This window comes from Pseudomonas sp. DP-17 (assembly GCF_022380625.1).
GTDB classification, from domain to species: domain Bacteria; phylum Pseudomonadota; class Gammaproteobacteria; order Pseudomonadales; family Pseudomonadaceae; genus Pseudomonas; species Pseudomonas nitroreducens_A.
On sequence record NZ_JAKSXG010000018.1, the window covers coordinates 110,750 to 166,833 of the forward strand.

Sequence of the window (56,084 nt, forward strand, 5' to 3'; positions counted from 1 at the left end):
TGAAGCTCGCGCAGCGCACCGAGGACGACCTGATGCGCCTGCTGTCGAGCATGGCGGCGTGCAGCGTATTCCGCACCGACGCCACCGACCAGTTCGACAAATCGGTGTCTGGTAGCCAGTCGCTGGCATTCATCCAGCACGCCGGCATTCAACCAGTCGAACACTTTCAGATGAACGAGGCGTACCTCAAGGCGCAGGTAAAGGCCGGCATCGTAGAAGACTGCAAACGCTCCGGATTCGCCGAGAAGTACAACGAGGTCAACGGTGAGAAAGCGTTTGAGAAACTCGCCACTGGCAAATCGGAAGACCTCATCAAAGCGGTCCTCGCATTCACCCAGTTCAATTGGTTGGGATATCTGCCGGCTGCGTTAGAACTATCGGCACAGGGAGGCAAATCGGCCCCCCGTTCCCAACAAACCGCAGCCTGAACAGGAACCGATCATGAGCACCACTTTCTTCTCCGCAGTGGCACCGGCAGTAGCGAACGCCAAGCAGCGCATCACCGTAGACATCGAAGGGCTGGGCGAAGGCCGAATCAAGGTTCTGCTCAGTGCGAACCTCGGCCCAACGCCGGAAAAAGCAACTGATGCAGAAGCGGCGCTGCGGGCGGCGCTGGCCAAGCCGCTGGTGGTCGCAGGCACCCCGGCCGAAGTTGAGGCCGCGCTGCTTGACCGCGTGACCCACCACGTTCAGGCGGTCAACGAAGGCTCGGCAATGCTGGAGCAAATTCGCTCCCTGGGCGCTCAAGCAATTGCTGCTGTACAGAAGCCGGCAACCAAGCCTGCGGCCCCTGTTGAGGCTTCTGACGAGGATGACGACGAGGCAGGTGACTCCCAGCCGCCTGCGGCGGAACACACTCAGCAGCCCGCTGCGCCGGCTCCCTTCGACAACCTTGCCGCCTCGTTCTAAGGACATCCCCATGACTGTTGCAGTGATTTCTCTGGACCGTATTTTCCGCATGTCTGGCCGTGATCTGCCGGACCCGGACCCCAGCATGGAAGTCGAGGCGGTTCTCAAGCATTACGCCCGCCAGTACCCCCGCCTCACCGGGGCCAAGATCGTCCCCCCCATTCAGGAGAACGACACCTATGTCTATGAATTCCGAGAAGCCGGGTTCGGCGCCAAAGGCTGATCCCTTATCCATCCTCAAAAGCTGGGAGCGCGGCGACCTAACTGCCCGCGTCTCTCCAGCCGAGGACGATGACTCTCTTTCACAGCACCAGAAGAGGCGGTTATGGGCGCTGCTGCAATCTCCCTCAACACCCGGCGTTATCAGCTTCCCCCTTCCGCGCTGAATCCGTTCGCGCTGCCCGGTGTCGCGCAAGCGATGCGGGTAGCCCGGAGCGAGCAGTTCGCCCTGTCCAACGCTTCCTGTGTGGACTTTAAAGGGCACAGTGCGCTTTGCACGCAGGCTCTGGACAGCGGGCTGATCGGCCCCGAGGCTCTGGAGTGGCTGGAGCATTACCCGAACGCCTATGGCCTTCATCGGCTGACTGGTGAGGTCGTTGCCGGCATCGAGCGTGTTCTAGCTCTCCCAACCAAGGGGTTGTTCAAGGACAAAGCCGCTCTGCTCAAAAGCTTAGCCACTCCCTACGCCGATCCCTGCGTTGCCGCTGGGGCAACCCTGCACTGTATCGACGCCGGCCTCATCCAGATCGATTCGGTGGCCGAACTCATTGAGCAAGGGCCTGACTGCGCTAGCGCCCTGTTCGACAAGATTGGCGCAGCGCTGGATGGTGTCCTTACCCTTCCCGAGCCTGCTGAAAGCAGCATCGAGCGAGGTATCCAAGGGGAGCACTACGTTCTCGAAGGCGGGTGCTTCTCGGAGTTTTTCCTCGAACTTCCCGAAGCGGATGACTTCCATGAGGTCCGCGTCATCCTGTTCAAGACCTTGGACGCGATGACGCACTACCTCATCCCCTTCAACACGCCGGCTACGTTCCTCGGCGAGGGCAGCTACTACAACCACGAAGTCGCTGGGGCCTACGCCTCGTTGAAGCAGATGGTCAGTGCAGCAACCGTTGAGCAAATGACGGAGTACCTGCTCACCACGCCGGACGAGCAGTTGGGCTTCGATACCTGGAGCTTTACCGGCGACGAAGGATTCGACGAGGAATCTGCGGAGCGTTTCGCCGCGATGTTGGTGGAGATGCATGAACTGACCGAGCTGTCGGGCTTCTATCTGGGGGCCGACAAGCCGCAGGAGATGCGAACCCTGCGTAGACAGGCGTTAGAGGCAATGAAGGCAGGCAACCCCTACTCCGACACGCTGATGGTCTTGGTTGAGGCGCTGGAACTGTGCCTGTCCAAAGCCGAACAGGGTTACTGCTTTGACCACGACCTTCACAGCATGGCGGGAACGGCGAGCGATGGCATGACGTTCTTCGAAAGCATCGTGGTTCAGGTTTCTGGGGATTTTCCAAACCTGCTGGATAGTACCTATGAAGGTTACGACGGGCAGGTACACGGATGCGGCTACCCCGCAATCGGGTTGCCGCTGAAAGGCCCGGAGATGGCAAGCCAAACGCTTCCGATACTCCGTGATACCGCCGCCTGCATACAGCTACTGGGCAAAATCTGCGAATCCCTAGGAACCCCCAATGATCAGCAATGAGACCACCAGCAAAGCCATGCTCATTCACCACCACGCGCAGACCGGGCAGGTGAACGTCACCAGTCATGACGTGCTCGCAATCGAGGGCGGCAAAGGATTTGTTCTCGGGGCGGGCCGAGCGTTCAGCGAGCACGACAAACGATCCTTGGTCGAACTGCTGCTGAACGAGCAGCCGCAGATCGAGTTCGTTCCGAGCAATCTGGTCGTGCGCGGTCGCGGCTGCTTGGTCTGGTATGTGGCTCCGCAAGTGATCGATGTGCCGTTCCCCGAAGCCACCATTAAAGCGCCGCTTCCGGGCCTGATCTTCTGCGCTGTCGAAGGAAAGCCTCTGCGCTGCTTTGCTTACAAGGGAAACAAGCGCCCGGAGCCGAGCACCCCGCTGTTCTACGCACCGCTGGGCAACGTCTATCAGGATGGTAACTTCTGCACTGGCAACGTGAAGCTACCGCAGGAAGTTCTGGTGGAAAACATCCCCACCTGGGAGCGGTTCGTACTGGAGAGCGTCAATACCCACCTCGGTTCCGTCACGCCCATCAAGGGGTGCGAGAACTTCTCGGGGATGGTCGCTTACTACCGTGGCTTGGCCGAATCCAGGGCGAAAAAATTCCCTGCAATATCGCTTGTCCCGGTCATGCGCTATCGCGATCAGGTCACCCTTGAGGCAATTGTGCAGGAGGCCCAGCGATGAGCGCGGCGGTTGCGATCAAGCCGGACATGACCACGTTCAAGGCCCCAAACGACTGGCTCTCGTCGCCAATCAACATCGTCGTGATCGGTGCCGGGGGCAACGGGAGTGAAGTGGTGGACTGCCTCGCGTCTTTCCATCACGCAATCCGTTCCCTTGGCCATCCCTATGGGCTGAAAGTCACGATCATCGATGACAGCGTTGTGCGCGAGCCGAACCTCGTCCGCCAGCGGTTCTGGCCATGCGACCTCGGGCACTTCAAAGCCGTCAGCCTTGCCAACCGCTATAACTTGATGCTCGGCATGCAGTGGGTGGGCCTCCCCTATCGTTTCCCCTGTGTGGAAACCGAAGAGGCTATAGCGCACGCCGCCCTCATCATCAGCGCAGTCGATGTACCCTCCGCAAGGGTTGCTATCGGGAACCTGAAAGCCAAGGCCATGTGGCTGGACTTGGGCAACGATGCGCGGCATGGACAGATCGTGTTTGGTGCCATCGACGCCAAGCTGCGCAAGACGTTCCCCAACGTCCTCGATGCCTACCCGGAGATACAGACCCTGCCGGATGACACCAGCAAGTCGTGCTCAGTCGCCGAGTCTCTGCGCAGCCAAGACTGCCTAATCAACCGGGCCGTTACCACTGCCGGCATGGCCATCGTGTGGGAGCTGTTACGGTACGGTGAAACCAGCAAGCACTGGTTGATGGTCAACCTTGAAACTGGCGAACAGAGCGCCTTCCCCTTTCCCTCTTCCGGCTGAAACTGGACCAGCTCGGCGCAATACTTCCCCATCTGCCCCGGCTTCGCTGGGGTTTTCCTAGTTGAGAGGAATTGCTTGAGCCTCATACAGAAGCGCCATCATCCCTCCTGGTTGGGAATGGCTGAAACGCGCACCGAGGGAAAATTGCCGCTCAACAGGCAGGTGCCGGTGGCAGATTTCCGCTGTAAATGGCCACGTAGGGGAACTATTGCGCTGGCATTTCTAAAACGGGAGGTCATCTGCTTCGTCAGAGACGGTAGGAGCCTGTGGGTTCTTCGCCGGAACGGCCTTGCCTCCTGACATCAGGCGATAAAGCTCTTTGAGCTTCTCCAACAACTCGTCGAAGGTGATCACCGTCACGTCTTTTGACGAGTGCCGGAACAGATCCAGCGATCGCATTTGCGGAGGTTCAGTAGGCAACGTACCTGCAATCACAATGCAGTTGACCGACGACACATGGACGCTGGCCGACGTAGGGTCTTGAGATTTCTTGCCGGCGAAGTGATGAAGCAACTGCGCGCGCTGGTCCAACGCCTGCGCCATAGACCCGGTCAACTCGCGGTGCGGCGAGTAGAGGTCACCTCGGTAGGGATCGGAGTACAGGAGGGTTGTGTCGGGACGCTTGATCTCGACTATGGCCAAGTTCCCGGTAAATCGTTGGGCCATCAGGAAATCGACGATGCTCTCGTTCTTCCCGTCGAACGTGGTTCCTCCGACATTAGCCTGGTCCTTAAACAGAATGACCGGATAGGGGAACGCCAGCCCCAGGACGAAAGGGTTTGCCTTGAAGAATTCTTGCCACTTCTGCTCGGGCAACTTCCTATGCAGCATCGAATCGAACTCACCAATGAGTTGGGCCAAGGTGACCTGCTCGATGACCGCTTTTAGTTCAAACAGTTTTGACGGACTCTCCTTTGCAATCTTCTCCGCCTCTTCGCGAACCACCTGGGCAGCAGCTAGGCCGTCTTTTACGCTGCGGTTAGACGCTCTACCTGCCCTACCTCCAAGCTTAACCAGCTCGTAGATTTCATTGGCTTTAACCTCTGGATAGCGGCGCTCGTAATCGCTCGGCCTCGCCGCATGGAGCGTTTCGTTGTATGCCGCAAGGCGGCGATCTTTTAGCGAACGAACCCTGGACCTTGCAGCTATTGAGTCGATAGATTTTCGGATGGCAGTAAATCGGTCCATACCGAGCCTGAAGACGGGAAGCTCGATCTTGGCTATGTCCCCAGGCTCGATGCGCAGCTCTGTTACACCGACCTCTTCAAGGATGGCCTCAGGAATGAGTCGGTATTCCCATTTGAAGCCAAGCCCGTATCTGGCATACCGGCTAAAACCAACCGGCAAAACGGTTAGTATTTCGTCGAATTCCTGGATGGACCTAGGCAGCTCCCACCCCATGTAGGAGTCAGGCACCACGGTGATGGTTGTGAGCTCATCGTACTTCGGCCCCCGAATACATCGACGCAGACGGTCGACATCGAGGGGATACATCGTGAGTTCGCTCTCGGTTATCCTTGCGAGAAGTGTTTTCCGCTCACTACCGACAGTGCCGCTCTGCTCATCGTACGCGTAGAGTTCAGCACAGGCCTCGCCATTGAAGGTGGAGGTTTCAAGGGTTACGCGTATGTCATCGGGTGATTGGTAGTCATCCTCCTCTGCCGATTCGCCCTGGCCTTCCTGCTCCAGAGCCCCAATCAAATCCTCGTGTTCGTCATCCCAGCCGTCAAAATCAGACTCACCATCGTTCTGGGTATCAGAAATCTGACTCACTCCGCCGCTCCCTTTAGCTTGAGGTGTGTCGACGCCATACCTGCATCGCTGGCGCCGACAAATCATTTGAGATTCTGCTATGTGGTGGAGGCTCCGGCCAGTCTGAAGGAAAAGAACCCCGTAATGACGACCGCCCTCACCGTACCGGACCTACACATCCGTTCCGTTTTTGCACGACATCCACCTCTCGCGCGAACTCGTAGCATGGTTGCCCGCGGTCAGCCTTGAGATTTCCAACCAGGCGGTAGATCAGCCGGCGCTCAGGTCGCAGAGAGCCGGAGGGCGTGACGTCGAAAAACACCTCCTCATGGACCTCGGTCTGCAGCATGTCCAGGTCCATCTCTGGGAGGTATCGGTCAGAGCAAATCACACGAATCAGCATTGAATATCTCCTTTGGGTTTCAGTCCGGGAAACCTATCCAACGGAGCTCGATCGCGTCGAACCCTACGGGGGGTCATGCTTATTTCAGAGCGACAAACCTACCTGTGACGGCGGCGTTTCCGCAGAGATGGGGCATTATTCGTATGACCGGTACTTTCGTAGCTCACCAGAAACCCGAGGATCACGCATGGAATGCTTTCACATTGACGAGAGTGGCTACACGGGCTTCGACCTACTCAACTCCGAGCAACGATTTCAGGGAGCTGCTGCAGTTTCAATATCTGACCTCGAGGCGAAGCAGCTCATAACCGACCTGTTCCCCAAACGGCAGGCGCCAGAGCTCAAGTATCACGCTTTAGCCAAGCGGCCTGGCTACCGACAGCCCCTAATGGAGCTGCAGCAAGCCATGCTCAGCCGGCACAAATGTGTCACCTACGTTTGTAACAAGCGGTTCCTGTTGATTCTGATGTTCCTGGACTACGCGGCGGAGCCCTTCTATGAGACTCGTGGGGTCGATTTCTACAAAGATGGCCAGAACTATTCGCTGGCATCCCTGCTGTACGCGGTCGGCCCCACTCTGTTTGGAAGCACTGGCTTCGACGGGCTGCTTCTAGCCTTTCAACAGGCTATCAAGCTCAAATCTATGCAGTCCTTTGCTGCGCTTGTTGAGGCAGTGAGACGGCTAGACTGGCAGCAGCTACCAGAGGCCCTGGGACCACTAGCTCAAGGATGTCCGGACTGTTTCTCAGCGATCACAACAGAGGGCGTGTCAACCGACGCCGCCCTGATCGTCCTTCAGTCGCTGATTTGCCGGATGGAGGAAATGTCGGTTAGTGACTATCGCGTAGAGCATGACCAGTCCAAAAATCTGGTTCAGTACCATGACCTGCTAACGCGCTTTATCAACCACCAGGACGAGGCCGAATTCCGACAATCCTCTATCGCTTCCATCCGTTTTCCTCTCAAGCTTTGTGAAGTCGTCCAAGTGGACTCTAAGGAGAGCCCGGCCGTCCAGATTGCAGACGTTATGATTGGCGCAGCTATCGAGGCTGCAAACGTTCTGAGTGGGCTGAGAGAGCCGCTGCTGGACCCGGAAGCCGTTCTTTCGCTCTACCGACACGATCAATTTATTCACATGGCGCCATCGCTGGATTTTGACGAACAGAAACGCTTTCGCCAGGGAACACAGGCATCCAGCCTTATCGACTATTACGCAAAGCACTTCGGAGAGCGGAGGTCGTAATTTTCTGCAGGATGCAGCACGGGGGGCGGGTGACACAGCAAGGAATTCAGTGAAAAAGGGACGAAAAATTCTGCGCTGAAAACTGATTAGGATTTCCGATCACCGTTCTGACGTCGTTTTCGGAGCATTTTTCATCGTCAGAATTTGGTTGACCTTCAGCACCGCTTTCGGCAGTATTGTTTTCAATAGCGCCAGATCCTATGTTGCCGGCTAGACCGGCATTACGGTCTGGCCTTCTTGTTTCTGGGACATGGACGTTGCCGCAGCCTACTCCTCCGAAGCCTTTTCTTCCCTACTCTGATCTCGTGACGTTGCTCACCGGTCGCGGTATGAGAAGCGCTGACGCACAAACCACACAGCGAGCATTGGCTCGCCTGGGCTACTACAGGCTCAGCGGTTTTTGGTATCCAGCCAGAAAATTTGCCCGCGACAATGCGGGTCAAAAAATGCAGTGCCCCCACACCGGCAAGCCCCTCCGACTTGAGGATTTCCAGCCGGGTACCAGCTTCGAGGCATCGGTCGAGTTGTACACATTCGACAAGCAACTGCGGCTTCTGATGCTGGACGCAATCGAAACGATCGAAGTCCACCTGAAGACGGTGGTGGCTCATGAGCTCGGCCGTAACGACCCGATTGCCTACACCTCCCCCGCCTTCATCGAACCAAAGTGGCTGACCGTCAACCCGGGATTCAATTCGTCCAAATGGGATAGTTGGCGTGTACGGCAACAGAAAAAGCTCGATGATTGCGACGAGGACTGTATCACCGCACATAGAGCAAAAAACCAAGCTATGCCGTTTTGGGTCGTCGTGGAAGCTTGGGACTTTGGCACGCTATCGATTTACTTCCAGATGCTCCGTAGAAAGCCGCAGAGCTGGATCGCAGCGCGCCTTGGGATTTCGGATGTTAAGGCGCTTAACAGTTGGCTGCGGGAGTTGAACACTCTTCGCAACCGCTGTGCGCACCACACCCGAATCTGGAACCAGTCCTCCAGCAACCCAATCACGTTGCCAACCACGGCCCCCTACTTTCAGGCGATTAGCTTGAACGCGAACGCCCAAAAAAGGTTGTACGGTCTCATCTCGGTAATGTGGTGCCTGATTCAACACATAGACCCAACATCGAGCTGGATCCGGCAGGTCGCGGACCTAGTGGACTCTAAACCCCGTATGCCTGGCTGCACTTTTGCTGCCATGGGGTTTCCGAATGAACATGGGTTCCCTCGCGCACTCTTCAGAATCTAGCTGGTAGCTGGTTCACGCCCCTGAACCAGCCCTGGCATTCCCCAGATAGCCACTGCCTGCGGACCTTAGGCTTTGACCAACCCCCCCCAGCTGCTCGTGAATCCGTTTGATTCACAACCGTGACTTGGGATCATCTGTGATTGTGTGAGTGTCGTGCTACCAGTCGAAGTGCAGGTAGCAACGTGAGCGCAGCAGCAAGTTCCTCTCCCCTCTCTCCAGAATCCCACCGAAAGAACATCGTCAAACTCCTGGAACGAGCCAGTCGCCGCCACCACCTGTGGGACGTCTTTGGCGACTTCGTTGAAATGGCCGCAATCGCTATTTCCAATGGAGTAGACCTGGCACAGAGAGAGCAGCGCGAGGCCCGCTACATGGCGCTGATTCAGCGATATGAACCGGATGAGCAAAAGCTGTTCCCTCAAATGCTTGCCGAGTTAACGATGGCCCTCGAGCTTGGGCCCGATGATGTCTTGGGAAAAGTCTTCGGCGAACTCGAATTGGGGAACACTGCCCGTGGTCAGTTCTTCACGCCCTACTCCGTGTGCGCCCTCATGGCACGTCAGCAGGTAGGCGACGGCCGCGAGTTACGCCGGCTCATTGCGAGCAAAGGGTTCATTACGCTGCTTGAGCCTGCGGTCGGCGCTGGCGCGATGGTCATCGCAATGGCCGAGGCACTGCAGCAGGAAGAGCTGAGCTATCAGAACCACATGCACGTGACGGCCCAGGACATCGACTCGCGGGCCGTCCACATGAGCTACCTCCAACTCAGCCTGCTGCACATCCCCGCAACGATCATTTTGGGTAACACCCTGGCGGCCGAGGTGCGGGAACACTGGTACACGCCGGCCCATATTCTTGGGCTTTGGTCGGTCAGACTCCGCCGCGGCTATGCCCTTGGCAGCGATCTGGATCAGGATCAGCAGGAGCCTGCTGAAACACGACAAAGTATTATTGTACCGGTTAGAAATCTCGACCAATTGGCGCAACTGTCCTTGTTCTAAGGCTGTAACTCAGAGCGCCGCGAGTCCGAATATATCATATAATATTATTATATCGAGCATTTCAAACGTCACCTTACTTCCCTAAATCACTTTTGCGTGGAACATATATATTTTCCTTGACGCACTTCCGATTGCGTTTAATTATTCGCAAGCCGGACAATTTCGTCCGTAGGGGATCACATGAAACAACTTCTAAACTGCATACTGGCGGCGGGGACTGCCTTGCTTTTAACTCTCCTCACCGGATGCGACTTTCTCGAAATCCCAATTAAGGCACAAGACATTCCCAGCCAAGATGGCAAGTATGTACAGTTCTTCTTCGGCGAAACTGGAGACACACTCTACGTCAAGGCGGCGGTGGTCGCGGGGGGCAAGAAACATGTCGCAGAAGGCTCTGCGAAGGGGATTCCACGTAGCCCTATCGGCCGGATATCACTTATCCAAGTGGACTTCGAGGCTTGCGGAAGAGTGTCATTTGGCCAGAACGGACACGATCAATCCACGGTTATCGGCGTTCAAGATCCTAACTCTTCGATACCGACCGCAACGTGCCCGATCGCATCATGGAGCGGTGAATGGAGCGTTATACGAAAGTAACCCCCAAAATTCTTGGGATTCTTTTCAACAGACATAAAAGGGAGACTCCAATCAACTGGAGTCTTATCTATGAAGACCCTTCAGATCCAATACTTTAACTTTTCCGTTCTGGCGACGCGCCTTTCTAATGAGGTTAATAGTAGAGCAGGAACGCTGGATGCATTGAGCGCTGTGACTCATATCCCCAGCGATCTTCTGGATGATTTCCTCACCGGAACCCAGTGTCCGACGCTCCTTCAACTCGCAACTATCGCATCTACCATCGACCTCTCGCCGGCATGGCTCGCTTTCGGCCAGGGCGAAGCAGAATTGCCGTCAGTGGAGCTCGCGCGTGGCCAGTACGCAAGTGACTTGCGCCTGTCACCGGATGAGTTGAAGGCCAAGTACAGTTTCGAGCATCCCCTTTTCAACCAAGCCACCTGGATCAAGCAGGTCGCCGCCGGAACATACCTCGAAGGGTACTGGGCATGGGCATCTGAGCAGCTCAGGAAACTCATCTCGCCTGAGTAAGCAGACGGCGCCGCCCCTCACTCGCAACACAGTTCATGTGTGGGACAAACTGTGGTTCATAACTGGATCTATTTATCTGAGCTCAGTAGTGGCGCTGCCTCTAGCGATGAAGTACGGGGATAATTTATCCCCGTACATTTCTAAGAAATCTGATACTTTTCTCGACCGTAGACGAGGGAAATGCGATGCCCCAACGAACGAGCATCCACACCGGGCGACTTACCATCCCGTTGCCAGAAAGCTGCTCCGATGACTTTGCCGCGGGATGGTCGCTGGCTGATATGCACGCAGCCGAGCCCCCCCTCCCCTCCTTTGTTCCCCCTCAAGACTGGACGGACGAGAAACAGGTTGGGTACCAGGCACGCATGGCTGCTACGGCCACTCTTGCGTGCGATGAGATGAAATCTTGACTGTTGCTACTAGCAACAACTTCACCAGCAGAACCAAAGGCCTCGTGTGTCAAAGCTAACTGCCGCATTCGTCAAGGATCAAACCAGTCCGGGTTCATACGGAGATGGTCGCGGGCTAATTTTGAAGATTCGACAAAATGGCACCAAGACTTGGCTCTTTCGCTACAGTTTCGGCGGTGATCGATTAGATTTGACGATAGGCGCCTTTCCCAATGTCGGCTTGAAGGAAGCACGCCTTGCTGCGGATCAGTACCGCCTGCAGATCGCTAAGGGGACAAACCCTCAGGCTGAGAAACGACAACAGCGGCTGCAGGCGGAAGAGGTCAACCGTAATCGCGTAACGTTCGAGGATGAAGCCGGCCGCTACATCGCGACCCACGCTCAGGCTTGGAGCAAGAAACACCGACAGCAGTGGGAGAATTCTCTCGCAGACTATGTCCTGCCTGTGATCGGCACCATGCGCCCGGCAGATGTCGACACCGAGGACGTTCTTGAGGTCCTCGAGCCGATCTGGATGAAAATTCCGGTGACCGCCCGAAGGGTGCGAAATCGAATCGAGCTCGTTTTGGACGCAGCTAAAGCTCGCAAGCTGCGCGATGGAGAGAACCCTGCGCGCTGGAGAGGACATCTCGACAAACTGCTACCAAAGCAGATCCGTACAAGTGTCCCCTTCCTTGCTGCCACTCCATTAGAGGCAAGGGCTTCGCTTAGCCAGCTCGACAGCATCGATGGACCAGCTGCACGGGCAGCTGAACTGGTAATCCTGTCGGTTCTTCGTAACGGAGAGGTATGCGGTGCACAGTGGGCAGAGTTTGATTTCGAAACGCGCATCTGGACGATTCCACCTGAGCGAATGAAGAACAACCGCACCCACAGGGTCCCAATTACCGATCGGATGCTTGAAGTCATCAACCAGGTGGAAGGGAAGCACACCGTATGGTTGTTCCCCAATGCACGCGGAAAGGGGCCGTTACCGAGCAATGCTATCGGGCGCGCACTCACGAAGCTGAAGGCACCAAAAGGAGTTCCTCACGGCTTCCGATCAACCTTCCGGACATGGGCAGCAGAAGATACGAGCGTTCCCAGGGAAGTCTGCGAGATGGCACTGGCGCACCGAGTCGCAGGAAAAGTTGAAGCGGCCTACAACCGAAGTGATTTCTTAGAAAAGCGTCGGTTGCTGATGGATATGTGGCACAGCTTCCTGAGTGGCGATGCCGGCAGTGTTCAGCTCGAGGATTCCTCAATCCCTTCCCAGACGAATCCATCTCCCTGACATAGCGCGCAGGCCTCCCGACCGGTGATGTCGTTGTGGCAGCGCGGGCACTCATAGAACGCCGCCAGGTCCAGCCGCTGGCCGATGCCGGTGGCGCGGTCCACGTCGCCGGCATCCTCGGCCAGCTCCTGGGCGGTCAGCAGGGCGCGGAACTGGTCGGCGTCCTCGATCCTCGGCGCGCGGTGCTGATCGTCGCCACGCGGGAGCGGCACCAGTCGCACCACCTCGCCGGAATTGAACACCAACCTAATTCCGAGGATCACCCCGACCCGATTGGAGCGCTGAAACAGCTCGGGCGGGTCCACGTCCACCGAGCGCACCACGCCATCCCAGGGCGTCAGCGGCGTCACCTGAAAATCCCGTCCCCGGTACACGCCGTCGCGAATCTGGCCCGCGTCGGCGCCGGCGGCGTCACGCAACAGATAGTGGGCGTATGCGCTGAAGGGGCGTTTACGCACAGTGCAGGCTCACAGCTGGATCGCTCGCAGCAGGTAGCGTTGGCCATCCACGGTGGTATAGATGCCATCTGCCAATTCAATGGTGCCCAAGGGGTGCGGCCCGGACATGACGCGGAACGGTTCCAGGCTGTTGTTCAGCTCGACGTGGCCCACGGGGGAGCCTTCAAAGCGGCAGACAGGATTGCTCGGCAGCAGCTGCTGGGCGCGAAACAGGTCACGCCCGCGCAGGTAGTAGGCCGGGATTGGGTCCAGGCCGTCATCCTCATTGAGCCGGCGCAGCTCGTAGTCGTGGTCGGGATAGTAGCCGCCGGACATGGCTGCGCTCCTGTTGAAAAATAAAGCCCAAATAATAGCCCGCTTCGCTCTGCCACCAATACTGGCCCTAGTGGCGTACCAGTAATGGCACTACTGGCTGCCAGTGGTCAGCAAAAAGCCCGCCGGGTGGCGGGCTTTCGTGGGGGGCTATTTATCAATCTGCCCGTTATACGAAGCGAATCGCGGGTTATGCCTGGGCAACCGTCTTCGCGTACTCGACCAGCGCTTTCAGATCGGCCGCATCTTCGGGGCGCAGCTTGATTTCCCACCATTGATTTTCAGTGCCGCCAAATACGTTGACGACGGGGATTTGCTGAAGGCTGAAGGTGTCATCGGTAAAGGTCACTCGCCCCAGCAGGGACCGCATGCGCAGCCAGGGACTTTTCAGTTCGACCTGAAGGGATGCCACCGACACGATGAATTCAACCGGGTGTTGGCCGTTAATGGGCTGGTACTGACGCTTCTCAAGCATGGGTTTCTCCTTTTGATGCCCGATAGGGGCGGGTTCCTTTCAGTTCGTGACGGCCACGGCAGCACGGAGCGCAGCCACCAGCGCATCGCGCGCGGCGTCATGCGCCTTCCGCGATGCTTGGTCGCGGTTCCAGAAGTGATCGACCTGGGCTTGCTGCTCCGACCGGCTCAGCTCGACAAACTCGGCATCAGAGGCGGCCAGTTCCGCCTCGGCCTGCTGCATCGCGGCGAGGAACGGCAGGAATGGGGTGGCATCAATCATCATGGGGCGGGTACCTTACTCGTCGTTGGCCGGCGGCCGGCAATATATAAAGCTCGCTTGCACCTGTTCGGCGAAAGCTGCGCAGTCCTCGCTAAGTACCCCGTTGCCCCCCTGCTCGATCAGCCGCCCATCCAAGACGCACTGCTACCATATGCTCACGTAGGCCTCAGACGCTTGCACTGCAATGGCCAGGGTGTGGCGCAGTTCTACCAGCTTATTCTGGCGGTGTGCTTCGGGGTTGGTATTAGGCGACATGGGGGTTTCTACGCCGACTTCACCGGCTCATTTTGCTCAGCTGTGACAGCAGCCTGTTCAACCTCGAACGCTAATGCAACTGCCCGCTCCAGCATTGATTCTCTATCGGCTGTGGAGTCGCCCTCCCCTCTTCCAACGCGGACTTGCGATGCCACTGCCGCCCGGAACTCCATGAGCAGCTCCCGTGCATGTGGTGGCAGCACAATTGTCAGTGCGGGTAATCGAGTACGCCCTTCGCCGGGCTCAGTTGCAGCAAGACTGTCAGTTGATTTGAGTTGCCCCAGGCGATAGTCCCGCCGTTTGGCAGCGGTGTTCCGCAGAGTGCGATGGTTGTATACGGACAACATACCTACGGCCAAGAGTGCATCGTAATACCCTTGGACGATGCCAGTCTGAACGTGGACCTGGATGGGGTCACTTTCAAGGGCAATCTGTTCTACGAGCCTCATCAATGTCGCAGAAAGTTGAGGCGATATTTCCACCAACTCTGGTGTTCTGGGGCCAATGTTCATTGGAGATCCATCCGCGTGATTCCTCAGAGATGTTGAATGACGTCCTACACCTGTTTGTCGTTATCTTGGTCGATTTTCACGCAGGACCATCGTTCATTTCCAGCTGTATCCAGTGAGATGCAGTACCTGAAAATGTCACCATCACCCTCGTATAGCCGCGATGGTGACCGGCCGCGGTGCCACAGCTGGCCGGCTGCAGGACCGTTGATCACCAGGATCTGTTTCGATTTTCCAGGTTGCATTTCTCAACCCCTATAAACGACAAAAGGCCTTTCGGCCTTTTGTCGATTCGATAATGTTACTGAAGCCAACTGTCTACGACTTCTGCACCGTACTCTGCCTTCCAGGCTTTCAGGCCAGTGTGGTTGCCACCCTTAGTTTCGATGACTTCCCCGTTATGGGGGTTCTTATAGGTTTTCAGCTGACGGGGTTTGCGACGGGAGTCAGCCTGGCCGCTGGTCACCTGACCTTTCAGCTTGCTATCCGGATCGAGAAGGCTGATCACATCGCGCAGCGATTTCTGATGTTTCTCCATGAGATCACGAAGCTTCTTCTCGAACTCGAGCTCCTTCTGCAGCTGCTCACTTCCTTTGAGCTTCTCCAGGTGCTGTTGAAGACGTTCAATTTCAGATTCGGTATTGCGATATTCGTGAACGATAGACATGGAGTCCTCCTTAAATTCTTTCGATCTTATATAAAACGATTATCGTTCGCCACGACTTTGTTCAGATTGCTCCGATCCAGATGGCTACGCTGTAACCAAAGAGGATGCCGAAAGCGATGTATGCAGGGTACTTAACTGTAACTTGAATCTGCTGAATCATGCGACACCTCATTATTCCTTTGCTATGCCTTTTCGGTTACATCCGTTGTGATGTCAGTGACTTCATTCCACCGTCACCTTTATCCAATCACACCAGGGATGAATCCCAACAAAAAATTATCGCCGGTAGACCCGGCTCCTAATTCTGTCTCTGAGTAGCACTGCTACCTCAGTTGTGAATGCCAGCAGCTGCAGGTCTAGACCTTCGTCGACTGCGTCGAGAATCTCCTCGACCACACTTGCTGCTTCCCGCCCCTCTTGCATTCCAGAATCAGCAAGTTCGAAGAGGAGCAGTGCAGATGGCTTTCTTGAAAGCTCTGACTTTGCGCTCGTGTCGACAGAAGGTAGCAACGCAAGTTTTTCTGGTTGGGGTTCTTCTCGGTGTTCTGGAGCGGCTTGGGAGAAACAATCTACCGAGTCGTCCTTCGGCTGCTTCATACGCTGTGCAGCCAAGCGCAGCGCTTTGGCGCCTCGGTCACACAGTTCGTCCTGCTGTTGGATGGGGAGCTTCACCAACTGCTCAGCGATCGAGATGCTCACCTCACCGTTTTTTACCGCACTAACGAGCTTAGGAGCTCCATCCCGCATAACTCGCTTTGCGGATGAGACGGATCTCGGGGAGACATTCATCGTCTTTGCGGCGTTTGGAAGGAGGATGCGCGCAGATTGCTCTGTTGCATCGCTATCGCCTTTCGGGGGTTTGGCAAGCTCAACAGCTATCAAAGCCCGCTGTGCTGTCGTCAGGTGCCTCCGGCGGAGATTTAGAGCGACGACAAAGGCGAGCGGATCATCACCTTCAAAATCCTTGGTTATCGGATCCATTCCTAACTCTAAGCAGACCCGGTAGCGATTGCGGCCGTCGAGAATCTTGCCTTCGAGCAGGATGATGGGTTCGAGCTGACCTTGCTCCTGGACATCGGCCTTAAAGCCGTCGTAGTCAGCCCCCGATAGGAGCGGGAAGATATTAGCGAATGGGTGGTACTCAAGGACCGAGGTCTGCATCGAAGGCTCCCATGGTTGGTCTTCGATGCAGCCTATGTTGTCGCCGGATAAAGTTTGATTCTTTTTCAGCAACAATATTGCGGGAAATTGGTCCGACTCTACTCTTGGTTTGACATCGACTCTATTTCGTCGATGAGGGCCTGCAGAGCCTGGGGATCAGGTTCAGTTTTGACGAATTGCACGGAGTTGTCGGAAAGTACTTCCAACACGCCCCATTGGAGCTCACGCAAGTCCTGGCCTGGCTCCGGCGGGTTTTCCCAGTACGGCATCCTCCGTACGACGTGTGGCGTTTTCGAGCTGTTCATGGTTTGTCTCGGCCGGTTCCTCGAGCGTATGGCAGTTTCATGCGTCGCTCCTTGTGACGCTAAGACAATATATTACAAAACTTCAGGTAATGACCAATTGCCATTACCGCGATTCGTATCTCACTTCCTGTAAAAATGATCTAACGACCGACGTTAAAATATCGTCAAATACTTGTCGGCTTATTTCCTGCAACTTTTACGTTCGAAATAGCATGTAACCGAACTAATGCAGAAGAGCTTCCTCCCCTCCCCTGCTTTGAAGCGATTTTGTGATGGAAATGATGACATCTTCAAGGCCATCAATTTCTGATATATCCCCAGTTATTGTAGGGCTACTTTCCTGTTTGTCTGAAGGAAGCGTCATCACGAAGCGCTCCGGCGACTCTGGGTCCACCAGAATCGACACCCCTGACATGCTTTCAAACGCAATGACGAATCGGCCATTGCTTATCGACAGGATCGCATTGGTCTTGAGCGCTTGCGCACTCAAAACCTCCTCTGCACCGTTATCGTGCCGGATCTTAATCAGTCCCATTTTCAATCTCCAGCCTGAAGCTCGGTGGCATCGAGCGAAGCAAGAAACTCCTGGAGTTTGGAGTTTAGTTTCTCGGGATTGATGCTTTTTTCGATAGTGAGCTCCAGCTTGTCACCTGCAACCTTCAGTTTCCCAATACCTTGAATGGTTTGAACTTGAGTTCTGTGTCTTGGTGACTGAGGGGATTCCGGCTTTGCCAGGTAGCGCAGCGCAGCTTCCTGCTGCATGCCCTCCTCCGCCATTTTCTTCACCACGTCGCTGAGCTTTTGAGGATCTTGCTCACCAAAGGCGACGAACTTCGGAGCGTAGTTAAGCGTGATCAGCCATGGCTTATCATCAAGGATGGCCTTAACTGAATCCGGGAGAGACATCATTGCAACGCAGCGGCTTACAGACGAGACGTTGATGCCGAGTTGGCGTGCGAGTGCGCGTTGTGACGTATCTCCGCTTTCCAGAGCGTTTTGGTACGCCCTCCCCCGCTCATAGTCAGTCAGGTCCTCTTGCTCATTGTCAGTCAGGGCTAGGACCATTGCGACCGTATCGGTCATCGGACGGACTATTGCTGAGATTTTCGATAGGCCCAGCAGCTTCGTTGCGCGCCATCTGCGTTCCCCTCCGACTAACTCGTACATGCCGTTTGGGAGAGGTCTGACCAGGATGGGCTTCGCCAGGCCCATGGCTTGGATAGAGTTTGCGAGCTCCTCTAGGGCTTGTTCATTAAAAGTGAGGCGCGGCTGGTACGGCGACCGGACGATCTGGTCTACACCGATATCTTGCAGCGCTGCCTCACTAGCGAGGATGAACTCCCCTTCCATAGGTTGGATTAAGGTATTTTCTTGTACCGGTGTAATGGGGCTTGGCGTTGGTGCTTGTGCTGGACTCTCGCCATCACCAACTACCCGGGCGGGTTTTCGTACCCCAACCATGCCACCTGGTTTTGCTCGACCTGGATAGTCGCTCGACTTCATCTTTTTCTCCTTAGGGGTGTTGCTACTAGCAACAGCCGTTGGATTCTGCGCAGTTCGTCATTCATCAGCTGCCTAGTGCTGGCGAGTGTTGCTACTAGCAACAGTTCCTCTGACCACGCTTTCTGCTTCAGTGTTGCTACTAGCAACAGCCGGAGGCGAGGGCGGATTTCCGGTTCTCTTGATGTCCGCCTTGGCCAGTGTTGCTACTAGCAACACCCATCTCAAGAGGCCTGGCCGATCTTCTGAACGACTTGAAGGATCTCCTGGTACACCTTGCGAGCTGCTTCCAAGGTATCGGACTTAGCGTTCCTCCAGAGGAGCAAAGGAAACCCTTGATCCATGGCCTTCGAATAGTCTTCTGAGAAATACAGGTTTTCCTGAGTAACTCGTCCAGGGAAGTACTCGTTGAGCAGGGCAAGGTGCTGAAGAATTCGCGGCCGATTACGGATGAACATTGTTGGAATAACGGCCAGTGCGGGACTTCGTTTGTAATCCTCAGCAAAGCGCAGCAGCCAGTCATTCAGGCGATTCAGTGCGCGGAACGAAAGCTTATCCATACGAATGGGGCAGAGCTGCAGGTCACAAGCAGCTACTGAGTTCTTCGTCAGCCTCGACGCTGCCGGTGCATTGTCGAAAATGATCACGTCGTACACCGACAGATCGCAGTTTGGAAGCTTCCCGGAGTTACCAGCCTTGATCCATTCCGAGTACCAAAAATCGGGGTTATTTGCAGCATCCAGTGCGATGCTCAGATCCTCGAGCGAGTTGTCAGCGGGAATGATGTGAGGACCATCGGCGCCGAAGGGCATTTTGACTACCTGTTCGAGGGTCTTGGTCTCAAACGGCTTCATGCGGAGGAGGGGAGCGATTAAGTTGCCCAAGTGGCCATCCACAATTCGGTCCTTGGGAATCCCAAAGGCCTCAAGATCCTCGTAACTGAGGTCAGCGTCGTAGTCGAACATACTCGACGTGTCCCCTTGAGGATCGTTATCGATGACTAAGACACGTTGCCCGGAAAGCTGTAGTTGAATAGCCAGGTTGGTGGCGTTGGTCGACTTGGCTGTTCCGCCCTTATGAATGAATACAGAAATTACGACCTGCTTCTGCAGAGGTTTCGTGTAACCCCGCTGGCGACGAATCGCTGCAATCTTGAAGAGGTCAGAAGGGCGATACGCGCGAGTAGTCACCGTACCGCGGGGGACACGAGGAATATCGATGCCGTTTTCTTCCTCGATATCCTTAAGCCTTCTGGTGGTCAACCCAAAGCAATCCGCTGCGAATTGGGGTGTGTAGTAGACCTGCTCCCAGTCGACGTAGTTTTGCATCTCTTCTTCGTGTTCGACGTGCGTATTCATCATCCACCTTCGGCATCAAGTTTTGCATCGAAGGAGATCATAGTTCCGGATTTCCAAAACCCAAAGCTTTCAGTTCAGGCTTTCGTCTGATTTATGCGCGAAAACCTGAACTGAACTCAGATTACTAGGCATAACGTGGAAGCAGAGCCCGATCAGCTCTGTAGCCGAAGGTTGAGACCGTGATGGAGAAGCGATCGCTCAGACCATCATTCTCGAGGGTTACCTCGAGATCGCCCTGTCGATAGGTTACTGACGTGAAACCGGCCTGGCCTTCAATCTCTGTCACCACATCCAGTTGCTCATTGAGCCGTTCCAGGATGGGTTCAAAGTAGGGTGTGTCGATTTTCGCTAAGGCAACGTCGAGAATTCCCCGCGAATTGAAGGACAGCTGTACATCATGGAGTCCTTCCGTCTTGAGCTCCCAGTCGTTCAGACCGTAAACAGGGCCGCCGGTGTAGGAAATACCGATTTCATCGATGATCTTCATAGCTTTCTGTACATCCGAAGCGGTGGTACCGCCGACTTGAACGCAATGATGAAGATGATTGGCGCCGTGCTGCGCCTCTGCTTTGTGAGGCGTGATCAAAGTGAGCGCTTCCAGGAATCGCTCTAGTGGCTGTTTTTCTTCTGCAGACATCCAGTAGCTCCGGATTGGGGTGTTCCGGACAATTCTGTGGAGTGGGGTAGGGCGGTAGCGGCCTTTTCTGACCGAATTTCGGCCTGAATTGAAAAATCTTGCTCAAACGCTGAACCGCCAACCCTCAGAAACCTTTTTAGAGCTTGTTTTTCTCTTGTTTTTTCTTGTTTTTCTCTTGTTTTTAGCAGGCTGGAGGCCTTGTGGGGCGGGGCTTTCAGAAGGGTATCGACTACAAGAACCGGTATTACGACTACAGATTCCCTGCTTACGACTACGGATCGCGGGTTCACGACTACAGTATCCGGCGCGAAAAGCTACAACTACCGGCTGTTATCCACAGGTCATGCACCAATTTTGAGCAGCGCGTGTGACTGAAACGGGCGCTTGGCGAAGGTCGGAAGACCGAATTATGACTGATAGAGCGGTAGGCGTTTCATGGTGAGTGAACTTTGGCCAATTTGACATCGTAACGACTACAGATTCCGGGCCGATGTACCTCTGGAACGAAATTACGACTACAGATTCCGGTAGGGGCGACCCTGTATCTGTGTTCATCGACTACAGATTCCGGCCCGCGCATGGAGTCCCGGATCTGGAATGGGCGTAACCCATGCGACACTAGGGATTGGCTGAATCGACTACGAATTCCGGCTGCGCATTCTGGGAGCTCCTACGACTACACATTCCGGGTATGGCTAGGTGTTGAACTAGGCCAGGACCACCACCAGCTGCACGATCAGGCCAATGCGTGGGTTCATTTCTAACCGAATTTTTGCAGGAAAGCAGCGAGTACGGCTTTGGCGCCCTGTCGCTAATGCGTAACTACCTGTTTTATAAGGATAATATCTAATCGACTACGAATTCCGGCTGTGAGTAGATATGGGATCGCGGCCGGAAAAAGGATGGCTTCCTGACTCGACTACAGATTCCGGTATTAGAGTTGGGGAAATCCTCAGCGGCAATCGACTACAGATTCCGGCTCGTTGCTAAGCGACTACAGAAACCGGCTGTGACTTTTCGTGAGTTCTGTCCCAGTCGCGACTACAGATCCCGGTAGCGGTGGCGCCACCACGAGGTTTGAGAGCCTCGGTGGATCGCATCGACTACAGATTCCGGTACGTATCCTGGCATTGAAGACGTGGTTAGGGCTCCAGGAGGAACAAACTGATAGGGAAATCATATGCTTGTACTTCAATAGCCGGAATCTGAAGTCGAATCCAATGAGCAAGCGACTACGATTTCCGGCTGTTGAAATGTCCAGCCCGACCTTACATGAGGTCTATCGACTACAAAGCTAAGTGCCGGTAGTCTATGCGGCATACGGGGGGAGCCCAAATGACCGCGAACATCGAGCAAGAACAACCTGGTTCTAAATCGAAGGATAAGGACCAGCGGCCGCTACGTGTTTCCAAGTCCAATGACCTCATCCAGGCTTCGTACAAACTGACCTTGCAAGAGCAGCGCTTGGTACTGGCTGCCATCTGTAAGCAGGATCCGCGCAAGCCGATGGAGAAGGTGATCAGTGTTTATGCCTCCGACTTTGCCAAGATCTACGGCATCCCACTCCGTCACTGCTACGAGTACATGAAGGAAGCCGCGGACTCCCTTTACGAGCGGGACATCAAGACCTACGACAACAAAGGGATGGACCGGAAGCGCTGGGTTGATCGTGCGAAGTACGTGACGGGGGAAGGGCGGGTGGATCTGTACTTCACCGTTCACGTGATGCCATACCTCTCGCACTTGACCAAACGGGTAACCACCTACGATCTCCGCCGAGTCGCCCAGCTTGAGTCGACCAACAGCTATCGACTGTTCGAAATGCTGATGCAGTTCCGGAGTACAGGCTGGGCGCACATCGAAGTAGATCGGCTGCGCGAGGCCCTTGGGTTAGACGGAGCCTACGAGCGGTTCAACAACCTGCGGCAGCGGGTAATTGATCCTGCGGTTAAGGAGCTGGAGGCCAAGAGTGGTCTGATCGTGACCTACGAGTTGCAGAAGGCCGGGCGCAAGGTGAAGGCAATCAAATTTGCCTTTAAGGACGCAGTGCAGATGCCTTTGGTTCTGCCTGACCAACCCGAATTCATTCCTGGGAGCTGGGACAGCGACACGCCGCTATCTGACGCATTTGGCGAGCTGCTGAATGAGGATCATGAGATGGCGGACGCTGAGATGCATTGAGAAGTGTTGCTAGTAGCAACATCAAAACCCGGCATAGCCGGGTTTTTTTATACCCGGCATCTGGCCGTCATTCGTTGTAGGTCTGTCGTTTGCCAATCCAGGCAGGCAACCGAAATGAATAGGTGCCGTAATTTGTAGTCGTTTTGTCGTTAGGCAGGAGCAGCCGCCGAGTGTCGGTCCAAGTAGCTGCCGTCATCCGTTGTCATTCTAAGGCCAATGCTAGTAGTTCGGGACAACCGCGAACAGCGCACGTCGCCATCGAGCGACCTGCTCGGAACTCGCTTTACCCTGGTTTCTGAGGGCAGAAAATACGGCAACAGAAAATCTCATCGCTTCGTCGTCATCGTCATGATGATCAATCATCACGATAGGGAAGGCGCCGGCAGTCCCAAGGTCCAAGGAAACAACTGCAATAGTTCTCACCAGGTGAACACCCCCGACGTCGACACCCTCTGCAAGAAATCTTGAGAGCGACGAGACGATGCCTTGCTCGCAAAGAGCAACCAATCCGCTTGGCTGAGTTGCTGGTCCAGCGAATTCAAGTTCAGGATCAGTATTTCCCATTTCATCCTCGTTGCTGCATCCAGTTGTAGACCCAGACTATCGCGAATGTTGAGCAACCCAAGCGTGAATGCAGCAGACGCGTTGCACCGCTGAGAAATCTCTTGCCAGCTACTGGCAATCTGATTTCCAGCCATTTTTAGGGAGGAAAAGCTGACCTGCGATCGCGGCGATCTCGGAAGCTTGATGTTGTCCCGCCCTTGGGATTTCCAAAGCGATATTTAGCCTGATGAGTAGTCAGCCGCTCGGCGATCTGAAAAATGGCTCTAAGGATAACGCCTATGTACCAAGCCCTCGCTTCAAGACCTGGTGTTCCGACCTCGACTGCTTCCCTGTCAACACCATCGGAAGCTCCCCAACCAGAGGTTGTCCTGTTGCACCAGGCAATCCAGCTCTTGTGGGAGGTTGCCCAATGCAAGGAGAACGCGGTGGACCCGCAATGGCATGCAAAGCTCGACGAACTGATGGGCAGAATTGGAGATTCACTTCCAGATCTGCTCGCAGAGCAGTCGGAAGCTGAAAACGTGCAGAAGGGGGGCTGGACCGCAAATCTGACTTTGGCAGGGGTAGTTAAAGCGGCTGCATGGATGCTCAGGACGCAGGACGAGAGTCCTGGTCTTGGGATGCGCTGTGCGGAAATGTTGTCTGCAGCACTGCAGGCAGACACAGCTGAAGAACGCGCGCCTCTGGTGGAAGACGAAGGAGTGGTGACGCTGACAGAAATCTGGGCAGCCATCGGACGTCAGCCCTCAATGATGCCTAGGAAGAGTGGTGTACTGGGGATGCTGCGAATCATCGCAGGCACCTCGGGCCAGGAGATGACGGCCGCGCTCCTGGACGTTATCCGTGAGCGCCGGCGCCAGCAGGATGAGGAAGGATTCACTTCTGCGCACGACGATCGCTTGTCAGTTGCTGAGTTGGCCCGGGCAGCTGGGTGCTATGCGATGGGGGCTGCGGACTTGATACGGACGATCCGCCCATTCTGGCCCTGGGACCAGGCCAGCCTCAAGTTCAAGCACCAACGGCAGAATCTGGTAATGGCCGCGGCTACCAGCCTCGCGGCTTTGGAACGGTTCGACCGCTTGCACAACCCGCTGCCGGCGACCGATCGATGAGCAAATACCGAAGAGGGTGCATGTTCATTCGTCGTTTGAAGCCCACCGATCGCACGGACAGCTTCTTGCTGGCAGTACGAATTGCTGCTCTGAAAATGCTGGCAGAGAGGAGAGGGCGAATGCCTTACGTTGTGGTTCGACACGGATTTGAAGATGTCATCGCCGGCGGGGCAACCAAAGCAGAACTCAAACGAGCCATACATTCCTCTCATGCATCAAACTGGAAAGAGGCTGCACGCAGAACACGCGAATGGCATCGCGAAATAAGGTCCCTTGACTGATTAATACCACCCCCTCACTTTAGGCATGGATGATGCTGACTCCCCCCGGCCCTGTTAACAGGGGAGGGCAGGAAGTTCCAGGGAGCGTCCGTTACACTATGTGGAGGGGTGGTATTATTGAGGTGAGGGAATGACACAGACGATCGCCGACGCTTACGCCGAATTACTGCACGCAGTAGCGACCTTCAATGAACGCTGGCCCAGCCTGGTGGAGGAGGGGGCAGTTTGGGAGTTACCGCTTCTGCAGGAGCAGAAGACTCCGAAGCAAATCCCGGTGAAGCATCTAACAGGCGAGGAGGCGGTAGGTGCAGCTCTGGCTGCATTCAAGGAGTTCAAGCGTGACCTTGGCCAAGCGCCAGGTACGGTCATGCGGCTACCGGGTTACTTCATCTTGTCATCGTCAATCCTGGCAGAGGGAAGGGCGGTGAATCGACGCAAGGCGGAGTTGGAAAGGGCGATTGAAGCAGAGCGCCAGTTCCGCAATGTCTCCGTCAGCCGGCGGTCGCACATCATGCGACAGGCTCTAGGGAAAAATTTTTCCCTCAATCAGCTCAAGCGAACGATCCAAGTGTTCGACGCCTCGCCAAGACAGATCACGTTTACATGGGCTGGCCACACTTCCGGCAAGGAAAAAATCCGCGTTGCCCAGGTGCGGGAACTGCTGCTGGCCGAGGCAAACGAGCGAGTTTCCACTGGAGGGATCCAGCTGGAGCAAACGCCCCAGTGGCTGGATCTCCGAGGGCTCGCGAACATGTCTGAGGATGACCTCCTCGATGTCCCCAAGCTAGTCGCACCTCATCCTCGCTGCATGCTTTGGTTCTCCGAGAGCAGTCGCTACGACGCAATGCTGCATGCAAATCTTCCGTTTTTCGTTGTACGTGGAGATCGCCGGCCGAAGGTAGTGGGGCTCAAGGACTTTGATAGCGCAGCGCGAACCGCCAAGCGGCCGGACAGTAAATCGAGAGAGCCTGCGCTACCAGGTGGCCGATTTTTCGTCGCGGAAGATTCCTCACCGGCAGCAGACGCACCCGCTGCCGGCATCATCGAGGGCGTAGAATCTACCTACGCCGAATCGCTGAATCCGCGACGGCGCGAATAGCCGCCCGGGAAAGCGCATGCAGTTTTGGCCGGTGAGTCATGAGGGCTGGTTTGCACTTTCCCGCACTCGGGTACTCTCTACCGAATCGATCAACAAGGGCACGTGAAATGGACTTCGACCGAGACATCCGAGCAGGGGCTAATCGCGCAGAAGCGCTGATTGGCAAGTATCTTGGACTTCGTCCGGGCAACCTTGACTTGGCCGAGCTGGACATCTCTGCCCTGGATGGCGTTTCCGCGGACTTCAAGCGCTGCGCGCTGATGATCCAGGACCTGGCTGCGGCCCCGCCGAGCAGGATCGCCGCCAAGAAAATGATGATCCTGGTGGACGCCCTGGGCGAATTAGTTAAGGTACCTCGCCTGCGTCAGCCGTTGATGGCCATGTAGGAGCTTGAGGAGTCCTTGTCCACAGGCGCCGGCCTCATGTTCGTTCGCCACGCGCTGGTCATTCTGCTGATCTTCCTGGGAGTTGGTTTCGTCTCACCCGTTATGCACGGCGTTCCGATGGCCATCAGCTACACGGCATTGATCGCCGGATACGTTTCACTGGCGCTGGGCCTGACGCACTTCAAGAACTCAACTGCTGCGTTCTTCATTGGCTGTCCGCTCGCCCTCGTTGCCGGCGCGGGAATCATTGTGTTGGGTAATGAAACTCTGCTGATGGCTGCATTGCTGCTCGTATCGCTGGGCATGTTCATCAAGAACGCAGTGACCATGGTCAGGAGCCGCACGAGACCCGCACGCCACGTCAACAACGGTATCCCGTTCGTTCTGGAGACAGACTCGAACCTGTTCGATGACGAAGGAGATCCCTTCATGCACAACGTCGCCGGCACGTATCCCTACGCTGCAGACGATTAACGCCTACGTTACTGCACCTACTTGTCCGCCCGTCGACAATCGACCACATGCGGAGAGGCTGCAATCGACCCAAAGCGGACGTGTGCTCCTAAGGACAGCCCAGTCGACATACCCGACCAACTGGGCCTCCATTTCAGAATTACTTCTTCCGGATATTCACGATCTTCGACGCCCCTCCTTCATAGAGGAATTCGAAGGCCACCTTGTCGCCGACCTGCAGATTGTCCATTTGGCCCGGCTCGGTCTTGAAAGCCATGGTCATGGGCGGCCATTGCAGAGCCGCCACCGGGCCGTGGGCGAGAGTGACAGTGTAGCGTTCATTGTCGATGGCCTTGATGGTGCCTTCGGCACTGGCGGAGGGGGCGGTCTTCGAGCTTTCCGCGTTCATGCCGTCCATGTTCATCCCATCCATCTTCATGCTGGGCATGTCCTCAGCGGTGGCGGCAAAGGACAGTGCGAGCAGCAGGGTGCCGGCGGCGATCAGTGGTTTTTTCATGCGATTTCTCCGGGTTGGGATTGGATAGCCACGCGGGGCTGACGACGGCGCATCAGCCAGTAGGCGGCGGGGATGACGAACAGTGAAAGGAGCGGCGCGGTGATCATGCCGCCGACCATCGGCACGGCGATGCGGCTCATCACTTCGCTGCCAGTGCCGCTGCTCCAGAGAATTGGCAGCAGGCCGGCGACGATCACGGCCACGGTCATGGCCTTGGGGCGAACGCGCTGCACTGCGCCTTCGCGGATGGCGGCGAGCAACGCGTCTGGACCGCTGTTATCCGGGCGTTCAGACGAGGCGTTCTTCAGGTAGACCAGCATGATCACGCCGAACTCCGCCGCGACCCCGGCCAGGGCGATGAAGCCAACCCCCGTGGCCACCGACAGGTTGAAGCCCATCAGGTACAGCAGCCACACGCCGCCGGTGAGGGCGAAGGGCAAGGTCGCCATGATCAGCACAGCTTCGTCGAAGCGCCTGAAGGTCAGGTAGAGCAGTACGAAGATGATCGCCAGCGTCGCCGGCACCACTAGCTTGAGCCGGGCGTTGGCGCGCTCCAGGTATTCGAACTGACCGGAGTAGCTCAGGCTCATGCCCGGCGCGAGCTTCACCTCGTGCTCTACCGCCTGGCGCAGGTCCGCCACCACCGAAGCCAGGTCACGGCCGCGCACGTCGACGTAGACCCAACCGGAAAGACGAGCGTTCTCGCTCTTGAGCATCGGCGGACCTTCGCTGATGCGCACCCGCGCCACGCTACCCAAGGTGATTTGGGCACCCAGGGCGGTGTAGATCGGCAACTGCTGCAGCGCATCGACCGAGTCGCGCCACTCGCGCGGATAGCGCACGTTGATCGGGTAGCGGGCGAGGCCTTCCACCGTCTCACCAACGTTCTCCCCGCCGATGGCGCTGCTGACGATGGCCTGCACATCGGCGATGTTCATGCCGTAGCGGGCCGCCGCCTGGCGGTTGATATCGACGTCGATGTAGCGACCTCCGGTGAGGCGTTCGGCCAGCGCCGAACTCACACCGGGAATCCCCTTGACCACCCGTTCAACCGCCTGGGTGGCGCGGTCGATCTCGGCCAGGTCAGTGCCAGCAACCTTCACCCCGATGGGACTCTTGATGCCCGTGGCGAGCATGTCGATGCGGTTGCGGATCGGCGGAATCCAGATATTGGTCAGTCCCGGCACCTTCACCGCGCGGTCGAGCTCCTCCACCAGTTTTTCGCTGGTCATGCCCGGCCGCCACTCTTCCTTCGGCTTGAAGCGGATGGTGGTCTCGAACATTTCCAGCGGCGCCGGGTCGGTGGCTGATTCGGCGCGGCCTGCCTTGCCGAACACGCTGGCGACTTCTGGCACGCTGCGGATCAGGCGGTCGGTGCTCTGCAGCAGCTCCGAAGCTTTCTGCGCAGAGAGACCGGGCAGGGCCGAAGGCATGTACAGCAGGTCGCCCTCGTCCAGAGGCGGCAGGAACTCTCCGCCCAGGTGGGAGAGCGGCCAAAGCCCGGTGAGAAAGATCACCAGCGCTGCTGCCAGCGTCGTGCGCGGCCGGCGCAGCACCGCGTCCAGGGCAGGCTGGTAAATGCGGATCAGCCAGCGATTGAGCGGATTGCGTTGTTCCGAGGGCAGGCGTCCGCGAATCCAGTAACCCATCAGTACAGGTACCAGGGTCACGGAAAGCCCAGCGGCGCCCGCCATGGCGTAGGTCTTGGTGAACGCCAGCGGGCCGAACAAGCGGCCTTCCTGCGCCTGCAGGGTGAATACCGGAATGAATGACAGCGTGATGATCAGCAGGCTGAAGAACAGCGCCGGCCCGACCTCCACCGCGGCCTCGGTCATCACCCGCCAGTGCTGTTCACCGGCCAGCGGTGTGCCGGGGTGGCGCTCGTGCCAGGCCTCGATGCGCTTGTGTGCGTTCTCGATCATCACCACTGCCGCGTCGACCATCGCGCCGATGGCGATGGCGATGCCGCCCAGGGACATGATGTTGGCATTGATCCCCTGATGACGCATGACGATCAGCGCGATCAGCACGCCCACCGGCAGCGAAACAATTGCCACCAGCGACGAGCGCAGGTGCCAGAGGAACGCCGCGCAGACCAGCGCCACCACGATGAACTCTTCGATCAACTTGTGGCTGAGGTTGGACACGGCGCGGTCGATCAGCTGGCTGCGATCGTAGGTGGTGACGATCTCCACGCCCGCGGGCAGGCTCTTCTTCAGCGACTCCAGCTTGTCCTTCACCCGTGCGATGGCTTCGCGGGCGTTCTTGCCGCTGCGCAGGACAATCACTCCGCCAACCGCTTCGCCTTCGCCGTCCAGTTCGCCGATGCCCCGGCGCACTTCCGGGCCGAGCTGGATGCTGGCGACATCGCCCAGGGTCACCGGGCTGCCGTTGGCGGCCAGGCGCAGGGGGATCGCGCGGAAGTCCGCGAGGGTCTTCAGGTAGCCCGAGGCGCGAACCATGAACTCCGCCTCGCCCAGTTCGAGCACGCCGCCGCCGGTTTCCTGGTTGGCCTTGCCGATGGCCTCGATCACCTGGCTCTGGGTAATACCCAGGCTGGCCAGCCGCACCGGGTCGAGCAGCACCTGGTACTGCTTGACCATGCCACCGACGGTGGCAACTTCCGCAACATCAGGCACCGTCTTCAGTTCGAACTTGAGGAACCAGTCCTGCAGGGCGCGCAGCTGGGCGAGATCATGCCGGCCCGTGCGGTCCACTAGGGCGTACTGGTAGATCCAGCCGACACCGGTGGCGTCCGGGCCGAGCGCCGTCTTCGCCGTGGGCGGCAGGCGCGACTGCACCTGGTTGAGGTACTCCAGCACCCGCGAGCGCGCCCAGTAGAGGTCAGTGCCATCCTCGAACAGCACGTAGACGAAGCTGTCGCCAAAGGAGGAAAAGCCGCGCACGGTCTTCGCGCCGGGCACCGACAGCATGGTGGTGGCCAGCGGGTAGGTGACCTGGTTCTCGACGATCTGCGGTGCCTGTCCCGGATAGCTGGTGCGGATGATGACCTGGACATCGGAAAGGTCTGGTAGGGCATCGACCGGTGTACTGCGTAGCGACCAGACACCCCAGGCGACAATGAACAGGGTAGCCAGCAGTACCAGGAAACGATTGGCCACCGACCAGCGTATGAGCTTCGCGATCATGGCTGTTGCTCCTGCTTGCGGACCTGGTCTATTACCAGCCCTGCATCTCCCTGGCTGACACCGAAGCGAATGCGATCGCCAGGCTTCAGGCCGGCTGCCAGTTCAGGGCGAGCGAGTGCAAAGGTCATGGTCATGCCGGGCATGCCCAGGGTGCTGAACGGGCCGTGGCTGATGGTCAGACCCTGTGCAGTGATCTCCACGATGCGGCCATCCGCTTCATGCACAGCAGGCATCGTCATCTTTGCCGCCGGCTCTTCTGCCGTGCGCGCTTCGATGCCTTTCAGGCTGGCTTCCGAGTCGATCAGGAACTGCCCGGAAGCGACCACCCGCTGGCCTTCGTCCAGACCTTGAAGTACGGCCACCAGCCCACCGTTCTCCTGGCCGAGACGCACTTCCACCGGACGGAACCGGCCCTGGTCTTCCGCCAGCATCACAAGATTGCGCTTGCCGGTGCGGATCACCGCTTCGCTGGGGATCTGCAGCACATCGCTCTGGCCGGCCAGGTCGAGGCTGACCTGCGCGGTCATGCCGGGGCGCAGTTGTCCGTCCGGGTTGGGCAGCTCGATGCGCAAGCGCAAGGTGCGGCTCTGCTGGTCGTTCTCCGGGAGGATGCTGGTCAGGGTGCCGGTCACCGGATGGCCTGGCAGCGCCGGCAGACGGGCATCGACCGACTGGCCGACCTTGAGTCCTGCGGCTTGCACCTCCGGCACAGCGGCCTCCAGCCAGACACGACCCAGGCCGTTGATCCTGGCGAGGGGGGCGCCAACGGCCAGTGTCATGCCGGGGCGCACCTCCAGCTCACGGATGACTCCGGCAATCGGCGCGTTCAGGGTAGTCACCGGCTGGACTCTGCCGCTGCGCTCGATCTGCTGCACGAGTCCTTCCGGCATGCCTGCCAACAACAGGCGTTGTCGCGCCGCCGCCTGTAGCGCCGGTTCACCCGAATGGCGCAAGGCGATGAACTCTTCCTGCGCCGCCGCCCACTCTGGCACCAGCACATCGACCATTGGAGCTCCGGCGCTAACCACGTCGCCCGGCGCAAGCGAGTAGGTACGCTCGACGAAGCCGCCGGCGCGCGCCTGCAGCACTGCCACATCACGATCATTGAAGGCCAGCACGCCAGTGACCTGCAGCGTGCGGTCGAGCGTGCCGCGGGTGACGCTGGCCAGGCGCACGCCGAGGTTCTGCTGGATGCCTGGCTCGATGCGCACCGCCGGTACACTCTCGGCGGCATTGGCAGCATCGCCATACTTGGGCACCAACTGCATGTCCATGAAGGGCGACTTGCCCGGCGCATCGAAGTGCTGCTGCGGCACCATCGGGTCGTACCAGTACAGCGGCTTGCGCTCCGGGGTGGCCGAGGCCAGCGGCGCCTGCACCTGAGCCTGCCGGGCAAGCCAATAGCCGCCAGCGCCGCCGACAGCCACAGCGAGGATCAATAGCGCGAAGGTGTTCCAGGGGAAGCGGTTCATGCGCGTCCCTCCTCATAGGTGAAGTAGAGACGTGCGGCGACCTGTGCAAGGGAGCCTTGCAGGTCGATCTGTTTGAGCCGGGCCTCGACCAGTTGCTGGCGGGCACTCACTACCTCGTCGAGACCAGACTTGCCTGATCGGTAGCCGGCGGTGGCCAGGCGTACCTTCTCCTCGGCCAGCGGTACTAAGGTGCCGGTGCTGCGCTCGACGGCGCGTTGTAGCCGGCGGTATTCAGCCAAGTCGCCCTCCAGTGCCTGCTCGTGTTCGCGGGCCAGCGCCTCTCGCTCGGCCTCCAACTGCCTTACCTGGGCTCGTCGCGCGGCAATCTTCGGGTCCTGGCGGGTGCCGGTGAACAGCGGCAAGTCGAAACTCACCTGCAACGTCATCATGTCGCCGAACTCGCGGCCACGGCGCTGGTAATCCACTTCCCAGCTCCAGTCCGGTTTCTTCTCGGCCACGGCCTCGCGCACCAGGGCTTCGGCCTCGCGGGTCATCGGACCGTAGGCGGCAAGCTCGGGGTGCTGGTGCAACTGTTGCAGCGAGTGGGAGGCGTCGATGGACCAGTGCGGGAAGTCGCCGCTCAGCTCCTGGGAAGCATCCTGGCCAATCCAGCGTTTGAGCGCCGCCCGTGCCTGGGCTTCCTGGCGCAGCAGGTCGTCTTTCTGCTCGTCCAGCAGCGCGGCCTCCTGACGCGGAGCTACCGCATCGACTGTGCTTGCGCTCCCCCCGGCCAGACGTGCACGGACGGTGGCGTCGAGCAGGCGGTTTTCGCGGTAAAAGTCGTCGAACATCGCCAGCTTGCGTTGCAGCGTATAGGTCGCGATCCAGGCCTGGGCCGAGGCACTGCGGACCTTCAGGCGTTCCACGCCAGCTTCGGCATCGGCGCGTTCGATGGCGGCCTGGGCGGTCTCGACGCGGGCCTTGCGCTTGTCTGCGTTGGGCATCTCCTGCATCAGGCCGACCACCTGCATGGACATGTTGTCGCGCTGGGTGCTCCAGCGCTCGTCACCCTCGATGGGGACGTTCTGCAGACCAAGATTGAGCTTGGGATCGGGCAGTTCCCCAGCGGGGATGGCGGCGCTTCTCGCCGCCGCGGCTTTTTCGCTCTGTGCGAACAAGGAAGGAGCGTTGCGTTCGGCCAGCAACAGGGCGTCGTCCAGTGACGGGGGCATGCCGAGATAAGGGGGAAATTCACTCACTTCGCGCGTAATGCATTGTTTTAACTGTGCTTTCTTTTTCGGGGAGACCCGTCGATTTAATGGGCTATCGTTTCTGGATTTCCCCGGAAAGGTGGTCCTATGGCTTCTGTCGAGCGCACGGCGTACCCCATTCTTTCAAAGTCCTATTCGAGATCTGAGCTTCAGCGTGAGTTTTCCCTTTCAGTTGAGGAGCTGAAGTGGGTACGCAGTAAATCCAAGGCCCCCTTTCACCTTAACCTTGCAGTCCTGCTTAAGACCTTCCAACTGCTTCGTTACTTTCCAGATATTTCCGCCGTACCTGATCAGGTCGTGGATTTCATACGCGGCGAGTTGGGCCAGCGCAGTCAGGTCACGTTCGCGGAGTACAAATGGTTTCAGCTGTATCGGCATATGAACGCCGTACGCACACGTCTTGGAGTGAACGCGTTTTACGGATCAGCGGCAGCAGAATTTGCCCAGCAACACGCTAGCGCAATGTCGCTGCTGCTCGATCAGCGCGTGGACATCATCAACGCCGTAATCGACGAGCTGCTTCGCCGAAACTATGAGCTCCCGGCCTACTCGACACTAAATGACCTGGCTGAAGCCGCTCGCGCTGAGGCTCAGGAAAAGATTTTCAACCTTGTGGTGGCCCGGACGCCAATCGAGGTGATCCACAAGTTGAAGGAGCTGCTCGATACCGACTTCGGACGCCGGCAGAGCGACTTCAATGCACTCAAACAAGCGCCCAAGAAGCCATCTCGCAAGCACCTGGAGGTGCTGATCGACCACCTGGCCTGGCTGGAGACCTTCGGGAATCTGGATACCATTTTCGAGGGCGTTGTCGATACCAAGATCCGCCACTTCGCGACTCAAGCGGCGGCCTCCGACGTTTCGGAGCTCAAGGATTGCACGCTGCCGAAGCGCTACACGCTAATGCTGGCGTTGATCTATCGGATGCGTGTGCGAACCCGGGATCACCTGGCGGAGATGTTCATCCGGCGAATCTCCACCATCCACAAGCGGGCCAAGGAAGAACTGGAGCAAATTCAGCTCAAGCAGCGTCAGAAGCTAGAGCGCCTGGTAGCCACCTTGGAGGGGGGGCTGCAGATTTTGGCGCAGGAGCCGAGTAATGAGGAAGCTGGTAGCCTGATTCGGGAATACCTCTGCCCCGATGGCAATCTGGACCAGTTGCGTGAGAGCTGTGCCGAAGTGCAAGCCACTGGCGGCAATAATTACCTGCCGCTGATCTGGAAACACTTCAAATCCCACCGCTCGTTGCTGTTCCGACTCAGCCACCTCCTGCAACTGGAGCCCACGACGCAGGATCGCTCTCTGATCGAGGCGATGTTGCTCATCCAGGACAACGAGAACTTGCACCGCGAATGGATCGACGAGCATGTCGACTTGGCGTTTGCCTCGGAGCGCTGGACCCGAGTCGTGCGCCGCGCCGCCAGCGAGGGGCCGCCAACTAATCGCCGCTACCTGGAAGTCTGCGTCTTCTCCCACCTGGCCAGTGAACTGCGTTCCGGTGATCTTTGCGTGCTCGGGTCGGAATCGTTTGCCGACTACCGTAGGCAGTTACTCCCCTGGACGGAATGCCTGGAGCGACTGCCGGCTTACTGCGAGAAGGTCGGACTGCCCAGTACGGCTAAAGAGTTTGTCGCGTCCCTCAAGGCTCAGTTGGAGGAAACCGCGCAGCAGCTGGACGACAAGTTCCCCTCCTGCCGCGGCGACGTCTCGATCAACGACGCTGGCGAACCGGTGCTGCGTCGCGTGATGGCTCGGGATATCCCGCCCTCGGCCATCTCTTTACAGACCGCGATCGTTCAACGCATGCCGGCCCGACATGTGCTCGACATCATGGCCAACATCGAGCACTGGATTCAGTTCACCCGGCACTTTGGACCGATGTCCGGCAACGAGCCGAAACTCAAAGACCCCGCCGAACGCTACCTGATGACCATCTTCGCCCTGGGCTGCAACTTGGGGCCCAACCAGGCGGCGCGGCACTTGGCTGGGAATGTCACCCCGCACATGCTCTCCTACACCAACCGTCGGCACCTTTCATTGGAGAAACTGGACAAGGCCAATCGGGAACTGGTTGAACTCTACCTGCAACTCGACTTGCCCAAGCTCTGGGGCGACGGCAAAGCGGTGGCCGCGGACGGCACCCAGTTCGATTTCTACGACGATAACCTCCTGGCCGGTTACCATTTCCGCTACCGCAAGATGGGAGCCGTGGCCTATCGGCATGTCGCCAATAACTACATCGCAGTGTTCCAGCACTTCATTCCGCCGGGTATCTGGGAGGCGATCTATGTGATCGAGGGGCTGCTCAAGGCGGATCTCAGCGTCGAACCCGACACGGTGTACTCCGACACTCAGGGCCAGTCGGCCACGGTGTTCGCCTTCACCCACCTTCTGGGCATCAACCTGATGCCGCGCATCCGCAACTGGCGCGACCTGATCATGTGCCGACCCGATCGCGGCGTCTCCTATAAGCACATCAATCGCCTGTTCACCGACACCGCCGACTGGCAACTGATAGAAACCCATTGGCAGGACCTGATGCAGGTGGCACTGTCGATCCAGGCCGGCAAGATTTCCTCGCCGATGCTGCTGCGCAAGCTCGGTTCGTACAGCCGGCGCAATAAGCTCTACCATGCGGCGCAGGCACTGGGCAGCGTTGTGCGGACGATATTCCTGCTCAACTGGATCGGTAGCCGTGAGCTGCGCCAGGAAGTCACGGCCAACACCAACAAGATCGAGTCCTACAACGGTTTCTCCAAGTGGTTGTCCTTCGGTGGCGACGTGATTGCCGAGAATGATCCCGACGAGCAACAGAAGCGCTTACGCTACAACGACATGGTGGCATCCTCGGTCATCTTGCAGAACACCGTGGACATGATGCGTATCCTGCAGAAACTGGCGCGGGACGGCTGGCAATTCACCGATGACGATGTGTCCTTCCTCAGCCCTTACCTGACCAGCAACGTCAAGCGCTTCGGTGAGTTCAACCTCAAGCTGAACCGCCCGCCGGAACCCTGGATCAAGGACTCGGTCTTCCAGCAGGCGGCCGGTTCGCTGCGGGTCGGTACGCCCAGCCAGACTTCGACGGAGGAAACCCCATGATCGAGATCCCGCCCGCGTCGTTTCGTGTCACGCCCTATGGCGAGGTGGATGCAACCGCACTGGGGCAGGTCAGGGACGGCTTCGACACGTCCCGGCTCCTGGGCCTGGTGGACGGTTTGGATGCCTGTCTCGCTGACATGGGCGGTGTCATCGCATTGCGCGATGAGCTGCTGAGGCTTCACGCGATGACGTTGACCCTTGTCGAGGGTGCCGCCCCGGCAGTGCCCACTGAGGGTGCCTGTATCTGGGCTGAAGCGGAATCCGTGCAACTGGACCTTGAGGCGCTGGCCGCATGGGTTCGCTCTGCGCAGGCCTGCCTCACGCCCTTGGTCAATTTAGTTCCCTACCACTAGCAGTAGCCCAGCCATGTTTGCGAGCAAGTCGAGCACGAACCAGACCCGGCTTGCGTGCTAGGGAGGACTAGCCGCCGAAAACCTTCTTGCGTTGAGTCGTCCGCTCACCGCGCTCAGTCTCGTAGGCCTTTCGGCGTGCCGTCGCACGGTCAACCAGGTCAATGACCAGGGTGATGTCCTGGAGCAGGTCCTCGCGCGGCGGCAGCGGGAGTTGGCGCTCCCCGGGAGTGTCGTGGGCGTCGGTCACCTCGCAGGCGCGCGCATAGGTTGCCTGCAGGGCCTCCCACTCGTCCTGAGGGTGCCCCACCACGGCACCGAATGAATCGACGCTGACGACATCGCTAAACGGCTGGACTGTGTTGTTCAGGAAAACCTCACGAATCGCTCGCTCGATCGTCCCTCTCAGTCTGGTGTAGCCATCTGAGATCTGGCGCTCGATCTCCTCCGCTGGATACTCACTTAGATTGGCGTTCAGCGCCTTTGTGCGTGCCCGCAGATCATTCAAGCGGGCCTTGGTGTCCATCGTGGCCCAGGTCAGCCCATCGCTTACTAGCCCTGGCGCTTCATCCCAACTGATGGTTTTGTAACTGGCGGTTCGTTCAGCCTGCTGGAGCGCCATGCCGAATTCGGTCAGGAACACGGCGTCGTGGGTGAACACCAGGACCTGGCGCGTAGCTGCCATCGCGACCAAGCGCCGTGCAATGGCCCGACGGTAAACTTGGTCCAGTGAGGTGGAGGGGTCATCGAAAACGACGGTGGACTTATGAGCCTGCGATTCGAGCTCGGCGAGGAACATGGCCAATCCCCTGGCCCGTTGTTCACCCTCGGAAAGCACCTTCGAGACCTTCAGGGCAATGTCGCTGAGCCGAAGCGTGACCTTGGTCAGGCCGAGTTCCGTGCGACCGGTCAGTTCGGCTTGGACCCGGCGCCGATAGCCCAGGGCTTTGAGCTCGGCATTCATAGCGGTCGCCAGTGCATCGGTTACATGCGCCGTGGCGAGTGTTGTCAGCTTGCGCGAAACTACCTGTGGGTTAAGGGCGGTATGGCATCGACTCAGCTTCTGGTGAGTCCGGCTGTCCTGAACAAAGCGCTCCACCGCGGCGTGGTGTCCAGTAAGACGCTGCCGCGCCTCCAGCTCCGCCCGTTCGTTTACCAGTGCCTGACGTACTGCAGGATCGGCCGACGTACGTAAGGTGTTGGCGTCGGCGCCGCAGCGCTGTGGCGTTGGCAGCGAAAGACTGATCCAGGTTGGTCTCAGGAGGTAGTGCCTCGACAGCGGCGGGCCAATTGCCGGACTCCAACACCTGAGTCACCCAGGCATGCCGCGCTGCCCACACCGATGTCGCTTGCGTTATCGCTGCATGCAGCTCGGACAGGCGCTCACCCACGTCAGCAAGCGTCGGTTCGTCCAGCACACTGAGATCAACTGCTTTCACTCTACCGAGGGCCTCCAGCCGCGCGTTGTTCGCAGCCTGGGCTTCGGCCGTTGCGCTATCCGCGACGAAGGCCGCAAATCGACGCATGCGCTCGGCGGCATCGGCCGCATAGGGTTGCTGGCAGAGCACGCAGTGCGCGTCCGCATCGAGGTGCGGAAATGGGTGATCAGGGTACGCGGACTGCTGTGAGAAAGCCTCGGCGGCGCGGTAGAGGGTTTGCCACAGTGCATTCCCCGTTCCCTCCAGCAAGGGGGCGGCGGGCGCGGACACTTGCGAAGCTGGTTCTCCAGGCTGCGCGGCGGTGCCGTGAAGCCTGGCTTGCGCCAGGGTCATGGCGAAGTTCGCCGCTTTCTCGGCGTCGAGCAGCTCTTTCGCTCGCGTGATGGCCCGATCGTTCACCCAGCGTTGGGCAGCCTCCGCCCGTTGCTGTGCTTGATCCAAGCGAGTGGCCAGGCGCTCCAGGGCCAGCGCCTTGGGCCCAGGATCAGTGTCTAGCATCGTCTGGTTGAGAAACGTCAGCCGCTGTGCGTCCGCTTCGCTGACCGTACCCAGCCGAGCGAGCGCGCTCAGGTCGGAACTTTCTCCCAGGTTGGCAATGAAACGGCCAACCTCGGTGTCGCCCTTCAAGGGCTCAAATTGCCGGGCGTCCAGCGCAAGCGCGCTACGCTCAGTATTGATTCGGGCCTGGAGGTCGCGCTGTAGAGCGACCAGACGGGTCAGATGTGGCAACCCGTAGGGTTGAAAGGCAGGAACGCCTTCGGCATCGATGTAGTCGTTGGCACAGGCAACGTCGTACACCGAGACAGAACTCAGGTGAGGATGAGCTGGACTATTTTGGACCCAGCGTGCCGTATCCGGCTCCCCGTCCACCAGAATGGCAAAGTCTGCAGAAGGTGGCCTAGGCGCCGGATCAAACGCATTAGGCAGAACTTCTACCCGATGCCGGGCCTTGCATGCATTCTTCAGGACACGGGCATAGCCAGATTTGCCGGCACCATTGTGACCAAACAAGATGGTCATGCCCTCCGGCGCCAAATCAAAGGCGCGGCCGGATGGCAAGCCGTTGACCTGATCGAGGCCGGATAGCCCACCAACCTTACCGTGGCGCCACTGCCGGTACCTGGGACGTCGTCCACAGTGAACGGTCTCCACTCTGGGGAACGGTGCCATCTCCTTCCTGCTCGTGAACCAGTTGCAAGATGGCATCCACGTCAGCCTGAGGAAGCTCTGGTCGCGCAAAGATGCGACGCAGTGCCTCTTGCTGCCAAGGTCTCAACCCGCCCGCCCACCCTGCTGCTGGACCGCGAGGGTCGAGAACTCGGCCGTAAAGCCGGTGCGGCCGAGTGGGACAGCCCGAAGGTCATTGAGTTTGTGCAGGAAGTGATAGCTACCACACCGAGGAAATAGTCCGCGATGAGCCGTAGCGATATTGGCATCCTCAGCGCGTTTGCCGCGGGCATGATCTCGTTCCTGTCGCCCTGTGTGCTGCCCTTGGTACCCGGCTATATGTCCTTCATCGCCGGTCGCTCGGTGGACGAACTGCAGATTCTGGAAAGCCGCCGGGAACGGCTTGTGGTGATCGGCATGAGCTTGAGTTTCGTGCTGGGCTTTTCCACCATCTTTATCGCGCTGGGGGCCAGCGCCACTGCCATCAGCCGGCTGCTGATCGCCTATCGGCAGGAAACCAACCTGGTTGGCGGCATCATCGTGATTGCCTTCGGCCTGTTCATCACCGGTCTGATCAACCCGCGTTGGCTGAATATGGACGTGCGCTTCGTCCACCAGCTCAAGTCCAGCGGAGGACCGCTGGCGGCCTATGTATTGGGAATCGCTTTCGCCTTCGGCTGGACGCCTTGTATCAGCCCGATCCTGGGCAGCATCCTGACGCTGAGTGCCGCCACTGGCAGTACCGGCGCCAGTGGTGTTGCACTGCTGTCTATCTACTCGCTCGGCCTGGGGCTCCCATTCCTGCTGACGGCCTTGTTCACCAACCACTTCCTTGCCCACCTGAAACGCCTTCGCCGTTGGAGTCGGGTCATTCACATAGGGGCTGGCGTCATCCTGATTCTCATGGGGCGGCCATGGTCACGGGCCAGTTGACCGACTTTGCCTGGTGGCTGCTGGAGGTGTTTCCCATCCTCGGCAGGATCGGCTAGCTAGCGGTACTCCCCTAGAACATGTGCGCATTCGATCACTCAGTATCGAGCCTGGTAGAGATCGTTGACCGCGATCAACAAACTACTTCGCGATTGGCGCTTAGCTTGAGCATCGGTTTAGGCCTGTCTGGCTCAATACCATGTCCTTCGTTGGAGACACCACGATGATCGCTAAGCGGTTTACCTCTCTGGCCTTAGGTATATCCCTTGCTGCACACCTGAGCCTTGCCCTGGCAAACCCGACTGGCAGCGTCTACACCGCCAACGAGCGGGCGGCGTCCATTAGCCAGATAAACCTCGATACAGGCGTGATCAGCACGGTCGCCTTACCCATCTCCCCGCACAACGTGCAGGTTTCCCCCGATGGCAGCTTGCTTTTGGTCGTTGGGATATCCGGACATGCCGGACATTCGAGTGGTGAAAAGGCCAGTGGACAGTTGCTGGTATTCAGTACCGCCGCGCTGGATAGACCGCAGTTCAGCCTACCGGCAGGCGATCACCCGGCTCATGTGGTCACCGACTCAACTGGGCAGCGCGCCTTTGTTACCGATTCCGCCGCCAACCGGGTGCGGGTCTTCGACCTGAAACAGCGGGTCGAACTAACTGGCATTCCGACTGGGCGCTATCCCCATGGGCTGCGCTTGAGCCCAGATGGCCAAACGCTCTACGTCGCCAATATGCGGAGCGACAGCGTCTCGCTTATCGATGTCACCACGCTCAAGGAGACCGCGCAAATTCCAGTGGGTAAAGGTCCTGTGCAGGTAGGCTTTGCCCCCAACGGAAGCCTGGCGTTCGTGTCGCTCAGTGCCGCGAACCAGCTTGGCATCATCGACACAGCCGGACGCAAGGTGATCGGCAAGGTTGATGTGGGCCGTACCCCGATCCAGATGATGGCCACCGTTGACGGCCGCCAGGTCTATGTCGCGAACCAAGGCAGTGGCCAGAATCCGGACGATCGAGTCTCCATCGTCGATCCCCAAACACGCAGCAGCATTGGCACCTTGACCACCGGCAAGGGCGCCCATGGTGTGGCCATCAGCACAGATGGCGCTTATGTGTTTGTCAGCAATATCGAAGCGGGCACCGTATCCGTAATTGATACGAACAGCCGCAAGGTCATTGGCACGCACAAGGTCGGCGCTGGCCCGAACGGGATCAGCTACAAGCCGCCGAAGGCCAACTAGCCCTTCGATATGCCGTAGGGAGTGGCACCAAAACCAAGTCTTGAGGCATGGATGGGGTCACTTGAACGAAGTTCGAGCGACCTGACGACGACTCAACCGATAGCCGTGTTGCTGAGGCCACCACACAAATTTTCGAGCATGGTTAAGGAGATGATGATGTCTAACGTTCGCAATGTGCTGATCGGACTCTGCCTGGCTGCCGCGTCTCTGGGGGCCATGGCGCAAAACACCGATGAACACTCGGCGCATCACCCGGCCGATACTGCTGGTTCAGAGGTCACCGAAAAGATCCCCCCTGCCCAGCAAATGGACAAAGGGCAGATGGCGGCGATGGACCAGCACATGAAGGCCATGCAAGCCATGCACGAAAAGATGGCTGCAGCAAAAACACCACAAGAGCGTCAGGCGCTGATGGCCGACCATATGGCGCTGATGAAGGACGGCATGGCCATGATGAAGTCCATGGGGGATGGAATGTCGGGTATGGGGGGAATGCAAGGCGGCAAGGATATGGACGGTGATATGGCCGCACGTCAGCAGATGATGGAAAAGCGCATGGACATGATGGAATCCATGATGCAGATGATGATGGACCGTATGCCCTCCACGCCGTCGAAGTAGCACTTCACCATTTCGAGGAGGCGCTATGAACCATCATTCCGATGAACACAGCTCGCCAACCAGCTTCTGGCGTTCCCGCTACGCAATCGGCCTTGTGGTGATCGGTGGAGTCGCCGGCTATTTCTTGCTGACCGAGCACCTGGTCCATGTGGTCGGCGCCCTGCCGTATCTGCTGTTACTCGCCTGTCCACTGATGCATGTCTTCATGCACCGCGGGCACGGGGGGCACCATCACTCAGGCCAGAGCAAATCGGCCCCCTCTGGGAAGTCCGATACCCGTAATCCAGGAGACCCATCATGAACCATGGTGAAACCGCATATGGTCTCTGGTCGCTGGTTTTCCTCAACTCCGCGATCTTCATCATGTTTGCTTTCAGCTTCTTCAAACCCACGACGGCCAGAGACTGGAGGAGCTTCGGTGCATTTTCCGCGTTCATCGTCGCCCTGTTCGTGGAAATGTATGGCTTCCCGCTGACGATTTACCTGCTTTCAGGCTGGTTGCAGTCCAAGTTCCCCAACCTCGATCTGCTGTCCCACGACGCCGGGCATCTGTGGTCGACGTTGCTGGGTGATAAGGGCAATCCGCATTTCAGTGCGCTGCACATTGCCAGCTACATATTCCTGGGCTTTGGCTTCTATCTGCTTTCGGCCGCGTGGAAGGTGCTCTACCACGCGCAACGCCGACACTCTCTCGCCACAGCTGGACCCTATGCTTGGATTCGACATCCTCAGTACGTAGCTTTTGTCCTAATTCTCCTAGGCTTTTTGCTTCAGTGGCCCACTTTGCTGACGCTGGCGATGTTCCCAGTGCTGCTGGTGATGTACGGACGCTTGGCGGTTACCGAAGAGCGGGATATGCGCAAGGAGTTTGGCGTTGCCTACGACGCTTATGCCCGTGCCACACCTAGGTTCATTCCGCGCTTTCGAGCTGGGTTCCAAGCGGGTCAGGGAGGCTGAAGTATGGAGCAGCAAAGCTTCGATCTGAGCCACACAAGAGCCACGTCCGGTGTGTGAGAGTTCCATGAACGAGCAGACGAGGCCTCTGTCGGGTGCAAGGGGCCGACGCGAGCGCTAAAAATGGGCAACTTGGAGCCCTCGATCAACCTCGGCGAATGCTCTCCAAGCCTTACAGAATCGTAATTGTTAGCCCCCAGAACTGGTCTAAACTGCCCCACATGCAACGCTACCTGCGCCTGTGTCTGCTCCTGCTGTTTAGCTTTGCGCTTCCTTTCAACGGGATGGCGGGCGAGCAGTCGCCGTCGGAGCCCTGCCCGATGAAGTCCGCGAGCATGAGCAAAGTGATGGACATGGGCGTGGACTGCTGTCACGGAAATTCCGATCACGGCAAGCTGTGCAAGCCTGGCCTGGAATGCAAGACCGTCAGCATCCTGCAGGTGAGATTCCTGAAGCCTGTTTTGGACCTGGCTTTCCCCGTAGCCACGACCTCCCTCAGCGATTTCCTGCCTGAGCGGATACCATCCAGCATCTGGCATCCCCCGCGCATTTGATTCCTGCTCCCTACGGGCTGCTACGCTGCTTACGCGGCGCAGCTAATCTCCGTGCGTGCCGTACGCCGCGCAGTGAAACTTCACAGGAATCGTGATGATGAACCTCACACGCTATCGCACCGGCTGGCCGATCGCCGCCGTGCTGGCCTTTGTAATTGGCACACCCAGCCACGCCACCGACTTGACCCTCGATGAAGCCCTGCGTCTGGCCGAGGGCAACGCCCCATCGCTCGCCGCCCAGACGTACAAACTGCAAGCCGCCAGCAGTGCTGCCATCCCTGCCGGCGAACTGCCAGACCCAAAATTGATCCTTGGCGTGCAAAACTATCCCATCGACGGCCCCGGCAGCTGGAAGCTCAAGGAAGACGGCATGACCATGCAGGTGCTCGGGGTTATGCAGGAAATGCCCAACCGCGACAAGCGCCAGGCGCGCAGCGAAGTCGCCCAGGCCAGCGTCGAACGTGCAGCCGCCGACGGCCGCATCGAGCGTGTGAAGGTTCGCCAGGGCACAGCTGAAGCCTGGATCACCCGTTATTCGGTGGAGCGCAAGCAAGCGCTCTTTGGCGAGTTGTTCCGGGAGAATCGGCTCCTGGTCACCACGGTGAACGCGCAAATTGCCGGGGGACGTGCCCAGGCAGCGGATGCGGTGACCGCGAAACAAGAGGCGGCCCAACTCGCTGAGCAGGAGGACGAATTGGTTCGTCAGCAGACTGCGGCACGGGCTTCGCTGCGCCGCTGGATCGGCCCGGCCGCGGACGAGCCTTTGGTCGGCGAACTGCCAGTCTGGCCGATTGCGGCCTCGGAATATGCCGGCAAGCTGGAGCGCAATCCTGAGCTGGCGGCTTATGCGCACATCACCGGCGAGGCGGAAGCCAAAGTGCGAGAGGCAGAGGCGGAGAAGAAGCCCGACTGGAGCTGGGAGGTCGACTACCAACGCCGGGCCCGTGAGTTTGGCGACATGGTGAGCGTGGAGTTCACCTTCGACCTACCGCTGTTTCCAGGGTCCCGGCAGAACCCCACGATCGCCGCCCGCCGTGCCGAGCTCAACCAACTGGAGGCCGAGCGCGAAGCTCGTACGCGGGAAAGCGCCCAGCAGCTGGAAGCGGACCTTGCTGAATACGAGCGCCTGAACCGCTCGGTCCGTCGCAGCCAGGACAGCCTGCTGCCGCTGGCGAAAGAGAAGGTTGACCTGACCACGGCCAGCTACCGCGCTGGCACGGGTGACCTGTCTTCCGTTATTGCGGCGCGCCGCGAGCTGATTGAGGCACGTCTGAATCACATCGACGTCGAGGGACAGCTTGCCCTGACCGGCGCCAGGCTCCACTTCACCTACGGGGAGAGTCACCAATGAGCGCACAATTCTGGAAAGGTGCGCTGCTGAGCGGCCTCTCGATCGCCCTGGGGTTAGCAGGCGGTTACTGGTACGCCTTCTCCGGCATGGACGACGCTTCCAACGCGACAGCCGAGCACGCCACTTCCGCTCAGGAGGGACGCAAGGTGCTGTATTGGTACGACCCCATGAACCCGCAGCAGAAGTTCGACAAGCCGGGTCGGTCGCCCTTCATGGACATGGAGCTGATGGCCAAGTATGCCGACGAAGCTGCCGACAGCACCGCCATTAGCATCGACCCCAGTCTGACGCAGAACCTGGGCCTGCGATTGGCCACCGTCACTCGCGGCTCCCTCGCCAATAGCTTGGATGTGGTCGGTGTGCTGGCCCTCAACGAACGTGAGGTTGCGGTGGTCCAGGCACGTGCTGGCGGCTTCGTCGAGCGGGTCTACGCCCGGGCGCCAGGGGATGTGCTCAAGGTCGGGGCGCCGCTGGTGGACCTACTGATCCCGGACTGGGCCGCAGCCCAGGAAGAGTTCCTTGCGCTGAAACACAGCGGCGATGCCGCCCTGTTGGCAGCAGCACGTCAGCGCCTGCAACTCCTGGGCATGCCGGCGGCACTGATCAGCCAGGTCGAACGCAGCGGCAAGTCCCGACCGATTCTGACGTTGAGCAGTCCGATTAGTGGTGTCATCCAGGAACTGGACGTGCGCACCGGCATGACGGTGGCGGCCGGCACCAATCTGGCCCGGATCAACGGTCTGAGCAGCGTCTGGCTGAGCCTTGCTGTCCCAGAATCAGAAGCTGGCTCGATTGCGCAAGGCCAGGCGGTCGAAGCACGCCTGCCTGCCTTTCCTGGCGAAGTGCTCGCCGGGACAGTCGATGCGATTCTGCCGGAAACCAACCCGGACAGTCGCACACTGCGGGTACGGGTCGAATTGCCCAATCCCGATGGCCGCCTGCGCCCCGGCCTGACGGCACAGGTCCGTTTGAATCGTTCCACCGCGCAGAGTGTTCTGTGGGTATCCAGCGAAGCTGTCATGCGCACGGGCCGCCGCGCTTTGGTCATGCTCGCCGAGGACGGTGGGCGCTACCAGCCGGTGGAAGTCCGGCTGGGACCAGAGAACGCCGGTCGCATCGTGGTGACCCAAGGGCTCAAGGAAGGCCAGCAGGTGGTCGCTTCCGGGCAATTCCTGCTGGATTCCGAGGCTAGCCTCAAGGGCTTGACCGCGCCCACCGAAAGCAAGCCCAGCGCCACTGCCGCCCCCGTGCGAGACGAAGCCGAAGCGCAGGTCATGGCGTTCGACTCTGGCAGCGTTACCCTGGCCCATGGGCCATTCGAGACAGTGGGCATGCCGGGCATGACCATGGCTTACCCGCTGGCCGAGCCCACCCTGATGGTTGGCATCAAGGCTGGTGATAAGGTCCGTGTCACGGTGCGCCAGGCCGACAGTGGTCTGGTGGTCGAGCGTGTGGAGAAGCTCGGAGGCCAGCCATGATCGCCGCACTGATTCGCTGGTCGGTCGCTAACCGCTTCCTGGTCATACTGGCCACCCTGTTCGTCACCGCCTGGGGCGTCTGGTCAGTGCAGAACATGCCGATGGATGCGCTGCCCGACCTCTCTGACGTCCAGGTGATCATCCGCACACCTTATCCGGGCCAGGCGCCACAAATTGTCGAGAACCAGGTCACCTATCCGCTGGCGACCACCATGCTCTCGGTCCCGGGGGCGAAAACGGTGCGGGGCTATTCGTTCTTCGGGGACAGCTTCGTTTATGTGATTTTCGAGGATGGAACCGACTTGTACTGGGCCCGTTCCCGCGTGTTGGAGTACCTCAGCCAGATCCAGAGCCGGCTGCCGGCCACCGCGAAACCGGCGTTGGGTCCGGATGCCACTGGGGTTGGTTGGATCTTCCAGTACGCCCTGGTGGACCGCAGTGGCAGGCACGACCTGGCGCAATTGCGCGCTTTGCAGGACTGGTTCCTCAAGTTCGAACTGAAGACGCTGCCCAACGTCGCCGAGGTGGCCACCGTGGGCGGCATGGTCAAGCAATACCAGGTGGTGCTCGATCCTGTACGTCTGGCCAGCCAGGGCATCACCCAGGATGCAGTGATCGAGGCCATCCGTAAGGCCAACCAGGAAACCGGGGGGGCCGTGCTGACCATGGCTGAAGCCGAGTTCATGGTGCGCGCCACCGGCTACCTGAAATCGCTGGACGATTTCCGCGCCGTACCGCTCAAGCTCGTCAATGGCAGTGTGCCGGTCACCCTGGGCGACGTTGCAATCATTCAGCAAGGACCGGAGATGCGTCGCGGAATTACCGAGCTGGATGGCGAGGGCGAGACGGTCGGCGGCGTGGTGATCTTGCGCAGTGGCAAGAACGCTCGCGAGACTATCCGCGCGGTGAAAGCCAAGTTGGGCGACCTGCAGAAAAGCCTGCCGGCCGGCGTGGAAATCGTCACTACCTACGACCGTAGCCTGTTGATTGATCGCGCGGTGACAAACCTCAGCCACAAGCTGCTGCTGGAGTTCATCGTAGTCGCTTTGGTCTGCGCAGTGTTCCTCTGGCATCTGCGTTCTTCGCTGGTGGCGATCATCTCCCTACCGATCGGTTTGCTCATCGCCTTCATCATCATGCAGAAGCAAGGGATCAATGCCGACATCATGTCCCTAGGCGGCATCGCCATCGCCATCGGCGCCATGGTGGACGCCGCGGTGGTGATGATCGAGAACGCCCACAAGAAGATCGAGGCGTGGCATGCCAAACACCCAGGCGAGGAGCTGAAGGGCCAGCATCATTGGCAGGTAATGACCGATGCTGCCGCCGAGGTCGGGCCGGCGCTGTTCTTCTGCCTGCTGATCATCACCCTGTCCTTTATCCCGGTGTTCACCCTGGAAGCGCAGGAGGGCCGCCTTTTCGGGCCATTGGCCTTCACCAAGACCTACGCCATGGCCACAGCTGCCGGGCTGTCGGTGACCTTGGTTCCGGTGCTGATGGGCTACTGGATTCGTGGGCGCATTCCCAAAGAAGAGCAGAACCCGCTGAATCGCGGACTGATCCGAATTTACGCGCCTGCACTGGAGTGGGTGTTACGCAATCCCCAGCTGACCTTGGCGCTGGCTGTAGTGGTCTTTGTCAGCGCCCTGTGGCCGATCTCGCGGTTGGGCGGTGAGTTCCTCCCACCCCTGGACGAAGGTGACTTGCTCTACATGCCCTCGGCACTGCCGGGCCTGTCTGCACAGAAGGCCAGTCAGCTGCTGCAGGTGACCGATCGCCTGATCAAGACGGTACCGGAAGTCAAACACGTCTTTGGCAAGGCAGGCCGTGCGGAGACGGCCACCGACCCGGCGCCGTTGGAGATGTTCGAGACCACTATCCAGTTCAAACCGCGTGAAGAGTGGCGCTCTGGCATGACCCCGGAAAAGCTGGTGGAAGAGCTGGATCGGGTAGTGAAAGTGCCGGGGCTGTCCAACATCTGGGTTCCGCCGATCCGCAACCGTATCGACATGCTCGCCACCGGGATCAAAAGCCCGATTGGGGTTAAGGTCGCCGGTCCCAACCTGGCGCACATCGATGCCGTTACCCAGGCGGTGGAACAGGTCGCCAAGACAGTGCCAGGTGTCAGCTCGGCGTTGGCCGAGCGCCTTACCGGTGGCCGCTACGTCGATATCGACATCGACCGCCAGGCCGCCGCGCGCTATGGGCTAAACATCGCTGACGTCCAGTCCATCGTGGCTAGTGCCATCGGCGGCGAGAACATCGGTGAAACTATTGAAGGTTTGGCGCGCTTCCCGATCAGCGTACGCTACCCACGGGAGTGGCGGGATTCGCCAGAGGCTCTGGAGCAGCTGCCGATCTTCACTCCGCAGGGCCTGCAAATCACCCTGGGCATGGTAGCCAGGATCAAGACCACCGACGGTCCACCCATGCTGAAAAGCGAAAATGCCAGGCCCTCCGGCTGGGTGTATATCGACGTGCGTGGTCGGGATATTGCCTCGGTGGTGGCCGATCTGCGCAAGGTCGTCAGTGAACAGGTTGAGCTGAAGCCGAGGATGAGCCTCACCTACTCAGGGCAGTTCGAGTTTCTCGAACGGGCCAATGCTCGGCTCAAGCTGGTGGTGCCGGCCACACTGGTGATCATCTTCGTCCTGCTTTACCTGACCTTTGCTCGGTTCGATGAGGCCTTGCTGATCATGGTCACCTTGCCCTTCGCCCTGACCGGAGGGATGTGGTTCCTCTATGTGCTCGGCTACAACCTATCAGTGGCCACCGGCGTCGGCTTCATTGCCCTGGCCGGCGTCGCCGCCGAGTTCGGCGTGATCATGCTGCTCTATCTGAAAAATGCCTGGGCCGAACGCGAAGATGCCGGAGAGGTTACTGAGGAGGGTCTGCTCGCGGCGATTCGCGAAGGTGCCGTGCATCGTGTTCGGCCTAAGGCCATGACGGTGGCAGTGATCATCGCTGGCCTGTTACCGATCCTCTGGGGCAGCGGCACCGGCAGCGAGATCATGAGCCGCATCGCCGCGCCGATGGTTGGCGGCATGGTGACTGCACCCTTGCTTTCGTTGTTTGTCCTGCCGGCCGCCTACTGCCTGATGCGGCGCCGGCACCTCACGGCCGTAGCCACCGAGCGCCAGGGAGCAACTATAGGAAGAAAGCTCTGACTGCCATGTCTGTCGTGTTGCTGGTCCACACTGAAGCAGGGAGGCGAATTTCGGCTCAATCGAGCCGGCGTAGCAGTTGCGGTAGAACTGGCCGGCTCGATGCATAGCAGGTGATCTCGCACCAGTCATTTGCAGGCATGGACTCAGCTTGCCGAAGTTCCAGTACCAAGTGGTGGAACTGGAATTGTGTTCGCCAGCCTCCTGAGGTGCTCCTTTGGAATGGAGGCTGGCCCTTGGCGCCTGAATCAGGGGTTGTGCCGAGATAACGGAAAATTAGGACATTCGCTCTATAACCTCTTGTTTTTGCGGGCCTAATGTTCCGCTTGGTTTTTGATCAGGACCCCGCTGCGGCCAGTGGGTGGCGCAGCGGCTGGTCCATGCACCTGGTCGCGTGCCAGCTCGAGTTTGGCGGCTCGCGGACCATACCCTGTGCGGTCGATTGCTCCCAGCGCAGCTGCGCTGGAGTGTAAGCGAACGGGCATTACACCTTGTCGGCGGATATCCAGTTGTGCGGCAGTAACTCGGCCAGCGCTCTGGCCTTCTGCGTCGGCAGCCGCGTCAGCACATCCTTGAGATAGGCATACGGATCATGCCCGTTGAGGCGTGCTGACTGGATCAAGCTCATGATCGCCGCTGCCCGTTTGCCGCTGCGTAGCGACCCGGCAAACAACCAGTTCGAGCGCCCCAGGGCCCAGGGGCGGATCTGGTTCTCGATCCAGTTGTTGTCCACGGGCACAGCGCCGTCCTCGAGATATCGAGTCAGAGCCGTCCAGCGTTTCAGGCTGTAATCCAGGGCTTTGCCAGTGGCCGAACTGTTGTGCACGATATTGCGCAGGGCGACCATCCAGGCGTGCAATGCATCCATCACTGGTACCGCCTTTTCTTGCCGTATTCGGCGGCGTAAGTCCGGTTCCAGATCCTTGATTTCACCCTCGATCTCGTACAGCGCCTGCATGTAGCGCAAGGCCTGTTCAGCCAGCGTGCTCTTGTGGGTCGCATGCAGCTCGAAGAACTTGCGCCGGGCATGGGCCATGCAGCCGATTTCAGTCACGCCCAGTTCGAAGCTGGCTTTGTAACCGCCGAAATCATCGCAGACCAGTTTGCCCTTCCACTTTTGCAGGAAGTTGCGCGCATGCTCGCCAGCACGGCTGAGCATGCGATCCCGAGCCGAGCATTTGAGGTGGCAGCGGGATGAATGCTGGCTGGATAGCCGTAGTTTTCTGGGTGTGCAGCCGAATCCATTTGTGGACGAGGTTGGCATTGAGGCTGTAGCCCAAGGCGATGTTTGCGATGGAGGCACCAGGTTCAGAACACTCTTGAATGACCTGGGCCTTGAAAGATTTGCTGTAGGTACAGCGCTGAGGGTGCATGGAAAATCCGCTTGATGGGCCAGAAATGGTGTCCACTTAAATTAGGTGGACACCATGGCCTTCGGCGGTTGCGTCAGGAAGATGTGTTGGCCGGACGCATACCCTGCAGCGACGTACCTAGTGCGTATTCGAGGCGACAGTCTGCGCGATCTGGGCATCCTGGATGGGGATATCGCCGTAGTCGATCGCTCGATTGAAGCCCGGCAGGGCCAGGTGGTCGTCGCGGTGGTGCGCGGTGAGTTCACCGCCAAGGTGCTGATGTTCGAAGGCGGCATACCGGTGCTGCGCGCCGCGAACGCGGACTACCCCGATATCCGCCTCCAGCCGGAGGAAGACCTCGAAGTGTTCGGGGTGGTAACCAGCATCGTTTGCCGTGGCCTAGTTGCGGCATGACGCGCCAGGTCTTCGCTCTGGTCGACTGCAACAATTTCTATGTCTCTTGCGAGAGACTGTTCCGCCCCGACCTGCGCGGCCGGCCGGTGGTGGTGCTGAGCAACAACGATCTGAGGGGTAGTAATCATTAGTAGATCCTGTACAGTCCGCGCTTCCTTCTGAACTGCTCTGGAACAATCGTTCCAGGCCTCAAAAAGGGACTCCATTCGTAGCTGTCAACGCCGACTCAAAAGTGACCCCCTGGAGGTTTTTTTCGCCGATTGAAAAATGACCCCACTGGGTCTCTTGGTTAAGAGATTTTTCGAGTTTGGGAAGGGCCTGTACCGGCCTTGCGTTTGTCCTTGAGGCGATAGCTTTCGCCAGATATCTGCACGATGTGTGCGTGGTGAAGCAGGCGGTCTAGCATCGCCGCCGTCAGCGTTTGGTCGTTCGGGAAGGTCCCGGCCCACTGGGTGAACGGCAGGTTGCTGGTGAGGATCATGCTGCCTCGCTCGTAGCGCCGGGCGACGACGTTGAAGAACAGGTTGGCTTCGTCGCGGCCAAAAGGCAGGTACCCAATCTCGTCGATTACCAGCAGTCGAGGGCCCATCACCGCGCGGTTGTGCGTATTCGAGATATCATTCGCAACCTGTGAGCAGCACTATTCTGTTCATTACCAAATCGTCATTTTTCTCTCAGCATGCCGTTAAACAATAAGCCTTATGATGTTGTCATCCTCGGACAACATCCATGAGGCACTCCATGAAAGTCAAAAGTGTTCTTCTGATTGTCGCTCTGCTCGGCACATCCTCTATCGCCTTTGCTGAGGGTGGCGGTGACATTACCTTCGCCCGCATGGAGCAGGCTCGTCAGCAGGCAATGAAAGCTGCGCAGCAAGCACCAACTCAGGTCGAAACCCCAAAGAACTGAGCGAAATCCCCCTACGGAATAGGTACAGCGGCTAGTTTTTTATCAGGTCGAGTACTCCTCCGTCATTGCACGCCGAGCGGTCGCGATCCGGCAGGGGAGTGGCCGTGTTGCTATTGTTCGATCACGCTAATCAAGCCTCCTAGAGTCCCGACGTAGGAGGGACGTTTCATTAGTGTAGGTCGCCCGCCATGCTCTGGTCAGCCCTTGTCTCATATCGTGTTGAAAACTCGAAAGGAGACAAGCGATGAGCAAATCGAACCTTTCAAAGCGATCTGAATCACTGCCATAATTCTGCCGAGACAGGCATTTTCTACCTATGCCGAAGCGGTTAAAACACTCAACTATCTGGCCGTTAGTCAATATGTGGAGACGCCAGGAAAGGCCATTCCTGAGGTGGAGGATTATCGTTTTGAAATGAAGATAGATGTGGCCAAGGTCATTCATTTGCCTCCCCCAAAAAAACGGCACCTCCAAGCTGATGATCTATGGGGGCAGCACGGGAGAGCTCAAGTCTCCAGCACTGGAAAGAAAAAGGGCTGGAGAAAATCAGCCGCTGCGGGGGGACATTGCGACTGTCATTTATACCTTCAGCCCATTACCGAAGCGGTGAAAGATCAGTGAAAATTTCGACATATTTATTCCTGGCACGACCGTTTGCAGGCACGAAATACGTGGGGAGAATCTGGTTTCACTTTGAAGGTTTCTATCCAAGCGGCCAGCTATCGAAAGTGGCGGTGCTCAGCTTTGGAGGTAACTGAGCCGCATCCGACTCGGTCTAGCAAAAACGAAGTCGTTTGCTTGATCCACCAACGAATCGGACAGAGTGTTTTTAGAGGGCAGAAATCCAAGCATACTTGGGGCACGACTTGAAAGAACTCTTTCAGCTAGGCTGGATTTCAGCGATGAACTGGGAAGACGAGATGGAAGGTGGTGACTCGGTCCAAGGCAACTTCGACGTTAGCAGTGCCGTGGTGCAACATCATTATGGAACGCACTATGGCAAGGCCGAGACCGATTCCACCTTCACTGCGAGCACGGCTCTTGTCAACTCGGTAGAAGCGTTCGAAAAGGTGGGGTAGGTGTTCAGCAGGAATTCCCTTTCCAGGATTGCTGATGCTCAAACGAATTCTCGGACCGTATGCGCCAATACGAATTATCACTGCTGAACCCGAAGGGCAATAGCGAATGGCATTGGATAGGAGATTGGAGATCGCCCGCTGGATCATCAGACGATTACCGTTAACTATGCCTCCGCCCTCAATCAGTAGTCTAACGCCGAACTCTTCGGCGGAAAGGCTGAAAAGATCGCTTACCCGTTCAGCCTCGTCCCGCAGGCTCACTCGTTCGAAATGCACTAGTTCCAGTGGATGGCTGACATGGGCGAGAAACAGCATGTCGGCGACGATGCGCGTCAGACGGTCAAGCTCTTCGGTGCAACATTCGAGCACCTCTCGATATTCTTCAGAAGAGCGAGTGCGCGTCAGCACAACTTGTGCCTTTCCCATCAGATTGGTGATCGGAGCGCGCAGTTCATGGGCGAGATCATCAGAGAACTGTGACAACTGCTGCACACCACTGTCCAGCCGATTGAGCATGAGGTTGATGCCTTCGGCGAGGTTGTGCAGTTCAACAGGCAAATGATCAGTAGGCAGGCGATGTTCGAGACTCTCGGTCGAGACTTTCGAGGCAACACGCAAAAAACTATTCAGCGGCTTGAGTCCCTGCTTAACCGTCCACCAAGCAAGAAGAAGGATCAGTAGCACTACGGAGGGATAGGCAAGTAGCCCCGTGCGAAAAATCGATCTGAGTAGCTCTTGGTCCGACGTTCTGTCGATCGTCAGATACGCAACCACCGGGCTGCCATCCTTGATTTTCAGTGCCTGCGCAACGCTCAGCATCGGGCGACCAAGTTTGTCTCGCCATTCGTAGAAATTTAGGTCTCGCCCAAGATCCAGCAACGGAGGATTGAAATCGATCTTCATGGTGCCGATGGCCAACAGGCTTTTTTTGCTATCAGACGGCGTGTAGATGTTGAGGGACATATTGGTATGTCCCAACGCAAAATCCATCAGGATGTGAGGTTCATTGTGAATTTCGGCGATTTCATTAATCTCTGAAATGCTATGGGCAACGCTGACCATTTTCGCGCCGAGCGTTGTCCTCACAGAATGCTCCAACCCTTGCGCGAGTAGGAAGTAGTATGCCACCCACAGAGCGGCGACCAGTATGGCTGTCATCAGGCTCACATTGACACCTAGCCGAGTGGCGAGACTCATGTACGGTCCTCGAGTACATAGCCGACGCCTCGTATGGTATGGATTAGCTTCGATTCGAAGGGGTCATCGACCTTCGCACGGAGCCTGCGAATGGATACGTCGATGACGTTGGTATCGCAGTCGAAGTTCATGTCCCAAACTAGAGAAATAATTTGCGTCCGGCTGAGAACTTCGCCAGCCCGGCTCATCAGTAATTGCAGAAGAGCGAACTCCTTGGTGGTCAGCTCTATCCGATGGTCACCTCGAAATGCACGATGTCGACCTGGATCCAGCTCAAGGTCGGCAACCCTTAATGTCGGACCTGCTACCAGCGTATCGCCCCGACGCATCAGGGCCCGTACGCGAGCCAGAAGTTCGGGAAATTCGAATGGTTTGCTCAGGTAGTCATCCGCGCCGGCGTCCAAGCCCTTGATTCGATCGTTCAGGCGACTGCGCCCGGTGAGCATAAGGATGCGAACACGGCTAATTTTGCGGATGCATTCAAGCACTCCCCAACCGTCGATATTGGGAATATTTACATCGAGCAAAATCAGTTCGTAATTGTTATGGCCAAACAAATGCAAAGCATCTACGCCATTCGAGGCGCAATCGACGATATATCCGCTTTCAGTGAGCCCCTGTTTAATATAGGATGCAGTTTTGTCTTCATCTTCGACAACAAGTACTCGCATGAGAGACACTCTAAAACGTTAAGGGCTGGAGCGCGAGGCTGATCGAAACTTTGATGCCAGGTGCGTAGTGTCATTTTCAATGACTGGTCGCATTCGGATATGGCAGACGAACGCCGAAGTCCAGGAATGAGTCGTTGGCCGATTATAGCGCAAGAGGGCCCACTTTCGATAAACCCTACAAATTTGTAATCTTTCCATCACTTGAGTGATAACCACGGGGACGTAGGAAAGAAGTGATAAGGTCGATTCTTTCAAAATTGTAATCAACCGCTAATCCTACGGTCAGACATGGCCAGTAAGCATAGGCCGCGAACACCAGCACGCTTTCTCTGAAAAAAAAACAGTGGTGTTGATAGACCAACAAGAACAGCCATTGACCATGGAGCAATCATGTCCCGTACTCTATCCATATCCCTCGTGACCCTCTCCGCGCTCACTTGCATCAGCCCACTGGCTAATGCTGCGGAAGCGGAGGAAGGGTTCGTCGAGGGCAGCAAGCTTACGATCCTGAATCGAAACATGTACTTCAACCGTGACAACCGCAACGGTGAAACCGCCCCGGGCGGGGCTGGTTACTCAGAAACCTGGGCTCATGCCATCAACAGCAAGTTTGAGTCGGGCTACACCCAGGGCACTGTTGGTGTGGGCGTCGACGCCTTCGCCATGATCGCCCTGAAGCTGGACACTGGCGATGGGCGCAACGGTGGCCGCAGCTCCTTCGATATGATGCCGGTGGACAGTGAAGGTAAAGCGCGTGACGAATTCACCAAGGTGGGCGGAGCGTTGAAAGCTCGCGCATTCGACACCGAGCTCAAAGTGGGTGACGTCTTTCCGGCGACCCCAGTGGTGGCCTACGGCGATTCACGCCTACTACCCGAGTCCTTCCGTGGCGTGACGATGAGCAACACCAGCTTTGATGGTCTAACCCTTCAAGGTGGCCGCTTGCACGCCATGAGCCAGCCTACCTCCAGCGACATGCGGGACCAGTTCGCCACCTTCTATGCTGGCCCTGTGGACTCGCCTTGGGTTGCCTACGCTGGCGGCGACTACGCGATCAACAAGAATGTCAGCGTGAGTCTCTATACCAGCCGCCTGAAGGATGCTTGGAACCAGCATTACTTTGGTGCCTATCTGACCTACCCCCTGTCCGACGAGTTGACGCTGATCGGTGATTTCAACTACTACAAGGCCGTGGACGAAGGCAAAAAGCTGCTCGGCGAGTTCAACAACAATATTTGGGCGGGCAAGGTTGGCCTACAGTTTGGCGCTCATACCGTCTCTGTTTCTCATCAGCGCAAC

The 56,084-nt window shown here is 58.1% G+C and carries 54 protein-coding genes and 3 pseudogenes (2 of these 57 running past the window's edge); 33 read left to right on the forward strand and 24 right to left on the reverse strand.

Annotation, left to right across the window (positions count from 1 at the left end; all coding sequences use genetic code 11):
• The 6 genes from MJ122_RS27610 to MJ122_RS27635 form a co-directional block, all read left to right on the forward strand.
• A protein-coding gene (locus MJ122_RS27610) for a PRTRC system ParB family protein (protein ID WP_239746907.1) crosses the window boundary here: on the forward strand, window positions 1-428 show its 3' end. 1,378 nt of this gene lie to the left of the window's left edge; 428 of the gene's 1,806 nt are visible here — the last part of the coding sequence; the start codon falls outside the window, past its left edge; the stop codon is at window positions 426-428.
• Between the two features lie 13 nt (window positions 429-441).
• The gene (locus MJ122_RS27615; protein WP_239746908.1) at window positions 442-909 is read left to right on the forward strand and encodes a PRTRC system protein E; all 468 of its coding nucleotides are present in this window, start codon (window positions 442-444) and stop codon (window positions 907-909) included.
• A 10-nt stretch (window positions 910-919) separates the two neighbouring features.
• Window positions 920-1,132, forward strand: coding sequence for a PRTRC system protein C (locus MJ122_RS27620; protein WP_196913202.1), 213 nt, complete (start codon window positions 920-922; stop codon window positions 1,130-1,132).
• Between the two features lie 102 nt (window positions 1,133-1,234).
• Window positions 1,235-2,614 carry a hypothetical protein gene (locus MJ122_RS27625; RefSeq protein WP_239746909.1) on the forward strand — a complete coding sequence of 460 codons (1,380 nt, stop codon included), beginning with the start codon at window positions 1,235-1,237 and terminating at the stop codon, window positions 2,612-2,614.
• Window positions 2,601-3,302: a PRTRC system protein B gene (locus tag MJ122_RS27630; protein ID WP_239746910.1), complete on the forward strand. Its 702-nt coding sequence runs from the start codon at window positions 2,601-2,603 to the stop codon at window positions 3,300-3,302. Before MJ122_RS27625 ends, MJ122_RS27630 begins: the two co-directional genes overlap by 14 nt.
• Entirely contained in the window at window positions 3,299-4,054 is a 756-nt protein-coding gene (locus tag MJ122_RS27635; RefSeq protein ID WP_239746911.1) for a PRTRC system ThiF family protein, read from the forward strand. Before MJ122_RS27630 ends, MJ122_RS27635 begins: the two co-directional genes overlap by 4 nt.
• Before the next feature lie 222 nt (window positions 4,055-4,276).
• Here the strand turns inward: MJ122_RS27635 and MJ122_RS30210 are convergent, their stop codons facing one another.
• Together MJ122_RS30210 and MJ122_RS27645 are read right to left on the reverse strand one after the other, a co-directional pair.
• Window positions 4,277-5,827 (reverse strand): Shedu immune nuclease family protein, encoded by a 1,551-nt coding sequence (locus MJ122_RS30210; protein ID WP_239746912.1) that lies wholly within the window; start codon window positions 5,825-5,827, stop codon window positions 4,277-4,279.
• A 136-nt stretch (window positions 5,828-5,963) separates the two neighbouring features.
• Window positions 5,964-6,209 (reverse strand): hypothetical protein, encoded by a 246-nt coding sequence (locus MJ122_RS27645; protein WP_239746913.1) that lies wholly within the window; start codon window positions 6,207-6,209, stop codon window positions 5,964-5,966.
• 187 nt (window positions 6,210-6,396) lie between these two features.
• Between MJ122_RS27645 and MJ122_RS27650 the strand changes: the two genes are divergently transcribed.
• The 6 genes from MJ122_RS27650 (at window position 6,397) to MJ122_RS30215 (ending at window position 12,487) form a co-directional block, all read left to right on the forward strand.
• A complete protein-coding gene (locus MJ122_RS27650) occupies window positions 6,397-7,452 on the forward strand; it encodes a DUF3800 domain-containing protein (RefSeq protein ID WP_239746914.1) in 1,056 nt (351 codons plus the stop codon).
• 329 nt (window positions 7,453-7,781) lie between these two features.
• Window positions 7,782-8,696 carry an Abi family protein gene (locus tag MJ122_RS27655; protein ID WP_239746915.1) on the forward strand — a complete coding sequence of 305 codons (915 nt, stop codon included), beginning with the start codon at window positions 7,782-7,784 and terminating at the stop codon, window positions 8,694-8,696.
• A 182-nt stretch (window positions 8,697-8,878) separates the two neighbouring features.
• Window positions 8,879-9,697, forward strand: coding sequence for an N-6 DNA methylase (locus tag MJ122_RS27660; protein ID WP_239746916.1), 819 nt, complete (start codon window positions 8,879-8,881; stop codon window positions 9,695-9,697).
• Between the two features lie 180 nt (window positions 9,698-9,877).
• On the forward strand, window positions 9,878-10,294 hold the full coding sequence (locus MJ122_RS27665; protein ID WP_239746917.1) for a hypothetical protein: 417 nt from the start codon (window positions 9,878-9,880) through the stop codon (window positions 10,292-10,294).
• 69 nt (window positions 10,295-10,363) lie between these two features.
• A complete protein-coding gene (locus MJ122_RS27670; RefSeq protein ID WP_239746918.1) occupies window positions 10,364-10,804 on the forward strand; it encodes a hypothetical protein in 441 nt (146 codons plus the stop codon).
• A 456-nt stretch (window positions 10,805-11,260) separates the two neighbouring features.
• Window positions 11,261-12,487: a site-specific integrase gene (locus tag MJ122_RS30215; protein WP_239746919.1), complete on the forward strand. Its 1,227-nt coding sequence runs from the start codon at window positions 11,261-11,263 to the stop codon at window positions 12,485-12,487.
• Here the strand turns inward: MJ122_RS30215 and MJ122_RS27680 are convergent.
• The 10 genes from MJ122_RS27680 to MJ122_RS27725 form a co-directional block, all read right to left on the reverse strand.
• Window positions 12,439-12,945 (reverse strand): hypothetical protein, encoded by a 507-nt coding sequence (locus MJ122_RS27680; protein WP_239746920.1) that lies wholly within the window; start codon window positions 12,943-12,945, stop codon window positions 12,439-12,441. The two genes, MJ122_RS30215 and MJ122_RS27680, sit on opposite strands and share 49 nt — an antisense overlap.
• Before the next feature lie 9 nt (window positions 12,946-12,954).
• Window positions 12,955-13,260, reverse strand: coding sequence for a hypothetical protein (locus MJ122_RS27685; protein ID WP_239746921.1), 306 nt, complete (start codon window positions 13,258-13,260; stop codon window positions 12,955-12,957).
• 187 nt (window positions 13,261-13,447) lie between these two features.
• The gene (locus tag MJ122_RS27690) at window positions 13,448-13,732 is read right to left on the reverse strand and encodes a hypothetical protein (protein WP_239746922.1); all 285 of its coding nucleotides are present in this window, start codon (window positions 13,730-13,732) and stop codon (window positions 13,448-13,450) included.
• A gap of 39 nt (window positions 13,733-13,771) precedes the next feature.
• On the reverse strand, window positions 13,772-13,996 hold the full coding sequence (locus MJ122_RS27695) for a hypothetical protein (RefSeq protein ID WP_239746923.1): 225 nt from the start codon (window positions 13,994-13,996) through the stop codon (window positions 13,772-13,774).
• A 1,062-nt stretch (window positions 13,997-15,058) separates the two neighbouring features.
• Window positions 15,059-15,424: a histone-like nucleoid-structuring protein, MvaT/MvaU family gene (locus MJ122_RS27700; protein ID WP_024766585.1), complete on the reverse strand. Its 366-nt coding sequence runs from the start codon at window positions 15,422-15,424 to the stop codon at window positions 15,059-15,061.
• A gap of 276 nt (window positions 15,425-15,700) precedes the next feature.
• Window positions 15,701-16,585, reverse strand: a complete 885-nt coding sequence (locus MJ122_RS27705) for a hypothetical protein (protein WP_239746924.1) — start codon at window positions 16,583-16,585, stop codon at window positions 15,701-15,703.
• Between the two features lie 528 nt (window positions 16,586-17,113).
• Window positions 17,114-17,425: a hypothetical protein gene (locus tag MJ122_RS27710; RefSeq protein ID WP_024766582.1), complete on the reverse strand. Its 312-nt coding sequence runs from the start codon at window positions 17,423-17,425 to the stop codon at window positions 17,114-17,116.
• A gap of 2 nt (window positions 17,426-17,427) precedes the next feature.
• Complete coding sequence (locus MJ122_RS27715) at window positions 17,428-18,393, reverse strand: ParB/RepB/Spo0J family partition protein (RefSeq protein WP_239746925.1); 966 nt, start codon at window positions 18,391-18,393, stop codon at window positions 17,428-17,430.
• Between the two features lie 221 nt (window positions 18,394-18,614).
• Window positions 18,615-19,748 (reverse strand): AAA family ATPase, encoded by a 1,134-nt coding sequence (locus tag MJ122_RS27720; protein ID WP_239746926.1) that lies wholly within the window; start codon window positions 19,746-19,748, stop codon window positions 18,615-18,617.
• A 124-nt stretch (window positions 19,749-19,872) separates the two neighbouring features.
• Window positions 19,873-20,385 (reverse strand): hypothetical protein, encoded by a 513-nt coding sequence (locus MJ122_RS27725; RefSeq protein ID WP_024766579.1) that lies wholly within the window; start codon window positions 20,383-20,385, stop codon window positions 19,873-19,875.
• 1,335 nt (window positions 20,386-21,720) lie between these two features.
• Between MJ122_RS27725 and MJ122_RS27730 the strand changes: the two genes are divergently transcribed.
• Window positions 21,721-22,566, forward strand: a complete 846-nt coding sequence (locus tag MJ122_RS27730; protein WP_024766578.1) for a replication initiation protein — start codon at window positions 21,721-21,723, stop codon at window positions 22,564-22,566.
• Window positions 22,567-22,785: 219 nt separating this feature from the next.
• Here MJ122_RS27730 and MJ122_RS27735 read toward each other — a convergent pair whose 3' ends face one another.
• Window positions 22,786-23,130: a hypothetical protein gene (locus MJ122_RS27735; protein ID WP_192225770.1), complete on the reverse strand. Its 345-nt coding sequence runs from the start codon at window positions 23,128-23,130 to the stop codon at window positions 22,786-22,788.
• 278 nt (window positions 23,131-23,408) lie between these two features.
• Here MJ122_RS27735 and MJ122_RS27740 point away from each other — a divergent pair, with 278 nt between their 5' ends.
• From MJ122_RS27740 to MJ122_RS27760, 5 genes are all read left to right on the forward strand, one after another.
• Window positions 23,409-24,242: a hypothetical protein gene (locus MJ122_RS27740; protein ID WP_239746927.1), complete on the forward strand. Its 834-nt coding sequence runs from the start codon at window positions 23,409-23,411 to the stop codon at window positions 24,240-24,242.
• A gap of 20 nt (window positions 24,243-24,262) precedes the next feature.
• A complete protein-coding gene (locus MJ122_RS27745; RefSeq protein ID WP_239746928.1) occupies window positions 24,263-24,523 on the forward strand; it encodes a hypothetical protein in 261 nt (86 codons plus the stop codon).
• A 130-nt stretch (window positions 24,524-24,653) separates the two neighbouring features.
• Entirely contained in the window at window positions 24,654-25,622 is a 969-nt protein-coding gene (locus MJ122_RS27750; RefSeq protein ID WP_239746929.1) for a DNA replication terminus site-binding protein, read from the forward strand.
• A 107-nt stretch (window positions 25,623-25,729) separates the two neighbouring features.
• The gene (locus tag MJ122_RS27755; protein WP_239746930.1) at window positions 25,730-26,008 is read left to right on the forward strand and encodes a hypothetical protein; all 279 of its coding nucleotides are present in this window, start codon (window positions 25,730-25,732) and stop codon (window positions 26,006-26,008) included.
• 36 nt (window positions 26,009-26,044) lie between these two features.
• Window positions 26,045-26,482: a hypothetical protein gene (locus MJ122_RS27760; protein ID WP_239746931.1), complete on the forward strand. Its 438-nt coding sequence runs from the start codon at window positions 26,045-26,047 to the stop codon at window positions 26,480-26,482.
• Window positions 26,483-26,621: 139 nt separating this feature from the next.
• Here the strand turns inward: MJ122_RS27760 and MJ122_RS27765 are convergent, their stop codons facing one another.
• From MJ122_RS27765 to MJ122_RS27780, 4 genes are read right to left on the reverse strand one after another with little or no spacing between them, the layout of a single operon-like run.
• The gene (locus tag MJ122_RS27765) at window positions 26,622-26,978 is read right to left on the reverse strand and encodes a copper-binding protein (protein ID WP_239746932.1); all 357 of its coding nucleotides are present in this window, start codon (window positions 26,976-26,978) and stop codon (window positions 26,622-26,624) included.
• Window positions 26,975-30,127, reverse strand: coding sequence for an efflux RND transporter permease subunit (locus tag MJ122_RS27770; RefSeq protein WP_239746933.1), 3,153 nt, complete (start codon window positions 30,125-30,127; stop codon window positions 26,975-26,977). The genes MJ122_RS27765 and MJ122_RS27770 overlap by 4 nt, the downstream gene beginning before the upstream one ends.
• Window positions 30,124-31,599 (reverse strand): efflux RND transporter periplasmic adaptor subunit, encoded by a 1,476-nt coding sequence (locus MJ122_RS27775; RefSeq protein ID WP_239746934.1) that lies wholly within the window; start codon window positions 31,597-31,599, stop codon window positions 30,124-30,126. The genes MJ122_RS27770 and MJ122_RS27775 overlap by 4 nt, the downstream gene beginning before the upstream one ends.
• The gene (locus tag MJ122_RS27780; RefSeq protein ID WP_239746935.1) at window positions 31,596-32,771 is read right to left on the reverse strand and encodes a TolC family protein; all 1,176 of its coding nucleotides are present in this window, start codon (window positions 32,769-32,771) and stop codon (window positions 31,596-31,598) included. The genes MJ122_RS27775 and MJ122_RS27780 overlap by 4 nt, the downstream gene beginning before the upstream one ends.
• A gap of 126 nt (window positions 32,772-32,897) precedes the next feature.
• Here MJ122_RS27780 and MJ122_RS27785 point away from each other — a divergent pair, with 126 nt between their 5' ends.
• Window positions 32,898-35,912, forward strand: coding sequence for a Tn3 family transposase (locus MJ122_RS27785; RefSeq protein ID WP_239746936.1), 3,015 nt, complete (start codon window positions 32,898-32,900; stop codon window positions 35,910-35,912).
• The gene (gene tnpC, locus MJ122_RS27790; protein ID WP_239746937.1) at window positions 35,909-36,265 is read left to right on the forward strand and encodes a Tn3 family transposase post-transcriptional regulator TnpC; all 357 of its coding nucleotides are present in this window, start codon (window positions 35,909-35,911) and stop codon (window positions 36,263-36,265) included. Before MJ122_RS27785 ends, tnpC begins: the two co-directional genes overlap by 4 nt.
• A 67-nt stretch (window positions 36,266-36,332) precedes the next feature.
• Here tnpC and MJ122_RS27795 read toward each other — a convergent pair whose 3' ends face one another.
• On the reverse strand, window positions 36,333-37,226 hold the full coding sequence (locus MJ122_RS27795) for a hypothetical protein (RefSeq protein ID WP_239746938.1): 894 nt from the start codon (window positions 37,224-37,226) through the stop codon (window positions 36,333-36,335).
• 70 nt (window positions 37,227-37,296) lie between these two features.
• The gene (locus tag MJ122_RS27800; RefSeq protein WP_239746939.1) at window positions 37,297-38,499 is read right to left on the reverse strand and encodes a hypothetical protein; all 1,203 of its coding nucleotides are present in this window, start codon (window positions 38,497-38,499) and stop codon (window positions 37,297-37,299) included.
• Window positions 38,500-39,114: 615 nt separating this feature from the next.
• Between MJ122_RS27800 and MJ122_RS27805 the strand changes: the two genes are divergently transcribed.
• From MJ122_RS27805 to MJ122_RS27845, 9 genes are all read left to right on the forward strand, one after another.
• Window positions 39,115-39,801, forward strand: a complete 687-nt coding sequence (locus MJ122_RS27805; protein WP_275590855.1) for a cytochrome c biogenesis protein CcdA — start codon at window positions 39,115-39,117, stop codon at window positions 39,799-39,801.
• A gap of 220 nt (window positions 39,802-40,021) precedes the next feature.
• Window positions 40,022-41,041 carry a beta-propeller fold lactonase family protein gene (locus MJ122_RS27810; protein ID WP_239746940.1) on the forward strand — a complete coding sequence of 340 codons (1,020 nt, stop codon included), beginning with the start codon at window positions 40,022-40,024 and terminating at the stop codon, window positions 41,039-41,041.
• 156 nt (window positions 41,042-41,197) lie between these two features.
• Window positions 41,198-41,662: a hypothetical protein gene (locus tag MJ122_RS27815; protein ID WP_239746941.1), complete on the forward strand. Its 465-nt coding sequence runs from the start codon at window positions 41,198-41,200 to the stop codon at window positions 41,660-41,662.
• 25 nt (window positions 41,663-41,687) lie between these two features.
• On the forward strand, window positions 41,688-41,963 hold the full coding sequence (locus MJ122_RS27820; protein ID WP_239746942.1) for a DUF2933 domain-containing protein: 276 nt from the start codon (window positions 41,688-41,690) through the stop codon (window positions 41,961-41,963).
• A complete protein-coding gene (locus MJ122_RS27825) occupies window positions 41,960-42,619 on the forward strand; it encodes an isoprenylcysteine carboxylmethyltransferase family protein (RefSeq protein ID WP_239746943.1) in 660 nt (219 codons plus the stop codon). The genes MJ122_RS27820 and MJ122_RS27825 overlap by 4 nt, the downstream gene beginning before the upstream one ends.
• Before the next feature lie 218 nt (window positions 42,620-42,837).
• Complete coding sequence (locus tag MJ122_RS27830; RefSeq protein WP_239746944.1) at window positions 42,838-43,170, forward strand: hypothetical protein; 333 nt, start codon at window positions 42,838-42,840, stop codon at window positions 43,168-43,170.
• A 97-nt stretch (window positions 43,171-43,267) separates the two neighbouring features.
• The gene (locus MJ122_RS27835) at window positions 43,268-44,521 is read left to right on the forward strand and encodes a TolC family protein (protein WP_239746965.1); all 1,254 of its coding nucleotides are present in this window, start codon (window positions 43,268-43,270) and stop codon (window positions 44,519-44,521) included.
• Entirely contained in the window at window positions 44,518-45,999 is a 1,482-nt protein-coding gene (locus MJ122_RS27840; RefSeq protein WP_239746945.1) for an efflux RND transporter periplasmic adaptor subunit, read from the forward strand. Before MJ122_RS27835 ends, MJ122_RS27840 begins: the two co-directional genes overlap by 4 nt.
• Window positions 45,996-49,166, forward strand: coding sequence for an efflux RND transporter permease subunit (locus tag MJ122_RS27845; protein WP_239746946.1), 3,171 nt, complete (start codon window positions 45,996-45,998; stop codon window positions 49,164-49,166). Before MJ122_RS27840 ends, MJ122_RS27845 begins: the two co-directional genes overlap by 4 nt.
• Before the next feature lie 481 nt (window positions 49,167-49,647).
• Here the strand turns inward: MJ122_RS27845 and MJ122_RS27850 are convergent.
• Together MJ122_RS27850 and MJ122_RS27855 are read right to left on the reverse strand one after the other, a co-directional pair.
• Window positions 49,648-50,316, reverse strand: a pseudogene (locus MJ122_RS27850) (IS66 family transposase); the annotation flags it as partial.
• Entirely contained in the window at window positions 50,252-50,536 is a 285-nt protein-coding gene (locus MJ122_RS27855; RefSeq protein WP_239746947.1) for a transposase, read from the reverse strand. The gene MJ122_RS27855 and the pseudogene MJ122_RS27850, both read right to left, overlap by 65 nt.
• 54 nt (window positions 50,537-50,590) lie before the next feature.
• On the opposite strand from MJ122_RS27855, the gene MJ122_RS27860 reads away from it, so the two are divergent.
• Window positions 50,591-50,929, forward strand: coding sequence for a S24 family peptidase (locus tag MJ122_RS27860; protein WP_239746948.1), 339 nt, complete (start codon window positions 50,591-50,593; stop codon window positions 50,927-50,929).
• A pseudogene (locus tag MJ122_RS27865) lies at window positions 50,926-51,039 on the forward strand (hypothetical protein); the annotation flags it as partial. The gene MJ122_RS27860 and the pseudogene MJ122_RS27865, both read left to right, overlap by 4 nt.
• A gap of 179 nt (window positions 51,040-51,218) precedes the next feature.
• On the opposite strand, the pseudogene MJ122_RS27870 reads toward MJ122_RS27865, so the two are convergent.
• Window positions 51,219-51,530, reverse strand: a pseudogene (locus tag MJ122_RS27870) (ATP-binding protein); the annotation flags it as partial.
• A 140-nt stretch (window positions 51,531-51,670) separates the two neighbouring features.
• Between MJ122_RS27870 and MJ122_RS27875 the strand changes: the two are divergent.
• Window positions 51,671-51,838, forward strand: a complete 168-nt coding sequence (locus MJ122_RS27875) for a co-regulatory protein PtrA N-terminal domain-containing protein (protein ID WP_239746949.1) — start codon at window positions 51,671-51,673, stop codon at window positions 51,836-51,838.
• Window positions 51,839-52,734: 896 nt separating this feature from the next.
• Here the strand turns inward: MJ122_RS27875 and MJ122_RS27880 are convergent.
• Entirely contained in the window at window positions 52,735-54,114 is a 1,380-nt protein-coding gene (locus MJ122_RS27880) for a heavy metal sensor histidine kinase (RefSeq protein WP_239746950.1), read from the reverse strand.
• On the reverse strand, window positions 54,111-54,785 hold the full coding sequence (locus MJ122_RS27885; protein WP_239746951.1) for a heavy metal response regulator transcription factor: 675 nt from the start codon (window positions 54,783-54,785) through the stop codon (window positions 54,111-54,113). The genes MJ122_RS27880 and MJ122_RS27885 overlap by 4 nt, the downstream gene beginning before the upstream one ends.
• A gap of 390 nt (window positions 54,786-55,175) precedes the next feature.
• Between MJ122_RS27885 and MJ122_RS27890 the strand changes: the two genes are divergently transcribed.
• A protein-coding gene (locus MJ122_RS27890; RefSeq protein WP_239746952.1) for an OprD family porin crosses the window boundary here: on the forward strand, window positions 55,176-56,084 show its 5' portion. 414 nt of this gene lie beyond the right edge of the window; the window shows 909 of its 1,323 coding nt (coding positions 1-909); the start codon lies at window positions 55,176-55,178; the stop codon falls past the right edge of the window.

What these genes read in the sequence shown, in the direction of transcription:
- MJ122_RS27630 (WP_239746910.1), top strand. Translation starts at nt 2,601, where the DNA reads ATGATCAGCAATGAGACCACCAGCAAAGCCATGCTCATTCACCACCAC.
- MJ122_RS27725 (WP_024766579.1), bottom strand. Translation starts at nt 20,385, where the DNA reads ATGTCTGCAGAAGAAAAACAGCCACTAGAGCGATTCCTGGAAGCGCTC.
- MJ122_RS27860 (WP_239746948.1), top strand. Translation starts at nt 50,591, where the DNA reads ATGGCCTTCGGCGGTTGCGTCAGGAAGATGTGTTGGCCGGACGCATAC.
- MJ122_RS27685 (WP_239746921.1), bottom strand. Translation starts at nt 13,260, where the DNA reads ATGTCCGGCGGCTACTATCCCGACCACGACTACGAGCTGCGCCGGCTC.
- MJ122_RS27735 (WP_192225770.1), bottom strand. Translation starts at nt 23,130, where the DNA reads ATGGGAAATACTGATCCTGAACTTGAATTCGCTGGACCAGCAACTCAG.
- MJ122_RS27830 (WP_239746944.1), top strand. Translation starts at nt 42,838, where the DNA reads ATGCAACGCTACCTGCGCCTGTGTCTGCTCCTGCTGTTTAGCTTTGCG.
- MJ122_RS27655 (WP_239746915.1), top strand. Translation starts at nt 7,782, where the DNA reads ATGAGAAGCGCTGACGCACAAACCACACAGCGAGCATTGGCTCGCCTG.
- MJ122_RS27625 (WP_239746909.1), top strand. Translation starts at nt 1,235, where the DNA reads ATGGGCGCTGCTGCAATCTCCCTCAACACCCGGCGTTATCAGCTTCCC.
- MJ122_RS27750 (WP_239746929.1), top strand. Translation starts at nt 24,654, where the DNA reads ATGACACAGACGATCGCCGACGCTTACGCCGAATTACTGCACGCAGTA.
- MJ122_RS27875 (WP_239746949.1), top strand. Translation starts at nt 51,671, where the DNA reads ATGAAAGTCAAAAGTGTTCTTCTGATTGTCGCTCTGCTCGGCACATCC.
- MJ122_RS27670 (WP_239746918.1), top strand. Translation starts at nt 10,364, where the DNA reads ATGAAGACCCTTCAGATCCAATACTTTAACTTTTCCGTTCTGGCGACG.
- MJ122_RS27835 (WP_239746965.1), top strand. Translation starts at nt 43,268, where the DNA reads ATGAACCTCACACGCTATCGCACCGGCTGGCCGATCGCCGCCGTGCTG.
- MJ122_RS27720 (WP_239746926.1), bottom strand. Translation starts at nt 19,748, where the DNA reads ATGAATACGCACGTCGAACACGAAGAAGAGATGCAAAACTACGTCGAC.
- MJ122_RS27650 (WP_239746914.1), top strand. Translation starts at nt 6,397, where the DNA reads ATGGAATGCTTTCACATTGACGAGAGTGGCTACACGGGCTTCGACCTA.
- MJ122_RS27845 (WP_239746946.1), top strand. Translation starts at nt 45,996, where the DNA reads ATGATCGCCGCACTGATTCGCTGGTCGGTCGCTAACCGCTTCCTGGTC.
- MJ122_RS27805 (WP_275590855.1), top strand. Translation starts at nt 39,115, where the DNA reads ATGAGCCGTAGCGATATTGGCATCCTCAGCGCGTTTGCCGCGGGCATG.
- MJ122_RS27695 (WP_239746923.1), bottom strand. Translation starts at nt 13,996, where the DNA reads ATGATGATTGATGCCACCCCATTCCTGCCGTTCCTCGCCGCGATGCAG.
- MJ122_RS27775 (WP_239746934.1), bottom strand. Translation starts at nt 31,599, where the DNA reads ATGAACCGCTTCCCCTGGAACACCTTCGCGCTATTGATCCTCGCTGTG.
- tnpC (WP_239746937.1), top strand. Translation starts at nt 35,909, where the DNA reads ATGATCGAGATCCCGCCCGCGTCGTTTCGTGTCACGCCCTATGGCGAG.
- MJ122_RS27855 (WP_239746947.1), bottom strand. Translation starts at nt 50,536, where the DNA reads ATGCACCCTCAGCGCTGTACCTACAGCAAATCTTTCAAGGCCCAGGTC.
- MJ122_RS27840 (WP_239746945.1), top strand. Translation starts at nt 44,518, where the DNA reads ATGAGCGCACAATTCTGGAAAGGTGCGCTGCTGAGCGGCCTCTCGATC.
- MJ122_RS27715 (WP_239746925.1), bottom strand. Translation starts at nt 18,393, where the DNA reads ATGAAGTCGAGCGACTATCCAGGTCGAGCAAAACCAGGTGGCATGGTT.
- MJ122_RS27740 (WP_239746927.1), top strand. Translation starts at nt 23,409, where the DNA reads ATGTACCAAGCCCTCGCTTCAAGACCTGGTGTTCCGACCTCGACTGCT.
- MJ122_RS27780 (WP_239746935.1), bottom strand. Translation starts at nt 32,771, where the DNA reads ATGCCCCCGTCACTGGACGACGCCCTGTTGCTGGCCGAACGCAACGCT.
- MJ122_RS27710 (WP_024766582.1), bottom strand. Translation starts at nt 17,425, where the DNA reads ATGGGACTGATTAAGATCCGGCACGATAACGGTGCAGAGGAGGTTTTG.
- MJ122_RS27770 (WP_239746933.1), bottom strand. Translation starts at nt 30,127, where the DNA reads ATGATCGCGAAGCTCATACGCTGGTCGGTGGCCAATCGTTTCCTGGTA.
- MJ122_RS27825 (WP_239746943.1), top strand. Translation starts at nt 41,960, where the DNA reads ATGAACCATGGTGAAACCGCATATGGTCTCTGGTCGCTGGTTTTCCTC.
- MJ122_RS27755 (WP_239746930.1), top strand. Translation starts at nt 25,730, where the DNA reads ATGGACTTCGACCGAGACATCCGAGCAGGGGCTAATCGCGCAGAAGCG.
- MJ122_RS27785 (WP_239746936.1), top strand. Translation starts at nt 32,898, where the DNA reads ATGGCTTCTGTCGAGCGCACGGCGTACCCCATTCTTTCAAAGTCCTAT.
- MJ122_RS27885 (WP_239746951.1), bottom strand. Translation starts at nt 54,785, where the DNA reads ATGCGAGTACTTGTTGTCGAAGATGAAGACAAAACTGCATCCTATATT.
- MJ122_RS27745 (WP_239746928.1), top strand. Translation starts at nt 24,263, where the DNA reads ATGTTCATTCGTCGTTTGAAGCCCACCGATCGCACGGACAGCTTCTTG.
- MJ122_RS27815 (WP_239746941.1), top strand. Translation starts at nt 41,198, where the DNA reads ATGTCTAACGTTCGCAATGTGCTGATCGGACTCTGCCTGGCTGCCGCG.
- MJ122_RS27645 (WP_239746913.1), bottom strand. Translation starts at nt 6,209, where the DNA reads ATGCTGATTCGTGTGATTTGCTCTGACCGATACCTCCCAGAGATGGAC.
- MJ122_RS27635 (WP_239746911.1), top strand. Translation starts at nt 3,299, where the DNA reads ATGAGCGCGGCGGTTGCGATCAAGCCGGACATGACCACGTTCAAGGCC.
- MJ122_RS27730 (WP_024766578.1), top strand. Translation starts at nt 21,721, where the DNA reads ATGACCGCGAACATCGAGCAAGAACAACCTGGTTCTAAATCGAAGGAT.
- MJ122_RS27700 (WP_024766585.1), bottom strand. Translation starts at nt 15,424, where the DNA reads ATGTCTATCGTTCACGAATATCGCAATACCGAATCTGAAATTGAACGT.
- MJ122_RS27615 (WP_239746908.1), top strand. Translation starts at nt 442, where the DNA reads ATGAGCACCACTTTCTTCTCCGCAGTGGCACCGGCAGTAGCGAACGCC.
- MJ122_RS27620 (WP_196913202.1), top strand. Translation starts at nt 920, where the DNA reads ATGACTGTTGCAGTGATTTCTCTGGACCGTATTTTCCGCATGTCTGGC.
- MJ122_RS27690 (WP_239746922.1), bottom strand. Translation starts at nt 13,732, where the DNA reads ATGCTTGAGAAGCGTCAGTACCAGCCCATTAACGGCCAACACCCGGTT.
- MJ122_RS27795 (WP_239746938.1), bottom strand. Translation starts at nt 37,226, where the DNA reads ATGAATGCCGAGCTCAAAGCCCTGGGCTATCGGCGCCGGGTCCAAGCC.
- MJ122_RS27705 (WP_239746924.1), bottom strand. Translation starts at nt 16,585, where the DNA reads ATGCAGACCTCGGTCCTTGAGTACCACCCATTCGCTAATATCTTCCCG.
- MJ122_RS27810 (WP_239746940.1), top strand. Translation starts at nt 40,022, where the DNA reads ATGATCGCTAAGCGGTTTACCTCTCTGGCCTTAGGTATATCCCTTGCT.
- MJ122_RS27880 (WP_239746950.1), bottom strand. Translation starts at nt 54,114, where the DNA reads ATGAGTCTCGCCACTCGGCTAGGTGTCAATGTGAGCCTGATGACAGCC.
- MJ122_RS27665 (WP_239746917.1), top strand. Translation starts at nt 9,878, where the DNA reads ATGAAACAACTTCTAAACTGCATACTGGCGGCGGGGACTGCCTTGCTT.
- MJ122_RS27820 (WP_239746942.1), top strand. Translation starts at nt 41,688, where the DNA reads ATGAACCATCATTCCGATGAACACAGCTCGCCAACCAGCTTCTGGCGT.
- MJ122_RS27760 (WP_239746931.1), top strand. Translation starts at nt 26,045, where the DNA reads ATGTTCGTTCGCCACGCGCTGGTCATTCTGCTGATCTTCCTGGGAGTT.
- MJ122_RS27765 (WP_239746932.1), bottom strand. Translation starts at nt 26,978, where the DNA reads ATGAAAAAACCACTGATCGCCGCCGGCACCCTGCTGCTCGCACTGTCC.